Source organism: Corallococcus sp. AB030, assembly GCF_003668965.1.
GTDB lineage: Bacteria > Myxococcota > Myxococcia > Myxococcales > Myxococcaceae > Corallococcus > Corallococcus exiguus.
In genome coordinates, this window is record NZ_RAWQ01000052.1 from 1 (window position 1) to 48,509 (window position 48,509).

The following is a 48,509-nucleotide window of genomic DNA, read 5'->3' on the forward strand; positions in this document are numbered from 1 at the left end:
AGCAGTTGGAGGAGCGCATCCTGCTCATCGCCGAGGTGACGGCCCGCTCACGCCAGCAGCGCCGAGAGCGCGAACGGCGGAAACGTGAGGCTTCCCTCGGGAGTGGCGGCTAAACCGGAAGCGGATGGGTTCACCAGGCACTGGCCGCTCCCGTCAGGGCACCTCTCGAACTTCCAGTTCTGATTTTCCTTGTGGTCACACTCGAACTGCTTGAGGTCCGCGCCGGGCTTCTTGCTCGCGTGATTCACTCCCATACACAGACGGCTCTTGTCATTCTGCAAGGCAAAATATCCGCCCCCTTCGTCCCGTTGGGCCCACCCTTGATTCTCTCCGCCATCACACCTGAACTGCTTGACATTCGCACCAGCGACCTCGCTCGCGTGATTGACACCGACGCAGTAATTGGCGTTGGAAGTCTGGAGTGAACGCGCCTCCGCGAATGACGCAGGGAAGCACAAGGGAACGGCCCAGAGCAGGGTCAGAATCGAGCGTTTCATGACGACCTCCTTGAATGTCCTCGGCGCGCCTTGTCCCCTGGCAGAGGCTCTCAACGGCGGGAGATTTTAAAGGTTCCACCGATGTTGAGGACGGCGGTCCCCTCCCGGCCCCCCGCATTGACGCGGAAGGTGATCCTGTCGGACCAATGCAAGACGTCACCATCCTTGACTCCTTTGATGGTGCCGTGGAGCTGGTAGTAGACGGGCACGGTGTGGTGCCCGTTATGACCCAGCTTCTTCGTGGCTGTATGCCAGACCATCCCAGATTCCTTCATGTCTCCGACAGCGATGGCCACGAGCTTCTGCGAAACCTTGAACCCCCAGTTGACGTTATCGAAGCGGCAGTTGTAGCGGGCGCTGAAGATGCCGTTCCGGTCCGTGAAGATGTGGTTCGCCTCGTCGCATTTGACAACGTCATACTGCGGCCCATGACCGTTGGGCTTGGGCATGAAGGTTTGAACGTCTTCTTCCTCTCCGTCGCCCTGCAGGCTCTTCGTCAACGCCTCCGCCTCGGCGGCCGGCATCGGCTGGTCCCAGGCGATCTCAAGCGTGGCACCGGAGGTGCGGACCTCCGCACGAGTCTGCGCGCCGGAACCCGGCTGCTCGGCTGCGGTGATCGGCGTGCTGGAGATCAGCAGCGTGCCAACCAGTGCAGCCAGAACCCTGGCGATCCGCATGGGGCAGCTCCTCTGCTCGCTGGGTGAACGGAAACTTGAAGCGTCTCTCGTCTGGGAAACCCACACGCAATCATGGGGGATTCCAGCCCTGCCAGTTCCCTGGAAGCACTTCAGCGAGGAGTTCCGGTACGCCGCGACCAAGGGCGGCAGGACGCTCGGAGCACGAATGCTCGGGTGGTTTGACCGGGGTGGAGCTCTCCCAGACGCTGGGGGCCACACGCGTTGCGTCGGCGGGGCTTACGGCCCGGAGCGCTTCACGAGGGTCCTCCAGGCGATGAAGGGGGCGGAGTGAACCAGCGTGCGCGCGAAGGGCAGGCCGTGCGCATGCAGCCACTGGCGTGTCGCTTCACGCAGTCCGGCCTGTTCGAGCAACTCTCCCACGGTGTGCCGTGACAGGTCCTCCAGGACGGCGTGGAGCTCGGCCTTCAGCCCCTCGCGCACTTCGGGGCGCGCGAGGTTGTGCGCAAGCACCTGAGGCCCCAGGGAGTCGAGGTGCTCGTGGGGCACCCGGCCCAGCGCCTGCGCGGCCTCGGCCTCCGTCTTCTCCAGGGTGGACAGGAAGACCTTCTGGCGCCGCGCTCCCAGGGCGCGGGCGGTCTCCTCGCTGGCGAGCCGCTCGGCGATCCGCCGCTGTACCAGGGCCATGGAGCCGTCGATGACCTCGCGCACGCGGTCCTGCAAGCCGCCGCCCAGGCCCCCCAGGATTCCCTTGCCCGCCGAGGCCGCCGCTCTCGCGCCCCAGCTCAGCGCATCCCTCAGCCCGGAGGCGCCAGCCCCGGGAGCTCCCGCAATGACCTTGCTCACCAGGGACGACAGGGTCTCCTGGAGCGTGGTGCGCACGGTCTCCCGTACCTGCTCGGACGCCACCATTTCATCGATGGCCTTGCGAGGCAGGTGCACCGGCTTGCCCAGGAGCGCCGTCAGGGACGCGGTGGCCTCAGCGGGGAGCCACGCGCCCATCTTGATGCGGCTCTTCGCCGCGCGCGCGAGCAGGCGCGTGCGCATGGGGACCCCCAACCGGGCGTGCCAGCCCGTCACCCGTTCGGGCGTCAGGGAGAGGTCGACCGCGGCGAGAACCCGGTCGGGGTCCACCCAATCCGAGACGCGGGACGCACAGAGCGCGTCGAAGGTCAGGTCCAGCAGTTCCAGGAGCGCGGCGTCGTCGAGTTCGGACATCGGGGCGGTCCTACTACGAGCCGGAGCCGGAAGGCCGGGGACGACGCCTCCCATGTAGCCCCGTGTCCAGAAGGAGTCCTCGTGTCACTTCGCTCCTCAGCATGGCATCGGGGAATGGATCACCGCCCTCCAGAATGAGGGCGCCGTGATGGGTTGCGTCCGCGTCATCTTCGACGCGACGTGCTGACGCTGGATGTCAGACCGCATCTGTAGAAGGTCATCCCGACGATGACCGACAAAATCACTTTTCCTGAGAAAGCAGCATTTCAGGATCCAATCAAAACACCTGGGCGTCTTCGTCAGTCCATGGGGTCCGCGCACGGAACCGCCCTGCTCTCCGCGGAGCGGCTTTCGTTCGCCTTCCCCCAGGGGACGCCCGTACTCCGAGATGTCTCCCTCCACTTGAAGGGGGGAACATCCGTGGGACTGCTCGGCGCCAATGGCGCGGGCAAGACGACGCTGCTCGGAGCGCTCACCGGCACCGTGCGGGGAACAACTGGCGGCTCGGTGCGGCTCGACGTGGGTGGGCTGCACGCCCGCCGCGCCATCGGGTTCGCGACGCAGGCCATCGCGCTCTATCCCGTGCTCACGGTGGAGGAGAACGTCGGGCACCTGGCCCGGCTGTTGTTGGGACACGGGGAGGCGAAGGCCGCCGTCGAGCGGACCCTGGAGGAGTTCTCGCTGGGTCCCATTGCCCGCATGCGCGTGCATCACCTGTCGGGTGGACAGCGGCGGCTCGTGCACCTGGCGGCGAGCTTCGTCCATGCGCCCCCCATCCGGTTGCTGGATGAGCCCACCGTCGCGCTCGACTTCGAGGCCCGCCAGTTGGTGGTGCGCCGCGTGCGCGCGTGGCGTGAGGAAGGCGCTGCGGTGCTGGTCACCGCGCACTACCCCGAGGACATCGAGGAGCTGTCCACGGAGCTGGTGCTGCTGCGGGATGGCAAGACTCGCGACCTGGGAGAACTGGGCACCGTGCTGTCCAACCAGGTGCGCACGCTGTCGCTGCGTGGCGCGCGTCCCGATGCTTCGTGGGAGCTCACGCTCGCCACCGGCACCCTGGAGGAGGTCCGCTCGAAGCTGGGCGAGGTCCCCTCCGATGTCCACCTGTCCGAGCTGCGCCTGTCCGGCAACCGGCTCCGCGACATCCTGCTGAGGGACCCTTCCCTGAGCGCCTTCGCCCGGGAGGCGGAAGGGCCATGAATCACGACATCGCTTCCAGTGCCCCATCCGCGCCCAGCGGCGTGGCTGGCTTTGTCAACGTGGTGCGTTGCTACGCGATGACGGAGTGGCGGGTGCTCGCGCGCGAGCGCACGGCCATGGTGTTCATCTTCATCCTGCCCGCGGTGCTCTCCGCCATCCTGGGCCCGGGTGTGTCGGGGCTCGATACAGCTCCGGGCGCCATGGGCCGGGCCACCATCGGCTTCGCGGTGATGTTCAGCTACATGGTGGTGACCTACTCCGGTCACGCGTTCTACCGGGACTTCTGGTACCACACCCACGGCAGGCAGGCGCTGGTCCGCCCCTCCCGGCTCGCGTTCGCCATGGGCAAGGTGCTGCCCGCTTGCGCGATGTCTTTCGTGCAGCTGTTGCTCTTCACCGGCTTCGCGGCGGTGTTCCTGGGACTGCCGCTCAACGGCAACGTCCTCCAGGTCGCCCTCACCGGCGCGGCGCTGGTGACCAGCGGTTCGGCCCTGGGCTTCCTCCTCTTCGCCATCACGCGCAGCACCGCCACGCTCTCCAACCTCTCCTACCTGGTGCTGGTGACGTTCAGCGCGGTGGGTGGCGCCATCGTCGCCACCGAAGCGCTGCCGGGTTGGTCTCGCACGCTCGGCTACGCCACGCCGCACTACTGGGCCCTGCGTGCGCTCAACGAAGCCACCTTCGGCGCGGGCCGCTGGAGCGTCGTGCTCCAGAGCACCGCCGTCATCCTCACCTTCACCGCTGTCTGCGCGACCGCCGCGAGCCTGGCGTTCGACTTCCGGGACCAAAAACATGACACGACCTGAACAAGACACCGCGGGCCGCCCTCGGGCTCCCGTCATCCAGCGACTGCTCGGGGATCCGCGCGTGGCGCAGGCCCGTCTGGGCAAGCGCATTGGCCGCCTCCCCTACTTCACGCGCGTGGAGTCGGCCACCGCCCCCATCACCCGCATGGAGGGCCGGGACATCCTCAACTTCGGCTCCAACAACTACCTGGGGCTCGCGAACGACCCTCGCGTCATCGCCGCCGCGCAGGAGGCTTCCGCCCGCTGGGGCGCGGGTGTGACGGGCTCACGCCTGCTCAACGGCAACCTGACGCTCCACGAGGAGTTGGAAGAAGCCCTGCGGCGCTTCTATGGCCGCACCGGCGCCATGGTGTTCTCCACCGGCTACGGCGCCAACCTGGGCCTGATGAGCTCGCTGCTGGGCCGCAATGACCGCGCCTGGGTGGACGAGGAGATGCACGCCTCCGTCCTGGACGGCGTGTGGCTGGCTCGCGCGAACATGAAGCGCTTCGGCCACAACGACCCGGAGCACCTGCTGGCCCAGGCGAAGGACGACACCGCCTCCGGCCTCTGTGTCGTGGAGGGCGTCTACTCCATGCGCGGAGACCGGGCCCCGCTGCGCCGGTTCCTGGAGGTGTGCCGCGAGACTCGGCTGGCGCTCGTCGTGGACGAGGCGCACGGCCTGGGCACGGTGGGCGCTCGGGGACTGGGCACCGTGGAGGAGGACGGCGTCGTCCAGGACGCGGACTTCATCACCATCACCTTCTCCAAGAGCCTGGGCTCCTGCGGCGGCGCCATCATCGGGGACAAGGACCCGATTGAAGCGCTGCGCGTCCTCACGCGGCCCTTCCTCTTCACCGCCGCCAACACGCCGGCCTCCGTGGCCGCGGCCCTGGCCGCCCTGCGCATCCTCCATGAGGACCCGGGGCTGGTGGCCCAATTGAAGGAACGGGTGCGCACGCTGCGCGAGGCGCTGGTGGAGCGCGGGCTGCGCCCCATTCCGTCCGACGGTCCCATCGTCAGCGTGGAGGTGGGCGCGGACTTCGACACGCTCCAGGCGTGGAGGCTGCTGTGGAACCGGGGCATCTACGCCAACCCGGTCATCCATCCGGCCGTCCCGGCGGGCCACGGCCTGCTGCGCCTGAGCGTGATGCGAACCCATGAGGAGCAGATGGTGCGCACCGTCGCGGACGCGTGCGCGGACGTTTTCTCGGACTTGCAGCTGTCCCATCAGGGACGGGGGAAGGTGGCATCATGAAGCGCACGCATCAGCTTTCCAGTGGTCAACCGCTCACCATGCAGACGCTTCGCGCGCACGGCGTGGACGTCGAACGCATCCTGTCGGAACTGGTCAGCGACCCCGCCTCGTGCGGCGTGCTGCTGACGGGTTCACTCGCGGCTGGCAATGGCACGCCGAGCTCGGACGTGGACCTGATGGTGCTGGTGCCGCACCGCACGTCGCTCATCTCCACGAAGGAGGGCGTGCGCTTCAAGAACAGCCGCTTCAGTGAAGCGCTCCAGTACTGCGACGGCATCGAGGTCAACATCGAGCTGGCGGAGCGCAGCCGCGTCGCGGAGATCATGACGTGGATGACGGCCATCGCGCCGGCGCTCTACAAGCCGTCCGAGCTGAAGTTCATCCCCATCATCGACGGCCCGGAGCTGCGCTTCCTGCACCGGCTGCGCGTGGGACTGCCGCTGATGAACCCGAGCCTGGTGGCGAGCTGGCGGGATGAGTTCCTGGTGGAGCTGCTGCCCACCTACCTCACCGTGCGGCACTTCATGGAGGTCCACGAGTACCTGGAGGACGCCATCAGCCACCGCGCCATCAGCGAGGAGTCCAGCCGGCACGTGGCGCGCATCGCGGTGGAGGAGGCGCTGGTCTCCATCCTCGCGGCCCTCGGGATAACAAGCGCGGCGCGCAAGTGGCTGCTCATCGAGTCGCGCAAGGCGATGGCCACCGCGGGCGAGGTGGACCGGGGCCTGCTCGAGGAAGGGCTCTTGCTGCACGCGGACTGCGCGACGGGCCCGCTGGGCGGATGCCTCACGCGCATCGAAGCGCTCCATCAGCGCATGGCCCAACGCATGTCGGCGGAGCCGGAGCTGGCGCGCGCGGTGGAGTTCCTCCAGGGCAGCATCGACTACGTCCTCGAGCACCAGGGATGAGCGCCTCCGGATACACGGCCCACCCGGTCCTCGCCCCCGCGAGGGCGCGGCTGGGGGACGCACTGGGACAGCTCTACGGGGCGGAGCGCGCGGAGGCGCTCGTCCGGGAGCTGGCCCAGGCGGCGGAGGGCGTCCGCGCTCGCCCGCGGCCCGGGCGCGCGGCGGTGGACGCGCGTCCCGCGGTCATCGCCGTGTATCCGGACCATGTGCTCGATGGAGGCATGGCTCCGCTCGCGGCGCTGCGGCGCTTCCTCGAAGAGGAGGTGGGCGGCGTGGGACCAGCCCTGCTGCACGTGCTCCCGCCCTATGTGTCGGACGGGGATGACGGCTTCGCGGTGGTGGACCACCAGGCCGTTCATCCGCGCCTGGGGGCGTGGGAGGACCTGGAGCGGCTGTCGGAGGTGAGCGGCGGGCTGATGCTCGACCTGGTGATGAACCACGTGTCCACGTCGCACCCGGCGTTCCGGGACGTGCTGCGCGGGGAGGGACGGCCCGGGGACTTCCACCTCTTCTCCGAGCCGCGGGACATCGAATGGGGCACGCGGGTGCGGACCTCCTCCATCCTCCAGCGCTTCGGCGCGGTCTGGGCGTGGTGCACGTACGGGCGCGCGCAGGTGGACCTGAACCACGGCTCGCCGGACGTCTTCCTGTCCATGGCGGAGACACTGCTGCGACTGGTGGAGGCGGGCGCGCGGGTCGTGCGTCTGGATGCCATTCCCCACGTGTGGAAGCGCGTTCCTGGAGGGCCGCACCAGCCGGAGGCGAAGCTGCTGGTGCGAGCGCTGCGCGCCGTGGCCGACCTGGTGGACCCGTCGGTGCGCCTGCTCGCGGAGACGGACCACCGCACAGGCGAGCGGTGCTACCTGGGCGAAGAGCTGGCGCAGCACGACAACCACCTCGCGGTGCCGCTGCTCGTCTTCGCGGCGGCGCTCGCGGGCGAAGGCGGTCCGCTGGTGGACTGGGTGAACGCGTCCGCTTCGGATGCACACAGCCGTGACGGCTACGCCTTCCTCCAGACGCATGACGGCGTGCATCTGCGTCCCATGGATCCGCCGCTGGATGCTCCCACTCTGCGGCGGGTGATGGAGCGGATGGAGCGTGCTGGGGTCCGGGTGTCCCACGCGGACGTGGGGGGCGAACCCCGGCCGTACGAACTCAACAGCTCCCTGCACCGCATCTTCTCCACGGAGGCAGGGCTCGACGTCGAGCGATACCTGGCCGCGCACGCGCTGCTCTTCGCGCTCCCCGCCACGCCCTGCCTCTACTTTCCCACGCTGTTCGGGCTGCCGGACGCGGTGGGTGTCGAGCCCTCCAATCCTCGCGCCGCGAACCGGCACCGGTACTCGGATGGAGCCCTGTGTGCGTTGGTCCGTCAGCCGGTGCACGCGCGCATCCTGAAGTCCCTGCTGAGCCTCATCCGTCTGCGCGACCGGACGCCCGCGCTGCGGGAGGACAGCGGCTGCGAGGCGCGGCAGCCAGCGCCCCAGGTCATTCACCTGGCGCGAGGCCATGGCCGTCAGCCCCTGCACGTGTTGGTGAACTTCGGCGTGGAGCCCGTGTCCGTCCCCGTGCCGTTGCGGAAGTGGACGGACCTGCTCGGCGGGCGTCAGGGCCAGGGGGACGTCCTGCTCGCGCCTTCAGAAGCGCTGTGGCTCGTGGAAGCCGGAAGTGGAGACCTCACATGAGAAACGTTGCCAGTGTGTCCGGCCTCGTGGAGGCCTTCGGCTCGCGTCCGGGGAGCGAGGAGTTCGTCTTCACGTTCTTCGACCCGTACGCCATCGGGCTCGGGCTCGCGGAAGAGGCGCTCGCGTTCCTGGAGCGCGAGGGTTTCCGCGTCGTGGACCGGCGCTTCGTCCAATACACGCAGAGCAGCATCGAGGCGGTGTACAGCCCCAACCGTCCCATCGCGCTCGACAAGACGTGGGCCGTTCCTGGCGAGGTGTACCTGCTGGAGTCCTCCTGCGCGCTCATCCTCCGCACCCCGAGCCGGTCCGCCTGCGCGGCGTTCAAGTCGCTCAAGGGGTCGGCGGATCCGAACAAGCGCTCACCGCATCACCTGCGCAGCCGGCTCCAGGCCCCGACGCGCGCGCTGAGCCTCATGCACTCCTCGGACGACACACGCGCCATGATTGAAGAGGCCGCCACGGCCTTTGATCCCCGTGAGCTGCGAATGCTCCTGGAGTCGGAAGGTCGCCCCACCCTGCGCGCGAACTCCGCCATCCAGCGGTTGCCAGGGGCCGTCGTGGGGCGTACGTGGCGACCTTCGCCCCTGGAGTTCCTGGTCCACCTCCGCCTGCGCCTCGCGGAAGAGGTGGAGCTCGTCGCCCCCTTCCCCGAGGAGCTGGTCTCGCCGTGGCGCGAGGCAGCGAACGAGCTGGAGGGGCTCCGCTCCGAGCCCCCGGCGTCCCGCGAGGTGTACCTGCGCGTCGTGGCCCGTGAGGCGGCGCTGGTGAACGACGCGGTCCAAACGGGGCTTTCGCACCCACGCCGGCCCGGGATGTTCGACTACCGCGTGGAGCCGGCGCTCGTCGCCACGGTGCTGGAGCTGCTCCACCACCCGGCGCTGTACCGCGAGACGGACCTCACGCGGATCATCGGTCCGCTGGGGGCGCTGGTCCGCAACGCCTACGAGCGCGTGCTCCTGCGCAGCGCGCTCCAGGAGTTCGAATGAACCCGTCACCCCGCCAGCGGCACGCGTTCGAGCACCCGGCTCTTGAGGATGAGGTCGTCGTGCGTGCGCAGGATGGAGAGCTCGGTCACGTCGAGCTCCACGATGGTCGTCTCGCGGAAGCGCCGCAGCACGCCGAAGAGCTCGTCCGCCTCGTGCACGTCCAGCTCGGAGTTGAAGCGCAGGTGGTCCATCAACTGGAGACAGCCGATGTAGAAGCCCGGGTGGAGCGAATGGCCCAGGCGCGTCTGGACCTCGGTGAGGTGGTCCACGGGATTCGGGCCGTCCGTCAGCTCCGGGTAGACGGGGAAGTAGATGCGGCCGTTCTTCTTGCCCCAGAGCCAGCCGCCCTTCACCTGGATGCGGAAGCGGGGGAAGCCCTCCAGCCGCTGCTTCACGAAGGGCACGATGTCCGCGATGGGCATCCGTTCATGCAGCCCGTTGCAGATGGTGAAGTGGTGTCTGTATTTGCGCCGCTCGACGATGTCCCAGGCGATCTTCCGCGCCGCGGCGGTCATCGCCACGGCGTTCATGAAGCGGTTGAACTGGGGGCTCTGCGCGAAGGCGCCGAAGTCCACGAAGCCCACCAGCGAGACGCGGGGCGCGCGGTAGGTGCCCAGCCAGTCGTAGCCGGCCTTGAGGTCGAACGGCACGACCTCCGGGTGGTCCGGCCGCACCAGCGGCAGCTGCATCAAGCGGTACTCGTAGGAGAGGACATGGTCCTCGGACGGGCGGGGCTGAAGCTCATTGCCCGCGCGGCGGTACGCCAGCCGCTCATCCGTGGCGAAGGTTCTCATGCATCGAATCCACCACACGTGGGCAGAGGCCACAATGCGATGCCGCGCACGCGCCATGCACCACGTCCGCTCGTGCGAGGTCGCCCGTGACAGCCCTGGAATGCGAAGTCGAGACGTTTCGCCCTACCCCTCCGATTGGAACTCCTCCTGACTGCCGCATCCGCGGCGTAGGCCCCGTGCACGCCTCCATGCGGACCTGGGCCGAGCGCGTCTTGAGCACGCTCGCCCAGACGTACGACGGCGTGCCTCTGACGCTCGCGTTCAAGGGCACAGTGCTCCCGCGTCCGCGCGCGCTTCGCGTGCTGCTCGATGAGGCCCCTGCTGTCATCGCGACCTGGCGGGGAGAGTGCCGATTCATCGTCGGAAGGACCCAGGCGGTGCGTGAGGCGCTGGAGGGATGGGACCTGGACGAGGTGGCGGACCGGCTTGCCCAGGCCGGAGACGTGGCGCGCTTCGAGATGGAAGACGACGAGGTCTCCAGCGAGCCCCAGGCCCCCGTAGGCCGGCTCGTGCTGGGGGACAAGGCGCGCACGCTCGACATCCTGTCGGAGCTGCACGGGCCGTGGCGAGTCTCCCAGCCGCACATCGTGTGGAGCGGGGACTGGGCCCAGGACCAGGACGCCGTGCTCCAACGTGTGCGGGAGCGCTTCGGGAACGAGCGCATCGTGGTGCGCTCCTCCTGCTCCGCGGAGGATGCGTGGACCGCGTCGAACGCGGGACGCTTCCTCTCGGTGCTCGACGTGGACGCGGGCGATGCCGTGGCCGTGGGCGGCGCCATTTCGGACGTGTTCGATTCGTATGGCCCGGGGGCACGGGAAGAGAAGGTCTTCCTCCAGTCCTACGTCCACCCCGTGAGTGAAAGCGGCGTGCTGATGGCGCGGCACCCGGAGACGCTGGCCTCGTACTGGGTGGTGGCGTCGGACGTCTCCAGCGGGCGCACGGATCAGATTACGTCCGGCGCCCTGGAGAAGCCCTCCTCCGCGTACGTGGAGCACGGCGTACCGCGGGGCCTGTTGCCGAACTCGCTCCGTCGCGTCGTCACCGTGGGGCGTGAGCTGGTGAAGCTCGTTGGCGTGGAGGCGCTGGACATCGAGTTCGCGCTGGCGGGCGGTGATTTCCACCTCCTCCAGGTGCGCCCCATCGCCAAGGGTTCGTCGCTGCCAGAGGGAGGCGAGGTCCGCCGGGCGATGCTGCTGGCGGATGCCTGCACGGCGCACCAGGCGCTGCTGCGGCCCAAGGCCCCCGTCGTCGGAGACGGGCCCGTCTACAGCACGATGACGGACTGGAACCCGGCGGAGATGATTGGCCGGCGTCCGCTTCCGCTCGCACGGACGCTCTACGGCAGGCTGATCACGGACCAGACCTGGGCGGAGCAGCGCGCGGCCTATGGGTACCGCGACCTGCGCGGCACTCCCCTGCTGCGCGACTTCGCGGGGCACGCCTATGTGGACGTGCGCGCGTCGCTCAACTCCTTCATCCCGGCCGTCACCCCGGCGCGCGTGGCGGAGGTCCTGGTCTCCCAGCAACTGGCCCGGCTGGCCAGCGCCCCCGAGCTGCATGACAAGGTGGAGTTCGAGATCGCGGACACGTGCGCGAGCCTCGGCCTGCGCGAGCGGCTCCGGAGGCTCTATGCGTCCTCGTTGGATGCAGGCGAGCTGGATGCCCTGGCCACCGCGCTGCGGGACATCACGCTCCACGGGCTTCGCGACCTGCCCGCGCAGGTGGAGCAGGTGCAGCGGCTGCGGGCCGAGCCGTTCGCGCCGGGCTTCGATGGCGGGCTCGGTCCCGTCCTCGCGCGCCTGCGCAAGCTGGGCACCCTGCCCTTCGCGCATCTGGCACGGACGGCGTTCGTGGTGACCGCGCTGCTCAAGAGCTTCGTTCGCGAGGGCGTGATGAATTCGAGCGAGCAGCGCGAGGTGCTCCAGCGCATCCGGACGGTGGCGGGCCAGCTGCAAGCGGACGCGTTCCGCGTGCGGCGGGGCGAGCTGGGCCTGGAGGCGCTCGTCGCGGAGTTCGGGCACCTGCGCCCTGGGACCTATGACGTCCGGGTGCCGCGCTATGGCGCGGACCCGGAGCGCTACTTCGGCCCGCTCATCTCTGGAGCGGAGGAACCATTCAGGCACGAAGCCCCCCTGTCCCGGAGCCTCCACGAGCGCCTGGGCGCGGGCCTCCGGAGCGCCGGCCTGTCGATGACCAGCGAGGTGTTTCTCGCGCACCTGGGCGCGGGCATCGCGGGGCGCGAGTACGGCAAGCACGTGTTCACGAAGACGCTGAGTGGCGTGCTCGAACACCTCGCGGAGTGGGGCGAGCCGCTGGGGCTGAGCCGGGATGACCTGGCGCACCTGTCGTTGGAGCAGGTGGAGACCGCCCTGGCGCTGCCGCCGCTCGAAGCCCGGTCGTGGTGCCGCGATGCCGTGGAGGAGGCCCGCGAGCATGCCGCCGCCGTCACCCTCATCGAACTGCCGGACATCCTGACGCGCGCGTCGCACCTGCTCTTCCACGTGAGCAGTGGAGAGCAGCCCCTGTTCGTCACCAAGGCGTGCGTGCGCGCGCCGGTGCTGGTCGCGGACGGGCTGCCAGACCCGGAGCGCGTGCGCGGCAACATCGTGCTGCTGGAGCGCGCCGACCCCGGCTACGACGGGCTGCTCGCGCTGGGCGTCGCCGGCATCGTCACGGCGTACGGAGGCGCGAACTCGCACATGGCGGTGCGTTGCACCGAGCTGCAGCTGCCCGCCGCCATTGGCGTGGGCCGGGAGCAGTTCCGGCGGCTGTCAGGTGGGCGGGTGATGACGCTGGACTGCGGGGGGCGCAGGCTCGTCCATGAGTGAGCGCCGCGTGGCACTCATCACCCAGCGCAGCGACCGTGTCTCGGGGCGTCCGGAGGTGCGGGATGGGCTCGAGGACTCCTGGGCTTCGGGCCTGTGGGGGGCCGGCTGGGTGCCGTTCCCCGTGGTCAACGTGGCCGCCGCTGCCGTGGCCCAGTTCGAAGCCCTCCGTCCGGGGCTCGTCATCCTGAGTGGAGGCAACGACGCTCCTGGAACGGGACCGGATTCCGTTCCCGCGCGCGACGAGACGGAGTCCGTCCTGTTGTCGCTCGCCGCCCGGACGCGGACGCCGGTGCTGGGCGTGTGCCGGGGCGCGCAGATGCTCGCGCGCTTCGCGGGGATGCGGCTCGTGCCTGTCGAAGGCCACGTGCGCGTGCGCCACGCGCTGACGGGTCCACTCGCCAATGCGTGGCGGGGCCCGGCGGAGGTGGCGAGCTTCCACCACTGGAGCGTGGCGGAGGACTCCATGCCTGACGGATGGGACGTCCTCGCGCGCTCGGAGGACGGCGCGGTGGAGGCCTTCGCGAACTGGGAGCGGCGCTCGCTGGGCGTCCTCTGGCACCCCGAGCGGGCGCCCCACCACCTTCACTCGGTCCTCGAATCCATGGAGGCATACGAACCATGAAAGCCATCATCCTGGCCGCGGGCCTGGGCACCCGCATGGGGCCGCTCGCGGCGAACCGGCCGAAGTGCCTGGTGGAGCTGGCGGGAGCCCCGCTGCTCGACCATCAACTGGCCGTCTACGCGCACTTCGGCGTGGACGTCACGGTGATGGCCGGCGCGTATCCCGAACTGACCAAGGCAGGCCGCAACGTGCGCGTCGTGGTGAACCCGGCCTACACCACCGGCAACATGGTCTCCACGCTGCGCTTCAGCCTGCCGGTGGTGTCCCGCACGGAGCCAGTCCTCGTCTCCTATGGGGACATCGTCTTCTCGCACGAGGTGTTGGGGCGGATGCTCGCCGCGTCCCGGGATGTCGAAGTCGCCATCGACACGCAGTGGCGCCGCCTCTGGGAGCTGCGGATGGAGGACCCCACGACGGACTGCGAGTCGTTGCGCCTGGAAGGCGAGCGCATCGTGGACATCGGCTCGCGGGTGCGTTCGGTGGAGGAGGTGCAGGGGCAATACATCGGGCTGCTGCGGTTCGGGCCCGGAGTCCTGCACGCGCTCCTGGAGCGCTTCGACCAGCGCGTGGCGAAGGACCCGCGCTACTGGAACATCTCCATGACGGCCTTCCTCCAGGACGTCATCTCCGACGGCGTGGCGGTCCACGCCGTGCCCATCGCATCCGGCTGGCTGGAGGCGGACAACGCGGAGGACCTGCGCCGCTACACGGAGGCCCACGCCTCGGGAGCGCTGGCGGGCTTCTGGTCGCCCACGGCCGTCAGATGAGGCGGACCCGAGGGTCCCCGGCGTCCTGGAGCAGGTCCACGGCCGGCAAACCCAGCCGGCAACGGCAACTCTTGCCAGCCCGAAGCGCCGGATCGCGGCAAGACTTGCCGTCCTCGCAGGTTGCTCCAGGGGAAGCGGCCTGGAACGTGGATTGGCCCTGCCCTTGCTCTGTCGACGTCATGTCCGCCCTTCCGTCCCGGTCCGCCTGGGACCCCCCTTCCAGGGTGAGCCTCGCGAGGCCGGGGCCAGGACGGCGAACCTGAAACACAGCTGGGAGCCAGTGCCATGATGATGGGAAGAAGCTGCATCCTTGGAGCAGTCCTGCTGACGGCCGCGTGTGGTGTCTCCAACCCTGAACAGGAGGTCGCGGAGGACGATGTCACGGCGAAGACGTGCCTCCCCAACTGCCCACCGCCGACGAAGATCGCCTTCGCGTCAAACCGGGGAAGCGACCCCGCCCACCCCATCAACACCTACGACATCTTCGTGATGGGCACCGATGGCACCGTTTTGAACCGCCTCACGAACGACCTCGTGATGGACCGGCGCCCCAAACTCAACAAGGCGCGCACCCAGGTGGTCTGGCAGCGCGCCTACGGCCAGACGTATCCGTACTTTGGCGACTTCGAGATCGTCACCGCCAACATCGACGGCAGCAACATGCAGCGGCTCACGAACTGGGAAGGTGATGACGAACAGCCCGCCTTCAGCCCCGACGGGACGCGCATCGTCTTCGTCCACTGCACCTCCCGGTGCAGCCTCTACTTGATGGACGCCAACGGCCAGCACCTGGCCCTCCTGGCCACGGACCTGCAAGGCGCCGGCAGCTACATCACGCCGAGCTTCAGCCCCGATGGCCTGCAGGTCGTATTCGGCTACGAGGCGCTGAGCACGTCGGACATTCCCTTCCGGGGCATCTACCGCATCAACGTGGATGGGACGGGCCTGGTGAGGCTGAACGAAGGCCCGTCCAACTGGACCTCGTTCTTCCCGGTCTACAACGCGGCGGGGACGAAGATTGCCTTCACCGCGAGCATCTCGGTGCAGAGCCTGTACGAGCGGGACCTCTACTCCATGAACGCGGACGGGACGGGTCTGGTCGCGCTGCAGAACGGGCCGGAGGACGACCAATGCCCGGCCTACAGTCCTACTGCGGATACCCTGGTGTTCGAACGCTTCACGAACAGCGCGAGCAGTGGCGAAATCTTCATGCGGTCCGTCAACGGCACCCTTACCAACCTGACGAACACCGTGAGCGCGAACGACGTCGAACCGTCCTGGCAGTGATGGAAGCCCGGTGAAACGGCGCGCCCACCCGCCAAGTGGGCGCGCCAGGGGGAACTCCTCGGCGTAGGAGAAGCCGTTGCCCCACTTGAAGGCCGTGGTGCGGAGGGCGCGTTCATCAGGAGTGCACGCCACGATTGGACTGGGCGGGGCTGCTACGCAGGACGTTCGCGCTGGACGAGTGGGCCTGCGTGAGGTGTGGAGGCAGGCGGCGAGTGCTGGCGTACGTGAACGAGGCAGGAGGGGTGCGAGCGATTGCAGTGGGTTCACCGCCAGCCGGGGTGAAGACGGCCGCATCCATGCCGCGGTCAGATGAGGCGCACCCGAGGGTCCCCGGCATCCTGGAGCAGCGAGAAGCCAGCGCGGTAGCGCTCCTGGATGTCGGGCACGGAGGTCAGCGCGCGGACTGCCGCGTCCCAGTCCGGCCAGGTGAGGTGCTCCGAGCGGACAGCGTCGCTGAAGGGCGTGTCGTCCGTGAGGTGGAAGTGCACCTGCCCCACGTCCTGCCGAGGCCCCGCGTTGACGAGCACCGACGCGGGGGTCCGCTGCCGTGCTCCGGCGATGAGCGCGAAGAGGCCCGTGCGAAGCCCGGCATGGCGCGGGTGCGCCAGGGCGAAGACGTCCGGCACTCCCCGCAGGGGAACGGCGATGTGATGGAAGGTGCCGTAGACGGGACGCGGGTGCCGGTAGATGGCGGCCTGCTCCGAGCGGTCCACGGAGGTGAGGGGCAGGAGCCGGTCCGCGTGCGCGAAGCCGAAGCGCACCAGGGAGCCGGAGGCAGGGGTGCGCGCCATCCGGAACGCCAGCTGTTTCAGGGTTGCCATGAACGTCCTTCGCTCGGTGCCAGTCGAAGGAAGCTTGCCCTCGCGGTCTGACAGCCTGCTCCGGTGGTTCTACCCCAGGCGGGATGCTCAAGGTCCCTGGAGCACCTCGTACAACGGGACGCCGCACGCAGGGCGCTGGACGTGTGGGCCCGCGCGAGGTGTGGCGGCAGGCGCCGGGTGCTGGCGTACGTGAACGAGGCAGGAGGGGTGCGAGCGATTCTAGAGCACCTGGGCCTGCCCACGGCAGGTGCGAGGCTCGCCCCGGCGCGCGGACCCCTCCAAGCCGCAGGGTGTTGAAGCTCAAGCCGCCAGGGCCCAGAGAGCCAGGCCCCTGCCGCGCACCTCATGAGCGGGCGGCCAGGGCCAGCGTGTACCCCAAGGGGCTCAAGCCGCTCCTCCACCCGCCTGGCTCACACTGCTTGAGCGACCCCGTCCGCGGCCCTCCGCGGCACCTCCGCTCCTGCCCTCACCCTCCACATGGCCTCTATCCCGCCTATACGCAAAGACAGGCAGCGCGGGATTGGCGAGGTCGTAGACAAGGACGCCCCTGCTGCTGCTGGCCACGCTGCGTGTCCCGGAAGCGGAGCGGCTCGTCGTACAACGTGCTCGTGCCTCCGTCACTCCGGAGCTGGAAGCTGACAGGGCCGGTGCTGATGAGGGTGCCCCCGTCCTCCAGGCGTCGCTCATCCCGGGTGTTGGCCAGACAGATGCCCTCCTCGGGAAGCCTGGCGAGCGCCGCCGGGGCGCAATTCGAGACATCGAAGCGGGGCAGCTCCTCGCAGGCGCTGCTGGACGCGTCCCGCGAATCGAAGCCGCACGGCGCGAAGGGGCCCCGGTCCACCCAGTCTCCGTGCTCCTCCAGTTCGGTGTACGTGCCGTCCCAGACAAAGGGGCCGGCATCCGGGGTCCCCGCGTCGAAGGAGGGAAGTGGGGGGAGCTGGAGCACCAGGATGGCCAACAGCGTCCGGAGGGGCATTGTCCGGGGAGACTTCGCAAGAGAAGGGCACCCACCCAACGCTCCCACCCCGCACGCTCCCTCACCTCCCGGGAAACAGACGCCGGGTCTCAGGTCGCTGGGGGTCGATATACACTTGCACGTCAAAACACATCAGGTGCTCGAGCCCTGGAGCCCAGGCGCGCCTTCCGTCTGACTTTGTGGATTATTCCAGCCAGACGATTTCTATCGCACTGGAAGGCAACAAGCCTTCGCTTGGGGCCGGCTTTTATTCCGTGCTAGACAATGACCCGCAGTGAAAAATGCTTCGCCGGGGGAATTCATGAAAAACAGTTTGCGTGTCATTGGAGTGACCCAGGTCCTTGGGTTGCTCTCCTCGCTCCTCGTGGCTTGCAATCCCGCGGCCGAGCCCTTCCCGGACATGGAAGTCGTGGCAGTGGACTCACGGCAGGATGAACTCTATGGCAATCCCGCCGGTTATTGGCCCACGAACGCCGCGGGCTTCACCGACGTCCCCGTTTGTTGGACCACGGCAGGCTGGAACTCGGAGAAGACGTGGGTGAGGCAGATCGTCGAGGCGCAGTGGGACACGAACAGCAGTTTGCGTTTCACGGGTTGGGGCGACTGCGACATCCTTACTCCTGCTCAGGCCATCCGCATCCAGGTGGATGAGAGCGGCCCGCGCTCCATCGTCGGCCGCTCGAACAGCAGCCCCAGCATGTGGCTCAACTTCAACTTCGCCAGTTGGAGCCACGTCTGCAACGACGGTGTTGATGACGCATCGTTGCCGGGAGATGACCGCGAATATTGCATCCGCGGCGTCGCCCTGCACGAGTTCGGCCACGCCCTGGGCTTCTGGCATGAGCAGGACTCTCCGGGCAATCAACCCAACACGCCGGGCTACTGCGACAACACCATCGTTCAGCAGGCCAATGGCGAGGTCATCACCGCGTACGACCCTCTCTCGACCATGAACTACTGCGCCGCGTGGGGCCGGCCGACCTTGAGCGCCCTGGACATTCAGGGCTTGCGCCAGGTTTATGGCGTGTCTCCCGTCGAGTTCCAGTTCCAGCATTACGCGTTCCCCTCCACGTGCACCCTGGTCAACGAGCCGGGCGATTCCCACGGCTGGAATGACAATTACCTCTGCACCGCGGGTCAGGAGGGGGTGAGCTGGTCCTATGCGGGACCCATCGCGGGCCAGCGCTGCACCCTGATCAACGAGCTCCTCGACCCCGATGGCTGGAATGACAACTACCTCTGCGTGCCCACCTACAGCCCCCTGCAGTTCGTCTGGTCCTCGTTGCTCCCGATCCCCTTGATGCGCTGCACGCAGTGGAATGAGCCGGGCGACCCCGACTCCTGGAACAACAACTACCTGTGTTACACGCAGCGGTTCGCGTTCTCCCCCGCGGGGAAGATCGCGGGTACCACCTGCGTCTCGGTCAACGAGCCGGCCGACCCGAATGGCTGGAATGACAACTTCCTGTGCTCCGAGGTGGACGAAGGCGTGCGTTTCAGCAACGCGGGGCCTATCGCTGGCATGCGGTGCACGCTCGTTGACGAGCCCAGCGACCCCAACACCTGGAACAACAATTACGTCTGCGTGCCCAACCTCAGCCTGCTCAACTTCCAGTGGTCCAGCGCAGGCCCCATCTCTGGGAAGACCTGCATCGCGTGGAACGAGCCCGCGGATTCCGCTCACGGCTGGAACAACAACTATCTCTGCTACTGAGCGCCGCTCCGAGTCAGCCACCTGAGCCTCAGGAGCTACGAGTATCAGGTGTATGGCTTTCGCATGGGCGGTGTGAACAACGTGCCCGGTAGTCACCATCCCACATGCCTGGAAGTCGCACTCCACCGCCGGGCCCCGCGTCAGGGGGGCTCCGGCGGCTCCGCATCAGTAGCAAATAGAGCCCGATTCCTGAAAATCGGCATATTCGCGTAAATAATGAATAGCCAAAAAAGCCAGTGGATAGCAAGTACGGGGTGATTGGTGCGCTGCCAATCCTTTGCGAACAAAGGGAATTCCATGTCCAAGCTTCATCAAACGCTGCTGACCGCTTCCGTCGCGCTCCTGGGGTTGAACGGGTGTGGTGGCACGGAGCTTCCGGAGCCGGAGTTGGCCACCGCCCAGCAGGGCATGCAGGTGGCGGCGGCCATCCCGCTGCCGATCCCCGCTTGCGCGGGCGCGCTGGACACGGATGGCGACGGCGTCTGTGACCTGGTGGAGACGCTGCTGGGCACCAACCCCAACAACCCCGACACGGATGGGGACCGGCTCAACGACTACGCGGAGTCGTTCGGCTTCGGCGGCGGCCTGGACCTGACGGCCCTCGGCGCGAACGCGCGCAAGAAGGACATCTTCATCGAGGTGGACTACTACCCGGGACAGCAGCCGACCCAGGCGATGCTGAACCGTGTCATCACGGCCTTCTCCAAGGCGCCGGTGTCCAACCCGGATGGCTCCACGGGCATCACGTTGCACCTGGTGGTGGACCAGCAGATCACCGCGGCGGACGCGGACCTGGACCTGAGCCCCGTCTGGACGGACTTCGACGTCATCAAGGGCAAGTACTTCGCCGCGAACCGCGCGCCCTACTTCCACTACATGCTGTTCGCGAACCGGTACGGCGGTGGCAACTCCAGCGGCATCTCGCGCGGCATCCCCGCGCATGACTTCGTGGTGACGCTGGGCTTCGCCGCCGGCATCACGGAGCTGCAACTGGCCGGCACCCTGATGCACGAGCTGGGGCACAACATCGGCCTGCGCCACGGCGGCAACGACGATTCGAACTACAAGCCCAACTACCTGAGCATCATGAACTACGAGTACCAGTTCTATGGCTTCGGCATTGGCGGCCTGAACAACGTGCTCGACTACTCGCGCGTGCAGGTGGCCTCCTTCAACGAGCAGAGCGTCAACGAGGTCTCCGGGTTCGCGCCCGTCGCCCCCACCACCGAAGCGGACCTCGCGAAGATCAGCGGGCTTCGCTTCAACGACGCCCAGGTCACGGGCAACGCGAGCACCAACACCGACTTCAACAACAATGGGAGCATCCAGGCCGCGGCCTATGTCCGGGACTTCAACCGCAACGGCTTCGCCGACGTGTTCCCCGCGTCGCAGAACGACTGGACGGCGCTCGCGTATGACGGCGGCGGGCAGATTGGCTTCGCCACGTCGGGCCTCACCCAGGACCTGGGCCGCGAGGAGCTGTTCCTCGTCGCCCCGGAGAAGATGGAGCCCTGCCTCACCGTGGACGCGCGCGACGCCCGGTAGTCCCTGTCGCTCCGGCTGAACCTTCGCATTCCGCCGCCGGGTCCTCCTTCACGGGGGGCCCGGCGGGCGTGTCTCCGGCCCCCTGACGCCGCGCGTTCGTTCGTCCCCCCATGTCCCCTGGGGCCTGAGCTCAAGCCCGGCGTCCGCGCGTGCCGGGCCCACGTCGCTTTTGCGTGCGCGGGCCCCGACTCCTCAGCCGGGTGTCCCCAGGCAGGTAGGTTCCAGCTGCTGGCCCTGCGCCGACCAGGTGATTCTGGCCCAGGTGGGGCCGACGAACTCCTCGTCGAAGCCTCCTTCGCCGAGCGACCTTCATGACGCGCGACGTGCTCGCGTCGAAGTGGCCGCTGCGCGAACCGACTCGAGAAGGCTGAACTCCTTTGCGCGCCAGCACCGCCCGCCAGAGAGGTTCGTCCTCGCGCGCCCCCAAGGACACGCCTCCCTGACGCGAAGTCCGTGTGACGCGCTCGTTCGGAATACTGGAAGGCAGCTTCACGTTGCCCACCCTTTCTCCGAGCATGCCCACAGTTCCATCCGAGGCCTCGTCCCCCAGTGCCGAGGCCCGTCCCGTGGATTCCAGCGAGCGGCTGGCGCTGCTCGACACACTGCGTGGTTTCGCCCTGTGCGGCGTGTTCATCTCCAACGTGATGGTGTGGTTCAGCGGGAGGGTATTCCTGCCGCGAGAGCAGACCCTCGCGGCGCTGAACAACGCGTCGCTCGCCGACACCGTCGCCTGGCAGGCGTTCTCGTTCCTGGTGGCCGGGAAGTTCATCACCCTCTTCTCGTTCCTCTTCGGCCTTGGCTTCGCGGTGCAGATGGGCCGCGCCGAGGCGCGAGGGACCTCCATCACGCCGCTCTATGTCCGGCGGCTGGGGGTGATGCTGGTGATGGGGCTCTCCCACCTGTTCCTCATCTGGTACGGCGACATCCTCAGCACCTACGCGGTGCTGGGATTCGGCCTGCTCCTGTTCCGGGGGCGCTCGGAGCGAACGCTGCTCATCTGCGCCCTGCTGTTCGCCCTGGGGTGGTCCGTCGTCGGCGTGGCCATCCTCAAGCTCCCGCAGTTGATGGCGGACACGCCGGAGGCCGGCGCGGCCATCGCCAAGGCGGCCACCGAGAAGTCCGCGGCCATCAAGGCGCAGACGCTCGCGGCCTACGCCAGCGGGAGCTGGCTGGACGTGACGAAGGCAACCTTCCACTTCTTCTTCCGCGACTACTTCCCGCTGCTGCTGGCCATCACGCTCTCGACGTTTGGCCGGTTCCTGCTCGGCCTGCTGGCGGGGAAGCGCCGCATCTTCCACGACGTGCCCCAGCACCTGGGGCTGTTCCGCAAAATCCTCGGGTGGGGTCTCGTCGCGGGGGTGATTGGCAGCGGCAGCGGCCTGGTGCTGCAACAGCTCATGCTGAAGCAGGTCTTCACGCCGGAGACACTGCCGGCGTGGGTGTCCTTCGCCATGGCGCCGCTGCGGAACCTGGGCGAGCTGGGCTTCGCGGCCGTCTACGTGTCCAGCATCACCCTGCTCTTCCAGCGGGCCACCTGGCAGCGAGCGCTGGGTCTGCTCGCGCCGGTGGGCCGCATGGCGCTGACGAACTACCTGTCACAGTCGATCATCAGCGTGCTGTTCTTCTACGGCTACGGACTGGGCTTCATCACGAAGCTGGGCCCCGCGGCGTGCGTGGCTTACTGCCTGGCCATCTTCTGCGTCCAGGGGGTGTGGAGCCACCTGTGGCTGGCGAGGTTCCGCTTCGGCCCCGCCGAGTGGGTGTGGCGGTCGCTGACGTATGGAAAGGCCCAGCCGATGCGCCGGGATGACGGCTCGGACCAACGCACCACGGCGCCGGCATAGCTCAGCCGCCGCCGTTCCCGCCGAACTCCATATACGAGCCATTCCAATACGAGAGGGAGTAATACGCGGCGTTGGTCTGGAAAGGCCAGCCGTCGGTGACGTAGGTGCAGTTGGGGCCCGCGGTGTGAATGCACATCCCCTGCATGTACGCGGTGCCGAAGGTCCCGGAGAACTGTCCCGTGCCCATGTCGGTGAGCGGCGGGACCCGGCTCTGCGCCGAATAGACCTCGCCGTAGAAGTGCGCCATGTCGCCAGAAGTGAACTGGCCATTCCAGAGCGTGCCGGGGAAGTAGCCGACCCAGGCATCGTTGAACCAGATCCACCAGTTGCCGTTGTCATAGCGGATGTACTGCTGGACCGAGTACCCGTAATAGCTGGAGAGCGGCATCCCGGGCCCGTAGACGCCGTGGACCTGGACGAACCCGGCGGCGTCGTTGAACTGGCCGTAGCTCCACTGGGAGATCATCAGTCGCGGGAAGGCGTCCCAGAACTTCCGCAGGCCCATCTCCACCAGGTGATAGTTGGCGCCACGGACGATGGACATCTGGGACGTCACCATGTCGCTCTGGTCGTACACCGCCGGGTTGGAGAACAGGATGGACGCTCCAACGCCGCTCTGGCTCAACGCGTCCGTGGGCTTCATCACTCCGGCGTACCAGTACGACCCCGCCAGCGACTGCATGGCGGCCGGGCCAGCTAACGGCGGACCGGCCCTGCGCGTCCGAAGCTCCGCCTGCGCGTAGATCGGCACCTGGCCCGGGGGACAGACGGCGCGAACACGGGGGGCGAACGCGGCCTTCTCCACGCTGGGGGGAGGCGGAGGCACGGCGGCGCGTGCGGCCTCCGTCATCGCCTCGCAGCGGTACTCCCCAGGCGCGAGCGCGAGCTCCACCTCCGACGTATCGGCGACGGCCTCCGGGCGAACCTCGCTCGCAGGCTCGCCACATCCGATGAGAAACATTGACAGCAACAAGCCAGCTCTCGACATGGACGGTTCCTTTCGTACATCGACACCGGCCATCTTCTCTTCTGACTCTGACATGCGGCCTGCCGTCATCCAGGTGTGGCTCCGGACCGGGTGGACCCGGGCCGCGGTTTCTCCTGACCCGGCCTTGACGACGGCGCCGGCCAGACGTGGATGTCTTTCGCTCATGAAGACAGCCAGAGTGAAAACATCCAGGAAGAATCGGGGGCGGATGAAATGACAAGACTGGCGTACAGGGGTCGATGATGACCGCCAGGGGCGAATTCAAGGCACGCCTGGATGCGCCTGCTCTGTTCGGGCAACATGGCCAGCCTTCTCCCCGCGGTCGCATCCCTGGTGCCTGATGACACGCCTTGGCCTTCCGCAGCGCCTCCTGGTGTTCGCGATCCTGATGGGAGGCGGCTTCTCGGTCGCGGAGGAGGCCCCGGTGGGCGTCGCGGAGGACCGGCGGGACGAGCCTCCGCGCAACTACGGCAACCTGCGCGCCGGAGCGTCCACCTCCGGCCGGCGTCCCAGCATCTGTCTGGAGTTGTCTCCGCTGGCGCGGCTCGGCGTGGAGGCCTGCGGCACGGGTTCGGGGTTCCTCCACCGCGACCCGGAACCGGAGATCGCCCACTTCCGCGCCAACCTGACGCTCACCTCCTTCAAGACGCGCATCGGCTGGCTCCAGCCCCGGTTGAGCGCCGGCTTCGCCGAGCTGCAGATTGGCGAGGACAGCTCGGGCTTCGACTTCGGGGGCTCCGGCCCCACCGGCGTGGAGACCGCCGGCCCCGAGGTGGGCGCGTCCCTCCGGGCCCTGCTGCCCATCTCCTCCGGCTTTGAGTTCGTGGGGGAGCTGGGGTTCAGCGCCGCGTACTTCAACGCCGCGCCGCAGTTGATCAGACCGCAGGCCCGCTTCCAGCCGAGCGCCTCGTTCACGCTCGGCGTTGGATTCTGAGCCGCACCATGACCCTGGCGAGCCCTGGAACGAAGCGCGCGGCGGTGGGCTGGAGCCTCTGCGTCTGCGTGGTGCTGGCGGCCATCCTCGTTCCCTTCCTCCTCTTCGGCGAGCAACTGGAGGCCGCCACCCAATCCTTCCTGGAGGCGCGTCCACCCGACTGGCAGGTGGCGCTCGTGCTGGGAGGGTTGCTGGCGGGGGACATCGTCCTGCCGGTGCCCTCCAGCCTCGTCGGCACGGCGTCCGGGGCGCTGCTGGGCTTCTGGGGCGGCCTGACGGCCTGCTGGGTGGGAATGATGGTGGGCTGTGGTTGGGGCTACCTGCTGGGCGCCAGGGGCGGCGAGGCGGCGTTGCGACGCACCCTGGGTCCGGTGGAACTCCAACGCCTGTCACGTCTGGCCGAACGCCGGGGTGCCTGGTTGCTGATTGCATTGCGCGGCGTGCCCATGCTGGCGGAGTCCTCCGTCCTCTTCGCGGGCGCCAGCCGCATGCCTCTGGGGAGTTTCCTCGGAGCCTGCGCGCTCTCCAATCTGGGCGTCTGCGCCACCTACGCGGCGGTGGGTGCGTACTCGGCGCGACTCGGGTCATTCCTGACATTGTTCTTGGGCATGGTTTTACTGCCTGGACTCGCGCTCTGGCTGGTGCGGCGCTTTCTACCCGGGCGTCCCGCAACCCAGACATCACCAATGGACTGACAGCGGACTTTGCCGCCCCAGCACGAATTTCAGCTAAGACCGTTTTTAGTCTGTTTAGCCCTCGACGGCTTCTCCCCCGCAGCGATTAAACTCTTGCGCCCAAGCCCGGCGTCTCGTCGGGCTCAACCGCATGGGGGAGATTGCCTTTGTCCGACAAACCGCGCGTCCTGCTCGCCGTGGCACTGGGTGCCACCGGCCTCCTGGCCTGCCCAACGACGTCGCTCATGGATTCGGGCCCCCCCGTCCCCAAGGCGACGGCGCTCGAAGCCAATGACTGCCCGGCGGACGTGGCCTGGCTCAACAGCTCCACCCTCCCCAGCGAAGTGCCGGGGAACAAGACCATCTGCAACTTCGAGCAGTTCATGTGGCAGAGCATGCTCGCGCTCGTCCAGCCCGCCAGCGGCAAGCCCGACATGGTGCAGTTCGAGACGTGGATGCCGTCCTACGGCATCTTCATCAAGGACGGGGTGCCGACGGCCTGGGGCCAGGAGCCGCCTGTCTCCTGCACCAACGCCGTGAAGCCCACGGCGGGTGGCAAGCCGCCCCGCCTCTACACCGACATCATCAAGCAGGCCGGCGCGGATCAGCCGCTGATCGACCTGAAGGGCGAGTTCGTCTACTACGGCATGTCCGTCAACCAGAGCACCTACACGATGCTGACGTCCTGTCAGCTCTACCAGGCGAACTGCGCGGGTCAGCTCAAGCCCGGGAACAACGGCATCGACATCATCAAGAAGTATCCGAACCTCGCGTACCCGGACACGGCCGTCGAGCTGAAGACGAGCTGGATGGTGCTCGACGAGGCGACGGCCAGCTCGGGCCTCTTCTATGTGGTTCCCGGCCTCATCCAGGTCAAGGACAGCCCCTGCCGGCAGGTGAACCTGGGACTGACCGGCATGCACATCGTGTCCAAGACGCCCAGCTTCCCGGCGATGATCTGGGCCACGTTCGAGCACCGCAACAACGCGCCCGACTGTAGCAACCTCTCCGCGGCGCCTCCGCTCGGAGGAACGTGGAACTTCTACAACCCGGCCTGCACCGACTGCGTGACCAACACCTATCAGCCGGGCAAGCCCGCCCAGGTCTGCCGCATGCACCCGCAGGGGGACTCGGCCATCGGCACCTTCCCCGGCGGCGTCGACTGTAGCGTCAATCCCAATCAGTTCGCCTGTCAGGACAAGACCCGCACGATGCTCGCCCAGAGCACCCAGGCGCTCAACGCCATCAACAGCAGCGTCCAGGCGTTGATCCAGGCCAACCCCGGCCGCATCAACAAGGTCTGGGCCAACTACGAGCTCGTCGGCAACGTGTGGACCGTCAACGGCACGGTCCCTCCCTATCTGCAAGCGCAGCAGGGTTCGCTGTCCGCGGCGAACACCTCCATGGAGACCTTCGTCCAGAACGGCGTCGCGGCGATGACCAATCCCTACAGCTGCTTGAGCTGCCACGACATGTCGGGCCCCACCGGAAGCCAGAACCTGCCGCCCGCGGGCTTGAGCCACCTGTTCGACGAAGTCCAGATGCCCGGCGGGTGCACGAACGGCTCGCTTCCCGCCGCATGCGCCCCCTACATCGGCAGCGGCAACTAGAACCCCGAGGAGACCTCCATGAGCTACCTTGATACGCCTCGCATCAACTTCTCCGGTTCGTTCCAGGCTTCGCCGGCCACCATCAACAACACGCCCAACAACTACAACCCGGCGAACTACAACGAGGACTCGCTCAAGCCCAACAACATCGAGCTCTACTGGGAGCCCAAGGGCGACAGCATCTTCGACCTGCTCGACTGCAAGGTGACCACCGTCGAGTTGCCCGGCGGCGGCAGCGACTCCCTCATGGGAGCCGGGGTGAGCGCCCTGTACATGGGGTCTCCGCCCAAGCTGGTGGACCTGGACCCCATGCAGCAGAACGGCAGTGAGATCTGGGGCTTCAACGTCATCATCGGTGACATCAGCGGCGCCAATGTCCAGGGCGTGTTCACGCCGGTTGCATTCAACGGCATCTGGATGAATTCGCAGGACCCAAACACCCCCAGGAGCTCCGCGAGCGGCTCCGCCGCCTATCAATCAACGCTCACGAACCTGAAGTGGAACGTCGGCAATTCGGCGGTCCTCCAGGCACTGCAGAAGGCGTCCCCCCACCGCCTGTCCATCCGCCTGGTGGTCAGCGCCCACAACAACGCCCCGTACCTCTTCGCCTTCAACTCCGCCACCTTCCAGGCAATGCAGGCACAGGGGGTCCCCGCCGCCATCGTGGACAAGCTCGCGATCCTCCAGGACTACGTGATGAACGTGGACGGAGATGGCAAGCCGCTGGATCCGGGTCGGGGCTACATCCCCACGCAGATGTACGTCAGCTCCCTGCTGGAGCAGTTGCTGGGCCAGGCCACGGCTCAACAGTACGGGCCCACCATCCTGGCGGTGGCCCAGCAGCCCTACCATCCGTGGATCAACTACACCACCAAGGAGCCCCTGCCCGAACAGCCGCTCTTCAACTTCAATTACGGCAAGCTCGTTGGCTCCGTGGGCCCCTGTCTGGATGACGAGCCCACCTTCGCCGTGCCCGCGCGCACCCTGGCGCAAATCCCGCACCCGCGTCCGGCCGTGAACGCGTGGTGGGCCCTGGCGCAGCTCAACCTGGACTCCACGCCCTCGTTGACGCTCGACCTGGGCAATTCATTGCCCGTCCAGTGGCCGGGCCGTTCGCTCTGGACGGAGAAGCTGGGAACACTGTCGCTCGCGTACTACACGGGCTCCGGTGACTCGAAGACGTATACGACCATCGTCCCGTCGATTGACTACAGCAATCCCGATTTCATCGACAAGCAGTCCGGGATGCTGGTCGTCACGAACTTTGGCGGTGTCGATCCCAAGAGCCTCGCGAACCTGCCGCTCGCGCTCCGGAGCACGACCGGCACCGGCACCGATGCCGTGACGCTGACCCTGCTGGAGGAGAACTCCGAGGGTTTGAGCCTGCGCGCGGATCAGTTCATCTACCGCATGAACCCGGGCATGCAGACCACGCCTGGCTTCCAGCTCGGGGAGACCAACACCCTCAACCTCTACGTGCGCAAGTTCGGCCGCATCGAGGGGACGGAGCAATGGAAGATCGCCCTGCACACCCTCACCCCGGCCGAAGCGGCCGACTACACCCTGAAGACCCTGGGCACGCAGGGCACCAATGGCATCAGCGAGAAGAACATCTCGACCCCCGAGAACATCCTGTCGCTCTCCCCGAATGTCGTGAGCGTCACCGGAGGCAAGGCCACCGTCACCCTCACCGCGGCGGATCCAAAGAATCCCCGGATCTACGTGGACGGGCAGGTCTACTTCACCCGGTACACCTTCAGTCCCACGGTCGCTGACTACAAGCAGGACCCCAACGACCTGGTCAGCGTTCAGATCTACCAGCAGACCCCCATCACGGGCACGCCGACGTGGGTCAATGGGATTGGAGACATCCTGCGGCAGTACGGCATGCTCTATCCCGTCATGGGCCGCTTCCAGCTGTGGACCTATGACGGCATCATCAACAACCGCGAGAAGATCGCGCGGGTGCTCGGCCTGGACATCAGCCAGCCGCTGCACATGCCGGTGAGCCGCGACCTGTCCGCCATCAAGCTCAAGCTCATCCTGGATTGGTTCAACGCGGGCATGCCCTACGGCCCCATGGGCCCCGAGGGCGGTTCGGGAACGGCCTGGGACAACCTGCCGGCGGTCAGCGGATGGGGGCCCATGACGAGCCTCCTGGTGCGCTCGGGCGACATCATCGACGCCATCCAGCCAAGCTATGGCTCCAACGCCGCGCCCTACCAGGGCGGCCCTGGAGGGAACGCGCACACGCTCGACCTCACGGACGACGGCATCGTGTCGATGACGGGCTACACGGGCACGTACTTCGGCATGACGCAGATTGCCCAGGTCACGTTCAAGACGGCGCGGGGCAAGACCTACGGCCCCTACGGGACGATGGCGAACGTGTACGGCGCGAAGCCCTACTCGCTCGTCGTGCCCACCGGAAGCGCGATCCGGTCCTTCTTCGGAACGACGGTCGTGCACTCGGGCGGAACGAAGTACATCGCCTCGCTCGGCGGCAACGTGCAGTTGCTCTGAACAAGGGACTGCTACCGCCGTGACTCGCGGCGGGCCTGATGCGTGGGCCCGCCGTGGGTGTCGTGATTCCGGTAGCCCCCAAGAATGCCTCCCGAGCGCCTGGCTTGGGCGCCTGCATTGTCTTCACTTGAGGTCATGCACAGGGTTGACCTACGCGCTCAGCGCTGAGGAGGCCCTCATGCGCTCGTCCGCACGCGATGCCATTGCCAGGAGGCAGCCATGAGCACCACCGCAACCCGGAGTCAGGATGCGACCACCGACGCGCGCGCAGGGAAGGTCGACATGAAGTTCGAAGCCGCCGTCATCCCCGTCTCGGATGTCGACCGCGCGAAGGCGTTCTACGGGAAGCTTGGGTGGAGGCTCGACGCCGACTTCCGCTTCGATAACGGCTTCCGGGTCGTCCAGTTCACGCCGCCTGGCTCGGGGGGCTCCATCCAATTCGGTACGAACGTCACGTCAGCCGCGCCCGGCACGGCCCAGGGCCTCTACCTGATTGTCTCCGACATCCAGGCGGCACGAGACGACCTCGTCAGCCACGGTGTCGAGGTCAGCGAGGTATTCCATGCAGGGAAGCCAGGGGCTCAGTTCGGCATGGACGGCCGGTTGCGCGGGCCCGAGCCCGGACAGGGCAGTTACCGCACCTTCGCCTCGTTCAGCGACCCTGACGGTAACGGCTGGCTGCTGCAGGAGGTCACGACGCGGCTGCCCGGCCGGGTCGACCCCTCCAAGACAGCGTTCGGCTCCGCGAGCGATCTGGCGAGCGCACTGCGGCGCGCGGAGGCCGCCCACGGCCAGCACGAGAAGCGCACCGGGCAGAGGGACGCGAACTGGCCCGACTGGTACGCCGCGTACATGGCCGCGGAGCGGGCCGGGACGGAGCTGCCGACGTGAAAAGCGAGCCATCTCCGTCGTCAACGGCAGCCAACCGCTTTGAAGATCAGCTCGGTGACGGCTTCGGGGTGGCTGACCATCGCAACGTGTGAGCTGCGAATCTCGACGGTACGGGCGCGAGCGCGCCGGGCCATGAAGCGTTCGGCTTCGGGCGGAATGGCGTTGTCGTCGCGGGCGACCATGTACCACGACGGGATGGCCTTCCACGCCGGCGGGCCGGATGGCTCATCGAAGACGGAGGCGGCGGCGGGGCGCTGACTGGCGGCCGCCACCGCCGCGTCCTTGTCACGGATATCTGCCGCGAAGAGTTCCTGGAAGAAGGCGGGGTCGACGTAGGCGTCGGCGTCCGTGGTTCCGCCCCCCGGGAACGGACGCAAGATGAGGTGCTCGCTGAGCTCGGAATGGCCGCCACCAAGAGTGTTGGCCTCCGAGATGGTCTCCCCCTCGTCGAGTGCATACGCGGCGATGTACACGAGCGCTTTCACGTTCGCATTCCCGGTGGCTGCGTTCGTGATGATGGCGCCACCGTAGGAGTGGCCGACCAGGACGATGGGACCGGTGAGGGTTCCCAGGAAGTACCGCAGGTACTCCGCATCACCCGAGATGCTGCGCAAGGGATTCGCGAACGCGTAGGCCGTGTAGCCTTGTTTCTGCAGCCGCTTGATCACGTCGGCCCAGCCGGATGCGTCGGCGAATGCGCCGTGGACAAGGACGATGGTGGGCTTGCGACGACAGCCGGTGTTCCACGCGTCTTCGGATGCAACGGCCTGGGAAGGAGTGACGCTGACAGCCATCAGTGCCCAGAGGGCATAGAGCAGACCCAGCCGGCATGCGTTCTGTTGGGTGAAGCGCTGAGCGTTCATCGGCCTCTCCGAATGGGCCCGCGCGTGGCGCGGGACGGCGCGGAAGGTGGGGGGCCGACACGACCGCGACAACCCAGACCGGAGTCCAGGCCTGATGACTCAGCTTGGATGGGGATTCGACTGGGGCCCCCGGGCGGCGGCCCCCCGCGCCACGCGCAGCCACACCAGCGAGACCATCAGCCACGCCGCCGTGAGCGCGCTCCATGTCTGGGGCGCGCTGGCCCAAACCAGCCACAGCGTCACGGCCACCCCCATCGCGAGCACCCGGGCAAGCTCCAGTGGCTCGCTCCACGCTTTCGACTCCAGCATCCCGCTCCAGGCGGTCGCCATCGCCCAGAGCAGCAGGCTCAACGCGACCTTCTGCCAGCCGGAGAGAGGCGAGGCATGGTGGCTTACCAGGAGCATGAACGGCATCGACGCGAACAACTGGAAGACGAGGTACCCCCGGACGCCAGGTAGCTCCCGCGAGTGGTACTTCACCTCCGCGCCCTCCTGCTGCCAGTAGCCCAACGTGCGAGGAGGCAGGTCCGCGGGCCGCCAGCCCGTGGGCATCACCCAGAGGCGCAGCCGGTCCCAGTGGCTCTTCGTGGCGACGGCGTCCGCGAAGAGCCGGGCCCACGCTTGGAAGTTGATGACCGTCGGGTCCCAGGTGTTCGCCGGAGTCGTCAGGCCATAGGAGCACGGCTCGGTCTCCTCTTCGTAGGTGCCGAACATCCGGTCCCAGATGATGAGGAAGCCCGCGTAGTTCTTGTCGATGTACGCGTCGTTGCGCGCGTGGTGCACGCGGTGGTGCGACGGCGTGTTCAGCCACGACTCCACCCACCGAGGGAGCTTGGGGATGACCCGCGTGTGGGGGATGAACTGGAGCACCAGGTGGAAGGCCACCATCGCCAGCACCGCCTCCGGAGGAAAGCCCACCAGCACCAGCGGCCAATAGAAGAGGAACGAGAAGAGGCGCTGCGTGACGCTCGCGCGCAGGGCCACCGCGTAGTTGAGCTCCTCGGTGGAATGGTGCGGCGAATGGGCCGCCCAGCCGATGTTGGTGCGGTGCCCGAAGCGGTGGAACCAGTAGAAGAGGAAGTCGACTCCCAGGAAGAGCGCCACGAGTGACAGCGGTGACGATGCGTCCAGCCGCCACGGCGCGAACTGGCCCAGCTGCGTGAAGAGGGGCAGCACCATCAGGGCCACCGCGACGTTGACGCACTGGTTCATCACCGCCGTGCCCATGCTCGCGATGGAGTCCTGGAAGCTGTAGTAGCCGTTGCGGCGCACCACGCACCAGGCGAACTCGGTCAGGGCCAGGACGATGACGAAGGGCGTCGCCACGGCGTAGACGTTGATGGACATGTCTCCGGTATATGGTCCCCCGAGCGGCCTGCGCCTTAACCCAGGTCAAGCCAGGGTCCTGAGAGACGTGAGATTCCCCAAGCTCTTCGAGCGCCTCGCCACGCTGGCCCCGCTTCCTCCCGAGGAATGGGCGAAGGCCGAGGCCGTGGCGAAGGAACAGTCGCTCCCGAAGCGGGAGTTCTTCATGCGTCCGGGGGATGCGGCGGACCGGTTCGCCGTGGTGCTCCAGGGCGTATTCCGGGGCGTGCGCGTGTCGCCACGCGGGGGCGAGTCCATCAAGGCCTTCCGCGCCGAGGGCGAGCTGATTGGCGCCTACGCGGAGATGTTGCAGCGGAAGCCTTCGATGACCGCGATTGAAGCGCTGGAGCCGAGCCGCGTGCTGGTGTTCCAGACGCGGGACTTCCAGACGCTGGAGCAGGGCCACGTGTGCTGGGAGCGGCTGGCGCGTCGGGTGGCGGAGCAGCACTTCCTCCTCAAGGAGCGCCGGGAGCAGGAGTTCCTGGAGCTGTCCGCGGAGGAGCGGCTCGTGAACTTCTGGGAGGAGCATCCGCACCTGAAGGGACGGATTCCCCAGCGCGACGTGGCGGCCTACCTCGGCATCACCGAGGTGGGCCTGAGTCGCATCGTGTCGCGGCGGCGCAAGCGCACCGATTGAGCAGCAAGCCCGGACGCAACGACACACAGTGCGGGGTCAGGTCGACTGACAGGACGCCTCGTGGAAAGTTGATACAACCTGAGCCAAAGTTTTCATCCATCCTTCCGTGACAGATGGAGGTTGTCTGGCGAGCACGCCCGCTTCTACGCTCGCCCGATGACCCGACTGCTTGCAGCGTTGATCCTTCTTCCTTCGATGGCCTTCGGGCAGGTGCGCATCGATGTGAAGTTGCCTGACATCGTCTTCACGACCCCGCCGCCACTCGTCGTCGTGCAGCCTGGCGTGCAGGTGGTGGAGGACTACGACGAGGATCTCTACGTCGTGGACAATGTGTACTGGGTGCGCCGCGATGGGCGGTGGTTCAGGGCGCGCGACTACCACGGAGGCTGGGAGTACGTGGAGGAGCGGCGAGTCCCCGTCACCGTCGTCAAGGTGCCTCCCGGCCGTTACAAGCGGTGGAAGCACAAGAAGAAGCATGTTGCCGTGCCCGCGTCGTACCATGAGCGCGACCACCACCGGGACCGGGACCACCATGATGATCACCACGATGATCATCACGACGACCACCACAAGGGCGGCAAGGGCAAGGGCAAGGGCAAGAAGAAGTAGCCCGCCCTCCAGCTCTAAAGCTTGGGGAATTTGACGACGGCGGTGGTGACCTTGACGAGGTCGTAGGACTCCTGCCGGTTGAGCAGGTTCGTCTGCTGCGCGACCAGTTGCGCGCGGAACTCCACCTGCCGCGCATCGTGGTCGAAGAGCGCGTAGACGACGTAGTACCGCGCCTTGCGGACCATCGTCTCCTCGTCGACCGAGAGCTGGACGTCGTCCGGGTTCAGGCTGCTGTCGACGACACACTTGAAGCCGGCCAGCTTGTGCAGGTTCTGCGAGGCGCTGTCGGTGCGCGCCTCGTGCCGGATGAAGATGCTGCCATCCTGGAACTTGTACCAGAGGCTGCAACCGCTCAGGTTCGCGGTGAAGAAGTACGCGAGGGTGTCGGTCGTGAGATCGATCTCGCCCTCCGTGACGTCACCGGTCTTCCACGGCAGGTAGAAGGCATCAGGGGACTCGCTCTCCTTGAGCGTGGCGAGTTCGCGGTCTTCCAACTCATCGAACGCCACCGCGTAGGAGCCCATGCCGGAGCCAGGAGCTGGACCGAGGATGAGCGGCTTCTGCTTCTGTCTGCCGGATGCGTTTCCCATGAGGCTCCTTGAGCGTCACGCATTCATATCAGCAGACCCGGCACCTGACCTTGTCCACAACACAGGAGGGCTCACATTCCGCCTATGCTCGGGACGGTGAACATCTCAAGACTGAAGCCATGCGCATTCCTGGCTGTCTCCTTCTGGCTGGCCTGTACGGGGCAGCTCGGACAGGACGTCCCCGCGGAAGGCCCTCCGGATTCGGGCGTGCGTCCCCAGGACGACGCCGGGACGAATCCAGATGCAGGGACCGGTGACGCGGGCGTCCCGGATGCCGGCAGTCCCGATGCCGGCGGCTCCGATGCTGGCAGCCCGGACGCAGGTATCTCCCCCATCACGAGCGCCCGGGTCTTCTTCTCCGGACACAGCCTGCTCGACAATCCCATGCCCGACCACTTCGACGACATCGCCACGAGTCGAGGCAAGGACTTCAACTGGAACCAGCAGAACGTGATTGGCTCCCCTCTCCGGGTGCGGACCTGGGGCAATAACGGATGGGAGGGTTATCGCTCGGGCAAGAACCGCTCGGGTGACAGCATGAACGTGGTCCAGGAGTTGCTGTCTCCCCAGACGCTGGGCCCGGGAGAGAAGTACGACACCCTCCTCATCACCGAGCGGCATGACCTGCTGGGCACCATCGAGTGGGAGAACACCATCGGCTACCTGCGGCACTTCCATGACCGCTTGATCGCCGGGAACCCACAAGCCGTTACATATTTCTATCACACGTGGCTGGACATCGACAAATCCAACCCGTCTCAGTGGATTACCTATGAGAAGAACGCCCGGGCTGCCTGGGAGTGTGTGTCTTCCAAGGTGAACCTCTCGTTGCAGAACGATGGACGGGCGGACCGCGTGGTGGCGCTCCCTGGAAGCACGGCCCTGGTCCATCTGGTGGAGCGAGTCATCGCGAACGAGGTACCTGGCATCAGCGGTTCGACCTCACAGAAGCTCAACGTGCTCTTCAGCGACAACGTCCACCTGACGTCCCTGGGCTCGTACTACATGGCCGCGGTCCACCATGCCGCTGTGTTCCGGGAGTCACCCGAGGGGGCCCGGGTGCCGCCTGGAGAGAACGCGACGACCGTGCATGCCCTCCAGCGCATCGCGTGGGAGTTCGTGAGCGCCTATTACGCACAGCCTGGCGCGGGCGAGCGGACGATGGAGGACTGCCGCACGCGAATCCCCCGGGACGTCTGCCCTGGCTTCTGGGGGATCCTCGGGAGCTCCCAGAACGTCGAGGGCTGCCAGCGCTTCTTCGGCAACGCGGCTCCGGGCCAGGGTGGAAACCCCTTCGTTTGGCCCGATCCGAACTGGCAGCCGTTGCCTGCTCCGTAGTCACGGTGCGGGGCTCGTCGTGGAGGCGAGCCCCCGTCCCATTCCCCCGTTGAGCCCGCCGCCCAGCATGAGGGCTCTCATTCCTCTTGTACTCATCCACGGATCAGCGGTAGAGCGGTGCCCTCCTTACGGGGAGTTAGTTCAGTTGGTTAGAACGCCGGCCTGTCACGCCGGAGGCCACGGGTTCAAGTCCCGTACTCCTCGCCACTAAAAGCTCAGCAATCCTACGGGGTTGCTGGGCTTTTGTTTTTCCTCCGTCCCCTCATGTGCCCCTCCGGCGTGGCTAGCCGACGGCGGCGGCGCTGGAGCTGGAGTTGCGCGGACAGCTCGCTCCCCACGGAGCCGCGCCCACTGCGTAGCGCGGACGAGACGACGACAAAGCCGGGACCGGGCGCCTTGCGCCTTCCACGGCAATAACAGTCGCCGACTCGACGCAGCCGACCTTCCCCTCTGGGCAGTGGTGCGTAGCCGGTGGGTGCCGGGCTGAATGTCAGACGTGTGTCCTTTGCTCTCCTCGGAGGTGTCACTCCCAGGGGGCGTGGATGCGAATGACGCGAAGTGGGGCTGTCTGGCTGTGGCTGCTGTTGCCGGTCGCCGCATGGGCCGAGGACGTCCCAGAGGTGCCGCCCGTGGAGGAGGAACGGCGCCCACGAGACGAGGCATGGCGCAACCTGCTGCGCGTGGAGGCGACGACGCTGGCCTTTCTGCCGCACGCGGGCGTCGGCGCGGACGAGGGCTTCCTCCAGGTGGAGCCGACCCTCATTCTCGACGGAGGCGCGGAGTTCGGCCTCAACCTGGGCACGCCCGTGCGGTTGCGCCTCTGGGGCGGTGGAGGGGCCGCGGGCTTCATGCGGAAGGAGGACTGGGACAGTCTCTCTGATTGGGGCCAACTCGTGCGCGGCCTCAAGCTGGGCTCGAACGACGCGCCCGTGGGCGTCTGGTTCGGCGCGCTGGAGTCCTACAACCTGCTGTCCGCGCACCTCGTACGGCGCTACTCCAACCGAAGCAATCCCGACTACCACCCAGCGGGCGGCTTCCTCACGGGCACGCTGGGGCCCCTCTATACGCAGGCGTTCACCTCGGACGTGCTAGGCGCGCGCCTCATGGGGGCGGAAGTCGCGCTGGACCTGGAGCACGTCCTCTTCGGCCAGCCCCGCGCGCAGGGCCGCTACACGCTGGCCTTCTCTGCTGTGCATGACTGGGGGAAGGCCGGAGGTCGCGCGCCTCCGGTGACGCTGGCGCACCTGGACGCAACCGCCGTGGTGGTGGTGCGGCCGGGCTTCGAGGCCCACCTGCTTGCCGGTTGGGGAGGACGGCCCGGTGCGGGCGGCGCATGGGGTGCGGTGGTGGGCGCGGGCGCGGATGCGGTGACGCCCACGCTGGACATGCGGCTGCGGCTGGAGGTGCGCAGGCAGCATGGCGGCTTCCGACAGGGATACTTCGGCCCGGACTACGAGCTGGCGCGCTTCAAAGCGGCGGGGGCGGAGGGAGTGCCGCTGGCGGAGGCCTCCTTCCCGGACGGGTACTCGACCTATGGCGAGGCGGAGGTGGGCTGGGACGCGGTCCGCTACGGCGGCCTCTCCAAGCACCTGAAGCTGTCGCTGGGGGTGGAGGCCTTCAACTGGGGCCGCATCGACGTGGACGGGCGCGTGGCGGTGCAGCTCTTCGCGCGCAGCCTCGAAGTGGCTTTGAAGGGGCTCGGAGTGGGCATGGGGCGGCCCGGGGCGCGCTACCTGGGGGCCGCCGAAGCCCGCTGGCGATTGCTGGGCGAGAAGCTCTACGCGATGGGGACGGGCGGCACGCTGCTCTTCCCCACGCCGGAGGGGACGCTGCGGCCAGGGGCGTTCGCCTCGGTGGGCCTGGGGGTGGACAATGCGCGCTGACGTCCTCTTGCTGGCCCTGGTGCTGCTGGCCACGGGATGCGCCTCTGTGCCGCAAGCGCATGGGCGAGGCCGAAGCTTGAGCTATGCACCGCGAGAGGACTCCTCGCCCGCGTGGGTGGAGGCACCGAACGATGAGTCCCCGCGCGCCCAGAACTTCCTCCCGCGCGCTCTTGCTGGGCCCGAGCAACGGCTCCTGCGCCGCCAGCAGCCGCGTGACGACGTGACCGCCGTGGGAGAGAGCGCTGTCGGGGGCGGGGGCCGGAGCGCTGCATTGACGCGGCAGGCAGTCCTCGACGCGACGAAAGACGTGAAGGGCTCCCTGACCCGCGTCGAGGCCGCGTTCACCAAGCTGGCGGCCCGTCCTCCGGACCTCTGGGGCTGGAGCCTGACCGGTGTCTTCACGCGCTACCTCGACCAGGGCTCCAAGCAGGTGACGTGGCTTCATGGCGCGATTGGGAGCGCCACCGCGTTGACGGAAGTGGCCTCGAAAGTTGGCGACACGGACATGGAGCTGGGCTTGCTTCGCATGACGGGGCCGAAACTCCAGGCGGCCCAATTCGGAACGCTCCTGCTGGCCACCTGGGTGGACTTCCTGCACCTCGCGGACGCCGTACTTCGCAACTGCCCCATGTGCAGTGCCGAGAAGCTTTTCGCGGACCTGTATCGCGTGCAGGGGCTGATGGAGCCCTCGCTCACGGACCTCGCCTCACTGGACCCGGAGCGGGTGGAGGCAGCGACCACCGCGATGCCGGAACTGATGGGGAAGCTGACGCGTGAATTCGACACGCTCCAACGGGAGACCCGCGAGACCATGAAGCTTGGCGGGCAGGTCATCGCGGCGATGCAGGCGGTGGAGATGGTCACGATGATCTCCACGATGAAGATGGCCCTGCCACGCGTGCCGCCCTCGGCCCCTGCGGTGCTCGGCGTGGGACTGGCAATGAGTTCAGGCGGCGTCATGGTGGGCTCGCGGCTGGTGGTCTCCGCCGAGTGGGTGGAGATGATGCGAAGGCTCGTGCAGGCGGGCGTCATCTCCGTGCCTGCCGTCGGCGCGGCCGTCCTCATTCAGGGCGGACAGGTCAAGATGGCCCAGGCGCATCAGGACTTGCCCGAGGGCGTGCGCGAAGCGCTGGGGGACAGCCCCGAAGTGCGAGGCATGCAGGTGACGGGCAGGGCGGGGGCGGGCATGTCGGACGCTCCGAAACACCATGTGCTGCCGCAAGAGCACCGCGAATGGTTCGAGCGGCGCGGATTCAAGGGCGACATGGACATCGACAACTTCTGCGTCCGGCTGGAGCAGGCCGATCATGAGGCGATTCACGGCGGGGGAAACTGGAAGCTGGGACGCACATGGCCCGGCGAGTGGAACAGGATGATTATGAAGGCCCTGCGCGATGCCGAGATTGCCACTGGTCGAACTCTGACGCGGAACGAGATCCTGACTCTCGTAGCGAAGAGCATGCGGGACTATAGGATCCCGATGAACTTCACTCGTGGGAGAGGACGATGAGCGATGGAGGTGCATGGCAGGGCAACATCAAGGCGCGCCTGTACGAACGGATCCGTGAGCGAGGCTACGACTCACTGACCGCCTTTGCCGATGCGCGCCCTGCCGTTCCGCTGTACGTCCTGGCCGACGAGCTGGGCAACGACGTTGCTGCGGTGCAAGTGTTGAGCGGCTTGCTGTACGAGGCAGAGCAGCACAAGCGGGTCACGCGCTTCGTTCGCGACGTGCTTGTGCGCGAAGTCGCTGAGGGACTCCCCAACGGTTGGCCGCCCATCTTGGACGACGCAGGCCGCTTCGAGGTTGCAATGACGCTTGGGCGCTGGTCTGCGTACACCCCAGAAACCTATGAAGAGCGCGTGCGGCGGGTGCGCGATGTGCTCCTCGCCAGTCCACCACCTCCCGGCTGGCGCCCGCTCAGTCCTGACGACGAACTGCTTCGGACGCTCCTTCCCGACGAGGACGTCTGACCCGGCGGGCCGTTGAAGGGGCCGCCATGGTGAAGAGAGAATCTCGTGACAGCAAAGGCCAAGACCCCTCCCGAAACCTATTACGCAGGGGCGTACGGGGGGCGCGCAAGGAGTCGCCGGAGGAGTGCGCCCGACGCACGGCTGCGTTCCCTACCTTGCTGGCGCCAAGCGATCCCCTCCTCTTCCAGTGGTACTTGCCCACGCGAACATCCAGGGGGGGAGTGAGCCCCCTCTGATGCCGCCCGATGTGCCGACGCGGACGGAGCAGTTCCGGCTTGGTGTCAACCGCGAGCGCGGAGGACCCGCTATTGAGCAACTGGGCTTTACCTTCTGGTTCGACAACGGAGGCCCGGATGCGGATTGCGCTGCCCTGCGCATCACGTGTGGCGCCTCCTCGGAAGCGGTCCCCAATTCGTGCGTGATGACACTCCCGAAGCGCGGACCGAACGCTGACAGGCTCCAAACTGCCCATGTGTTGGCGGGAGTGGAGCAAAGCATGGCGTTGGCCTGGGACCCTGACGGGTGTGTCTCTACATCATGGGACCATCGCGAACTTCTCTCAGACGAAGGCAGAACCGGAACGTTCGTGGGATGGGTCACGTACCTGTCGCGGCGTCGCGGCAAGGTGCCGCCACTTCCCGCCCCGGCGCGAATCGAGCCGGTCGAGGACAAGGGCACGCTCATCGTTCTGACTCCGGAGCGCTTCACGGTGGCCAACCCGGAGCATGTGGCGCTGGCGCATCGCGTTCGTGAGCTGCTGGCAAGGGCCGATCTCATGCAGCCAGTCACCCCCTGACCCGCCACGGCTCCGTGGGCTGGAAGGGCCGTCATGTGCCCCCAGTGTGCCCCTCCAGCGTGGTTCAGCCGGGCACACCCCGGAACGGGTTGGGACGGGGCGGGATGATGAACCCGAGGGAAATCAAGGCGATAGGGGGTAACAGCGCGTCCTGCCTGGGCTTCCCATTGCCTTGGCCCACGGGTTCAAGTCCCGTACTCCTCGCCACTGAGAAGGGCCCGGAATCGAAAGGTTCCGGGCCCTTCGCTTTTCTGGCCGGGTAGAGCACCAGGGGACGTCCCGGACCGGCAATCGAACGGAGGGGCAGGCGTACACCTCGCGTCCCACCTCCTTCCTTCGGTGAACCCATGCGCCCTTCCCTGTCCCGCCTCGTGCTCGCGGCCATCCTGTCCAGCCCGGGAGGTGCGGCCCTCGCGGCGGAGGGGACGAAGAAGCCCGCCACGCAATGGTTGGCCAGCCCTGCTCATGCGGCCCGCGCGGCGCGAGTGGAGGCAGGCCTGGCCCCGGTCGTCATCGAAGGCGAGAAACCCCAGAGCCTGACGCTCCCGCAGTGGATGGCGCTGTACCGGATCCCCGGGCTGAGCATCGCCGTCTTCGACAAGCACTCCATCGTCTGGGCCAGGACCTATGGCGTGAAGGAGGCGGGTGGCTCGGAGCCCGTCACCCTGGAGACGCTGTTCCAGGCGGGGTCCATCAGCAAGCCGGTGACCGCCCTGGCGGCGCTGCACTTCGTCGAGGCCGGCAAATGGTCGCTCGACGAGAACATCAACGACAGGCTGCGCTCGTGGAAGGTCCCCGAGAACGACTTCACGAAAGAGCAGAAGGTCACCCTTCGCCGGCTGCTCAGCCACAGCGCGGGGACGACCGTGCATGGCTTCCCCGGTTACGCCGTCGATGCTCCCATGCCCACGCTGGTGCAGGTGCTGGAGGGCGCGGCGCCCGCGAACACCGCCCCGGTGCGCGTCGACCTCGTCCCCGGTACGAAGACGCGCTACAGCGGCGGTGGCACGTCCATCGTCCAGCTGATGATGGTGGATCAACTCCAGAAGCCGTTCCCCCAGGTCATGCGGGAGACGGTGCTGAAGCCGCTCGGCATGAGCAGCAGTTCCTACGAGCAGCCCCTGCCTCCGGCCCTCTCCGCCCGGACGGCGACCGGGACGTACTCCAGCGGGAAGAGCGTCGCGGGCCGCTGGCACGTGTACCCGGAGATGGCCGCGGCCGGACTGTGGACCACGCCGTCCGACCTCGCGCGGGTCGCCCTCGAGGTGTCCAACGCGAAAGCGGGGAAGTCCAAGCGCGTGCTGTCGCAAGCGATGACGAAGCAGATGCTGACGCTGCAGTCGGAGTGGTTCGGGTTGGGCTTCCAGGTGGAACCCGGCACCGACCGCTTCTGGCACGGAGGCGCGGACGAAGGCTTCCAGGCCGCGTTCATGTCCTTCGGTGACACGGGCAGCGGCGTGGTCGTCATGGCCAACTCCGACAACGGCTTCCTGCTCTTCGACCGCCTCATCGCCAGCGTCGCGGCCGAGTATGCCTGGACCGCGTTCAAGCCCGAGCCCGTGTCGCCGTCCGCCCAGGCGGATGTGCTCACGCGGTTCAAGGGCGTCGACACGGCGCTCGCCTGGTACACCGCGAAGCATCGCGAGGGCATGAAGGGCCTGGAGTCGGGGCAGCTGAACCAGCTCGGCTACCGGTTGCTGGGCGAAGGCAAGGGCGCGGAAGCGGTGCGGGTGTTCGAAGCGAACGTGAAGCTCTTCCCGACGGATGCGAATGCCTTCGACAGCCTGGGCGAGGCACAGCTCCAGCTGGGACTGAAGGAAGAGGCCATCGCGAGCTACAGGAAGTCACTCGCACTGGACGCGGGCAATGCCAATGCGGTGAAGGTCCTCGAGAAGCTTGGCGTGCCCACCGGGAAGTAAGCGCAGGGCCAGCGCCGGCTGCTTGAGGGCTGAGGCAGCGATTGCAGCATCTGCAGCTCTTTGACATCCCGCGCAACTGCGGCGAACCTGGAAAGATGAGATTTCCACATGCCTTCGCCCTGACTGTGTCCTGTCTCATTCTTGCCAGCCCTGCCCACGCGGCGCCCACCCAGAACAAGTTCGTCACCATCCTGTATGAGACGTGGGCGGACTATTGGCTGTCCATCTTCGGGCCGGCGAATACGTGGTGCCGGCTACCAGCCCCCTACGACGCGAGCTGCCCGGTGGCGGATCAGTCGGTGGCGGAGTGCCCGTACACGTCCTTCCACTGGTGGGGTGCGCCCGCGCTGTTCAATGGGGACATCAACCAGTACCGCTTCCGCAAGGCGGACGGCACCGCGAACAACGCGCTCATCGACAATCACGCGAGCCTCCTCGCCGCCGCCGGAATCGACTTCATCACCATCGACTACTCGAACAGCAACCTCGTGGACTCGCGTTTCAACAACGCCACCCTCACACTGCTGACACGCTTTCGAGACCGGATGGCCGCGGGCCAGGCCACACCGAAGGTGGCCTTCTTCAACTCGGGGAGTTCGCACTCGACCCTCTACAACACGTTCTACACGGCGTTCCCCGCCAGCCTCTTCTTCCACGTCGGCGGCAAGCCGCTCCTGATGTCCAATGACTGCACCGGAGCGCCCCAGTTCACGTGCAAGCCCATCGCGGGACTGCAAAACAGCACCGCCACCTGGTCGTTCAAGGAGCGCACGCCGCAGCCGTACTACTCGAGCAACGGGTGGCCCGAGGAGATCTCCGTGGTGCCGGCGACCCAGGCGGACTACATCAACAGCTGCCTCGGCAATGCGCTGGGACGCCGTGGTGGGGCCACCCTGAACGAGCAGTGGTCGAGCGTGACGGGCAGCAACCCCACCTACGTCTTCGTGACCGGCTGGAACGAGTGGGGCTCGCAGAACGTGAATCCCGGCAACCTGTCCAGCCCGTATCCGCGCCTGCGCCCGCTCCTGACCGACGAGTGGAATCCGGAGTTCTCGTCGGACTTCGAGCCGATGTCTGGCGGGCACGGCACGTTCTATTACGACCAGCTCAAGGCGAAGGTGGCGCAGTACAAGCGCAATGCCCCGAACTTCGTGCTCCGGAGCATCAGCTCGGGCAACTGGCTGTTCAAGTACTACGTGGGCGGCAACGACCTCGGGGGCTCGAACTTCACCACGACGTTCCCGTGGGCGGCCGGAAGCCAGTATCAACCCATCACCGGCGACTTCGACAACGATGGGTACAGCGACATCGCCGTGCGAGATGTGCTCAACGGCGTGTGGCACTTCGCGCGGCGAATCTCTCCGTATGTGTACTCGCACACGGTGAGCTTCACCTGGGCTGCGGGCGCTCAATTCCAGCCCCTCGTCGCCGACTTCGATAACGACGGGCGCACCGACATCGGCCTGCGCGACACCACGACCGGCGCCTGGCACTTCGCCCGCCAGGTCGGGCCCTACACGTACGCGCACACCAACAGCTTCACGTGGGCGGCCGGGGGGAACTACCAGCCTTTCATCGGCGACTTCGACCAGAACGGCCGTACCGACATCGGGCTGCGCGATGCCGCCAATGGCGTGTGGTACCTCGCGCACTGGGTCGCCCCCTACGCCTATTCGAACGCACTCACGTTCTCCTGGGCATCGGGTTCGAACTACCAGCCCATCACCGGCGATTGGGACGGAGACAGCAGGCAGGACATCGGCCTGCGTGACTCCACGACGGGAACCATCTTCCTGCTCAACAACAGCGGAACGTTCTCCTTCGGGAATCAGGAAACCTACAGAGGCCCCTCCGGCGGCGACTATCAGCTTCTCATCGCGCCGAATTCGCCGAACGGGCCGTGAGCCCCGGCACTGTCAAAGCGTAGGAGCGAGTTTCCCCAGGGGCCCGGCACTTCTCAAGCGAGGCCGGGCTGACATAGCCGAGTGAGGAGCGACGCCGCCGCGAGGTCCGCGATCGACAGGGACGAGCCCACCAGGTAGCGCGACGGGTCTCCCTGGATCTCCCGCTCCAGCCTGTCCAGTCCCTCCAGCATCTTCGCCTTGGACTCCTCCAGGGTGGCGGTGAAGCTTTCGAGCCCCGGGGCCGAGAGGGCATGTCAGACCGGTGATGTGCAATCTCCTCGGCGGGGGCGAGCGGCTCTGGGGAAGGCGGACCCCTCTGACCCGCAGCGCCACGACATGAAACCTTGGAGGCTTGGGACTTGGAAACCCCTGGACGCAGATTCGGAAGCGCCGTGGTCATCGGCAGCAGCATGGCGGGGCTCCTGAGCGCGCGGGTGCTCGCGGACCACTTCGACAAGGTGACGCTGGTGGAGCGGGATGTCCGGGTGGAGGGGCCCGCCGCGCGCAAAGGTGTTCCGCAAGGGCCGCACATCCACGTGCTGTTGGACACGGGCCGGCGCATCCTCGACAAGTACTTCCCTGACCTGTTCGAGCAACTCCAGGTCCAGGGCGCCGAGTTCATCGACTCGAGTGGAGACCTCGCCTGGCACCACTTCGGGGTGTGGAAGCTGCGCCGCACCAGCGGCATCCCCGGGCTGTTGTGCACCCGGCCCCTGCTCGAGTGGAACGTCCTGCGCCGGGTGAAGGCGCGGCCCAACGTAGCGGTGCGCGAGGGCTGCTCCATCGAAGGGCTCATCTCCGACGAGAAGGGCACGGGGCGCATCACGGGCGTCCGGGTCAAGACACCCCAGGGCGAGGAGTCGTGGGAGGCGGACCTCGTCGTGGATGCCAGTGGCCGGGGCTCGCGGATGCCTCAGTGGTTGGAAGCCATCGGCTACGCGCGCCCGGAGGAAGAGCAGGTCATCGTGGACCTTTCCTACACGACGTGCCTGCACGAGCCGCCGCCCCACTTCCAGAAGGAATGGAAGGCGCTCTTCCTCTATCCAAGTCCTCCCAAGGCCTGGCGCGCGGGTTTCATCTCACACGTGGAGGGAGGCCGGTGGCTCGTCACCCTCAATGGCTACTTCGGGGAGCACGCGCCCACCGAGTACGCGGGGTTCCTCGAGTACGCGCGCTCACTGACGCGTCCGGACCTGTACAACTACCTGAAAGAGGCCACGCCGATAGGGCCCATCTCCCAGCACAAGGTGAAGGACTGCCGGTGGCGGCACTACGAGAAGCTGCCCCGCTTTCCCGAGGGGCTGGTCATCCTGGGAGACGCCGCGTGTGCCTTCAACCCCCTCTACGGGCAAGGCATGTCGGTGGCGGGGCTTGGCGCGGAACTGCTGGACATCTGCCTTCGCGAGCAGTCCGAACGAGGCGAGCTATCGGGCCTGGCGCAGCGCTTCCGCGAGCGGCTGCCTGAAGTCATCCGGCTCCCGTGGCTGTTGGGCACGGGCATGGACCTGCTGTATCCGCAGGCCGTCGGGAAGCGGCCCTTCGGGCTGGGCTTGCTGCACTGGTACATCCTGCGGCTGATGGAGCGCACGTCGACCGACGCACACGTCCATCGCCAGTTCTACCGGATACTGCACCTGCACACGGGGCTGGAGGCGGTTCTCCAGCCCTCCGTGGCATTGCCCGTGTTGGGCCATGGCGTCATGTCGCTCCTCCGCCCTCTTGAGCGGCTGGCGAATACCGAGACACGGCCTCCCCCTCTCCCGCGCCCAAGCCCTGTCCCGGTCCAGAAGTCCACGGAGTAGCCGCCGCTGCTGCTGCCGGTGGTGCCGCGCTCCCTCAAGCAGGGGCGGAGCCGGGGCAGGAGGAGGAGAGCCCCGCCTTTGCCGCGACGGTGGAGAAGCCTTTGGAAGGAGCGCACACCTCGTTTGGACTGGGCGGGGCACGCATTGGATGGACAGGAGCGCTATTTCCTTCAGCAGTCCCCATCGCACCTGGTGCGGAAAGAACAACGTCTACTTACGGTAGGGCACGTGCGGCAGCACCCGCTCCACCAGGTGCACCGCCGTCACCTGCGCCCGCTTCGCGTTGCAGGAGGGGCACACCCCTCGCCCCTTGCACGAGAAGGCGCTGAGAAGGGCCCGGAATCGAAAGGTTCCGGGCCCTTCGCTTGTCTACAGCCCTACCTGGAACAAGAGGATGAGCCGCGAGAAGGAGTCCGTGCCCTCCCGCAGCGCTGGATAGTGGTCCCAGCTGAGCGCGGCCCCCAGCGGACCGAAGTGCAGGTCCGCGAGGAGCCGCAGGCCCGGCCTGGCTTCGGGGAGCACCTGCACCGGCACACCCAAGCCGAGCCCGAAGCTCGGGATGATGAGGACCTGGGGCGTCGCATACTGCGTGAGCGGCGTGAGGACGAGTTGGTCTCGAAAGTCCGTCTCCACCGAGAGCGAATGCAAGAAGGACTCGGGCGCGGCGAGCTGGTAGCCAAGCCGTGCCATGAAGTGGGAACCGTCCCCGAGCCGTGCGCCCAGGCCCAGCTGCACTCCGCCCGGAATCCACCACGGCTTGGGATTCGTCAGCGTGACGTTGAGCCACTCGGGCGCGCTCTCCGCCGTGAGGCTCCGCTCCGCCACCACCTGCGCGCCCTCGTGCCGAAGCCGCCAGCCCGTGGACACCGGGAGCGTGCGCGCGGATGCGTTTGGGCTGCTGCCCACCTCCCACGCGGAAGGGACACGCACCGTGACGTGGAGCGTGGGGTTGCCCGCCCAGGTCCGGATGGGCCCCAGCAGATAGTCGATGTCCCAGTGCGTGACCCGCGCCGGACTGGGGGACAGCAGTGCGTGGCGCGACTGGACCGCGGGCCACACGTACCCCGAGGGCAGGAAGCGCCGCTCGAGCTGCATCAGGCCGCGCACCACCAGCTCCCCTTCCCTCCCGGGCGAAAGCGTGAGGGTGAAACCGAAGCGCTCCACCGGGGAATGCGTGGGCCGTCCGAACGCATCCTCCGGCGTGGGGCCCATCGAGGCCGCCTGCCCCTCTGTCACCGGGAGAGGCTCCTCGTCGAAGCGCACGCGGACCTCGCGCGTACGGAGCCCCAGGAACGCGGCATCGATGACCTCCGCCTCGGGGGTCCCGTTGCGCAGCTGGTAGCGCGCCTCGAAGCGGCAGACCGCCTCCTGCTCCGCCTCCGCGCAATCGAAGTCCAGCTTCTCGCTGAGCACCTCCGTGCGCGTGCTCGCGGTCCCCGGTGACAGGGTGAAGGTCGCGGGCGTACGCGTGGAGGCGGCCACGTTGGCGGCGGCGGGCGATGCAGCGAGGAGACACACGAGGGATGCAAGGCGGGCCGCCATGTCCGCCAGTGTCGCTCAAATCCGTGGGAGCACCGAGGCGGTCCTGCTGGAACGGAGCCGCTCGCTCAGAGCTCCACGTCGTAGGCGGCGGCCATCCGGTTGGCGAAGTTCTGGATGTCGGGCGGCGTGTCCGCGTCCAGCGTCACGCGGATGCGCCGCCCCGCGACGACGTAGGTGACCGACCGGGTCTGCGCGTCATGCATGAAGGGCCGAGGAAACGACGGACCGCTCTCCGCCGGGAGCCGGCTGGCCGCGATGAGCAGCGTCGTGAGCCGATGGACGTCCGAGCCTCGCGAGTCGTGCTCGCGGGGACGACGCACCTCGAAGCGGCCATCCGCGAAGACCTCCAGATTGAAGTGCCGCGTGTTGGGCATCCCCGGGGACTTCGACAGCTCGAGCACGACGTCGTCCGCCGGATGGGCGTCCGCGGACAACGACCGTCCCGCCTCCACCTGTGACTGGATCAACGGAGAGAAGCGGATGAAGTCCGCGAGCGAGCCTTCAACCACTTCGGCCCATTCGCCACGCGACCAGCCGTCCACGCCTTCGAGACGGGAGAAGAGCTCATCGACGTACCACTGTCGCTCATCCTTCCAGGCGACAATGACGTGCGCGCGAGGAGACGCGGCGTCGAGAAGCGTGATGAACGAGCGCCGCTCGGACTCGTCATGACTGTTGTAGCCGTCGAGACTCCGCGGGAAGAACGCCTTCCGCAGGAAGTCGAAGCCATTGGACTGCGCATCGAAGTATGCGCCCAGCGTCGTCGTGGGCTTCTCTTCGTGGAAGTACGGAAGAAAGGACAGCTTCACGGAGAGGGGATCCACTCCCGCCGGAGGCACGAGTTCGCACCGCTCGACGACGGGCCGACCTCTTCCTGGCGCACCAGAGTCACGAACGGCCTCACGATAGAGTTCGAAACGAGGGCTCGAAGTCTGCTTCACGGGCGCACCTTTTCTTGGGCTCGTGGCCTCCGGGCACATGGCGGCACGACACCCCAGCGAATCCTCCGACTGTGCCATGAAGGAACCGGACGCGGTGATGCCGCGTCAAGAATTGCAGCGTGATCTTCCAGCGCGTGCTGAAGGCGGCGAACTTCAGGTCCAGCAACTGGGACTTCGCGCGCACGTTCACGCAGCTCAAGCACGATAAGCTCGTCCGCTTCCAGCACCGGCACGACCACCATGGCCTTCCCATGCTCCCACTCCATGACGGGGCTCCGGAGGCAAGAGGTGGACCGCTAGTTGTAGTCCTCCGTCGGGCGCGCCAGGGGGTTCCTGGGGGGCGGAGACTTCGAGGG

The 48,509-nt window shown here is 67.3% G+C and carries 42 protein-coding genes, 1 tRNA gene and 1 pseudogene; 30 read left to right on the forward strand and 14 right to left on the reverse strand.

All coding sequences use genetic code 11. From position 1 onward, the window contains the following. Positions 1-47 precede the first annotated feature (47 nt). The 3 genes from D7Y15_RS15045 to D7Y15_RS15055 all read right to left on the reverse strand — a co-directional run bounded on the left by D7Y15_RS15045 (position 48) and on the right by D7Y15_RS15055 (position 2,350). On the reverse strand, positions 48-497 hold the full coding sequence (locus tag D7Y15_RS15045; protein WP_121753007.1) for an RICIN domain-containing protein: 450 nt from the start codon (positions 495-497) through the stop codon (positions 48-50). Positions 498-547: 50 nt separating this feature from the next. Further along, the gene (locus D7Y15_RS15050) at positions 548-1,174 is read right to left on the reverse strand and encodes a hypothetical protein (RefSeq protein ID WP_121753008.1); all 627 of its coding nucleotides are present in this window, start codon (positions 1,172-1,174) and stop codon (positions 548-550) included. Positions 1,175-1,411: 237 nt separating this feature from the next. Further along, positions 1,412-2,350, reverse strand: coding sequence for a hypothetical protein (locus D7Y15_RS15055; protein WP_121753009.1), 939 nt, complete (start codon positions 2,348-2,350; stop codon positions 1,412-1,414). Positions 2,351-2,656: 306 nt separating this feature from the next. On the opposite strand from D7Y15_RS15055, the gene D7Y15_RS15060 reads away from it, so the two are divergent. From D7Y15_RS15060 to D7Y15_RS15085, 6 genes are read left to right on the forward strand one after another with little or no spacing between them, the layout of a single operon-like run. Beyond that, the gene (locus tag D7Y15_RS15060) at positions 2,657-3,550 is read left to right on the forward strand and encodes an ATP-binding cassette domain-containing protein (protein WP_255430366.1); all 894 of its coding nucleotides are present in this window, start codon (positions 2,657-2,659) and stop codon (positions 3,548-3,550) included. Further along, a complete protein-coding gene (locus tag D7Y15_RS15065) occupies positions 3,547-4,356 on the forward strand; it encodes an ABC transporter permease (protein ID WP_121753011.1) in 810 nt (269 codons plus the stop codon). Before D7Y15_RS15060 ends, D7Y15_RS15065 begins: the two co-directional genes overlap by 4 nt. After that, the gene (locus D7Y15_RS15070) at positions 4,343-5,593 is read left to right on the forward strand and encodes an aminotransferase class I/II-fold pyridoxal phosphate-dependent enzyme (RefSeq protein ID WP_121753012.1); all 1,251 of its coding nucleotides are present in this window, start codon (positions 4,343-4,345) and stop codon (positions 5,591-5,593) included. Before D7Y15_RS15065 ends, D7Y15_RS15070 begins: the two co-directional genes overlap by 14 nt. After that, positions 5,590-6,501, forward strand: a complete 912-nt coding sequence (locus D7Y15_RS15075; protein ID WP_120575001.1) for a nucleotidyltransferase domain-containing protein — start codon at positions 5,590-5,592, stop codon at positions 6,499-6,501. The genes D7Y15_RS15070 and D7Y15_RS15075 overlap by 4 nt, the downstream gene beginning before the upstream one ends. Continuing rightward, positions 6,498-8,186 (forward strand): alpha-amylase family glycosyl hydrolase, encoded by a 1,689-nt coding sequence (locus D7Y15_RS15080; protein WP_121753013.1) that lies wholly within the window; start codon positions 6,498-6,500, stop codon positions 8,184-8,186. The genes D7Y15_RS15075 and D7Y15_RS15080 overlap by 4 nt, the downstream gene beginning before the upstream one ends. Beyond that, positions 8,183-9,172: a nucleoside-diphosphate kinase gene (locus D7Y15_RS15085; protein ID WP_121753014.1), complete on the forward strand. Its 990-nt coding sequence runs from the start codon at positions 8,183-8,185 to the stop codon at positions 9,170-9,172. The genes D7Y15_RS15080 and D7Y15_RS15085 overlap by 4 nt, the downstream gene beginning before the upstream one ends. 5 nt (positions 9,173-9,177) lie before the next feature. Here D7Y15_RS15085 and D7Y15_RS15090 read toward each other — a convergent pair whose 3' ends face one another. Next, a complete protein-coding gene (locus tag D7Y15_RS15090) occupies positions 9,178-9,966 on the reverse strand; it encodes a hypothetical protein (RefSeq protein ID WP_120575004.1) in 789 nt (262 codons plus the stop codon). Positions 9,967-10,154: 188 nt separating this feature from the next. On the opposite strand from D7Y15_RS15090, the gene D7Y15_RS15095 reads away from it, so the two are divergent. The 4 genes from D7Y15_RS15095 to D7Y15_RS15110 all read left to right on the forward strand — a co-directional run bounded on the left by D7Y15_RS15095 (position 10,155) and on the right by D7Y15_RS15110 (position 15,470). Continuing rightward, positions 10,155-12,794 (forward strand): PEP-utilizing enzyme, encoded by a 2,640-nt coding sequence (locus D7Y15_RS15095; protein ID WP_148712771.1) that lies wholly within the window; start codon positions 10,155-10,157, stop codon positions 12,792-12,794. After that, on the forward strand, positions 12,787-13,416 hold the full coding sequence (locus tag D7Y15_RS15100; RefSeq protein WP_120575006.1) for a gamma-glutamyl-gamma-aminobutyrate hydrolase family protein: 630 nt from the start codon (positions 12,787-12,789) through the stop codon (positions 13,414-13,416). The genes D7Y15_RS15095 and D7Y15_RS15100 overlap by 8 nt, the downstream gene beginning before the upstream one ends. Next, complete coding sequence (locus D7Y15_RS15105; protein WP_158629055.1) at positions 13,413-14,183, forward strand: NTP transferase domain-containing protein; 771 nt, start codon at positions 13,413-13,415, stop codon at positions 14,181-14,183. Before D7Y15_RS15100 ends, D7Y15_RS15105 begins: the two co-directional genes overlap by 4 nt. Positions 14,184-14,468: 285 nt before the next feature. Further along, positions 14,469-15,470 carry a PD40 domain-containing protein gene (locus D7Y15_RS15110; RefSeq protein WP_121753017.1) on the forward strand — a complete coding sequence of 334 codons (1,002 nt, stop codon included), beginning with the start codon at positions 14,469-14,471 and terminating at the stop codon, positions 15,468-15,470. A 305-nt stretch (positions 15,471-15,775) separates the two neighbouring features. Here D7Y15_RS15110 and D7Y15_RS44685 read toward each other — a convergent pair whose 3' ends face one another. Further along, entirely contained in the window at positions 15,776-16,291 is a 516-nt protein-coding gene (locus tag D7Y15_RS44685) for a hypothetical protein (RefSeq protein ID WP_120575009.1), read from the reverse strand. Between the two features lie 493 nt (positions 16,292-16,784). Then, positions 16,785-17,267: a hypothetical protein gene (locus D7Y15_RS15125; RefSeq protein ID WP_121753018.1), complete on the reverse strand. Its 483-nt coding sequence runs from the start codon at positions 17,265-17,267 to the stop codon at positions 16,785-16,787. A gap of 301 nt (positions 17,268-17,568) precedes the next feature. Here D7Y15_RS15125 and D7Y15_RS15130 point away from each other — a divergent pair, with 301 nt between their 5' ends. The 3 genes from D7Y15_RS15130 to D7Y15_RS15140 all read left to right on the forward strand — a co-directional run bounded on the left by D7Y15_RS15130 (position 17,569) and on the right by D7Y15_RS15140 (position 22,370). Further along, positions 17,569-18,981: a hypothetical protein gene (locus D7Y15_RS15130; RefSeq protein WP_147451972.1), complete on the forward strand. Its 1,413-nt coding sequence runs from the start codon at positions 17,569-17,571 to the stop codon at positions 18,979-18,981. 297 nt (positions 18,982-19,278) lie between these two features. Next, on the forward strand, positions 19,279-20,526 hold the full coding sequence (locus tag D7Y15_RS15135) for a hypothetical protein (RefSeq protein WP_120575012.1): 1,248 nt from the start codon (positions 19,279-19,281) through the stop codon (positions 20,524-20,526). A 515-nt stretch (positions 20,527-21,041) separates the two neighbouring features. After that, a complete protein-coding gene (locus D7Y15_RS15140; protein WP_121753019.1) occupies positions 21,042-22,370 on the forward strand; it encodes a DUF418 domain-containing protein in 1,329 nt (442 codons plus the stop codon). A gap of 1 nt (position 22,371) precedes the next feature. Here D7Y15_RS15140 and D7Y15_RS15145 read toward each other — a convergent pair whose 3' ends face one another. Continuing rightward, a complete protein-coding gene (locus D7Y15_RS15145) occupies positions 22,372-23,331 on the reverse strand; it encodes a neprosin family prolyl endopeptidase (protein ID WP_158629056.1) in 960 nt (319 codons plus the stop codon). A gap of 367 nt (positions 23,332-23,698) precedes the next feature. Here D7Y15_RS15145 and D7Y15_RS15150 point away from each other — a divergent pair, with 367 nt between their 5' ends. The 5 genes from D7Y15_RS15150 to D7Y15_RS15170 all read left to right on the forward strand — a co-directional run bounded on the left by D7Y15_RS15150 (position 23,699) and on the right by D7Y15_RS15170 (position 29,990). Next, positions 23,699-24,292: a hypothetical protein gene (locus D7Y15_RS15150; RefSeq protein ID WP_233596679.1), complete on the forward strand. Its 594-nt coding sequence runs from the start codon at positions 23,699-23,701 to the stop codon at positions 24,290-24,292. An 8-nt stretch (positions 24,293-24,300) separates the two neighbouring features. Next, positions 24,301-24,987 carry a TVP38/TMEM64 family protein gene (locus D7Y15_RS15155; RefSeq protein WP_120575015.1) on the forward strand — a complete coding sequence of 229 codons (687 nt, stop codon included), beginning with the start codon at positions 24,301-24,303 and terminating at the stop codon, positions 24,985-24,987. Between the two features lie 224 nt (positions 24,988-25,211). After that, on the forward strand, positions 25,212-26,576 hold the full coding sequence (locus D7Y15_RS15160) for a hypothetical protein (RefSeq protein ID WP_147451973.1): 1,365 nt from the start codon (positions 25,212-25,214) through the stop codon (positions 26,574-26,576). An 18-nt stretch (positions 26,577-26,594) separates the two neighbouring features. After that, positions 26,595-29,099 (forward strand): hypothetical protein, encoded by a 2,505-nt coding sequence (locus tag D7Y15_RS15165; RefSeq protein WP_121753021.1) that lies wholly within the window; start codon positions 26,595-26,597, stop codon positions 29,097-29,099. A gap of 219 nt (positions 29,100-29,318) precedes the next feature. Then, complete coding sequence (locus D7Y15_RS15170) at positions 29,319-29,990, forward strand: VOC family protein (RefSeq protein ID WP_121753022.1); 672 nt, start codon at positions 29,319-29,321, stop codon at positions 29,988-29,990. 20 nt (positions 29,991-30,010) lie between these two features. Here the strand turns inward: D7Y15_RS15170 and D7Y15_RS15175 are convergent, their stop codons facing one another. Both D7Y15_RS15175 and D7Y15_RS15180 read right to left on the reverse strand, forming a co-directional pair. After that, positions 30,011-30,853, reverse strand: a complete 843-nt coding sequence (locus D7Y15_RS15175) for an alpha/beta fold hydrolase (RefSeq protein ID WP_121753023.1) — start codon at positions 30,851-30,853, stop codon at positions 30,011-30,013. Positions 30,854-30,952: 99 nt separating this feature from the next. Next, positions 30,953-32,200: a sterol desaturase family protein gene (locus D7Y15_RS15180; RefSeq protein WP_120575020.1), complete on the reverse strand. Its 1,248-nt coding sequence runs from the start codon at positions 32,198-32,200 to the stop codon at positions 30,953-30,955. A gap of 67 nt (positions 32,201-32,267) precedes the next feature. On the opposite strand from D7Y15_RS15180, the gene D7Y15_RS15185 reads away from it, so the two are divergent. Both D7Y15_RS15185 and D7Y15_RS15190 read left to right on the forward strand, forming a co-directional pair. Beyond that, positions 32,268-32,855: a Crp/Fnr family transcriptional regulator gene (locus D7Y15_RS15185; protein ID WP_121753024.1), complete on the forward strand. Its 588-nt coding sequence runs from the start codon at positions 32,268-32,270 to the stop codon at positions 32,853-32,855. A gap of 195 nt (positions 32,856-33,050) precedes the next feature. Then, positions 33,051-33,464, forward strand: coding sequence for a hypothetical protein (locus D7Y15_RS15190; protein ID WP_233596680.1), 414 nt, complete (start codon positions 33,051-33,053; stop codon positions 33,462-33,464). A gap of 14 nt (positions 33,465-33,478) precedes the next feature. On the opposite strand, the gene D7Y15_RS15195 is transcribed toward D7Y15_RS15190, so the two are convergent. Beyond that, positions 33,479-34,054, reverse strand: coding sequence for a hypothetical protein (locus tag D7Y15_RS15195; protein ID WP_120575022.1), 576 nt, complete (start codon positions 34,052-34,054; stop codon positions 33,479-33,481). Between the two features lie 207 nt (positions 34,055-34,261). On the opposite strand from D7Y15_RS15195, the gene D7Y15_RS15200 reads away from it, so the two are divergent. The 9 genes from D7Y15_RS15200 (at position 34,262) to D7Y15_RS15240 (ending at position 43,868) form a co-directional block, all read left to right on the forward strand. Beyond that, entirely contained in the window at positions 34,262-35,392 is a 1,131-nt protein-coding gene (locus D7Y15_RS15200; RefSeq protein ID WP_253905932.1) for a hypothetical protein, read from the forward strand. A 130-nt stretch (positions 35,393-35,522) separates the two neighbouring features. Then, positions 35,523-35,599 (forward strand) — tRNA-Asp (locus D7Y15_RS15205). A 335-nt stretch (positions 35,600-35,934) separates the two neighbouring features. Next, positions 35,935-37,275, forward strand: coding sequence for a hypothetical protein (locus D7Y15_RS15210; protein ID WP_120575024.1), 1,341 nt, complete (start codon positions 35,935-35,937; stop codon positions 37,273-37,275). 271 nt (positions 37,276-37,546) lie between these two features. After that, complete coding sequence (locus tag D7Y15_RS15215) at positions 37,547-38,785, forward strand: DUF2380 domain-containing protein (RefSeq protein WP_368667348.1); 1,239 nt, start codon at positions 37,547-37,549, stop codon at positions 38,783-38,785. After that, positions 38,782-39,249 (forward strand): NUDIX hydrolase, encoded by a 468-nt coding sequence (locus tag D7Y15_RS15220; protein ID WP_120575026.1) that lies wholly within the window; start codon positions 38,782-38,784, stop codon positions 39,247-39,249. The genes D7Y15_RS15215 and D7Y15_RS15220 overlap by 4 nt, the downstream gene beginning before the upstream one ends. A gap of 26 nt (positions 39,250-39,275) precedes the next feature. Next, entirely contained in the window at positions 39,276-39,485 is a 210-nt protein-coding gene (locus D7Y15_RS46750) for an Imm52 family immunity protein (protein ID WP_346728633.1), read from the forward strand. Beyond that, complete coding sequence (locus D7Y15_RS15225) at positions 39,485-40,045, forward strand: immunity 52 family protein (protein ID WP_120575027.1); 561 nt, start codon at positions 39,485-39,487, stop codon at positions 40,043-40,045. Before D7Y15_RS46750 ends, D7Y15_RS15225 begins: the two co-directional genes overlap by 1 nt. Before the next feature lie 347 nt (positions 40,046-40,392). Beyond that, the gene (locus tag D7Y15_RS15235; RefSeq protein ID WP_120575029.1) at positions 40,393-41,964 is read left to right on the forward strand and encodes a serine hydrolase; all 1,572 of its coding nucleotides are present in this window, start codon (positions 40,393-40,395) and stop codon (positions 41,962-41,964) included. A gap of 95 nt (positions 41,965-42,059) precedes the next feature. Continuing rightward, positions 42,060-43,868, forward strand: coding sequence for a VCBS repeat-containing protein (locus D7Y15_RS15240; RefSeq protein WP_148712772.1), 1,809 nt, complete (start codon positions 42,060-42,062; stop codon positions 43,866-43,868). Between the two features lie 53 nt (positions 43,869-43,921). Here D7Y15_RS15240 and D7Y15_RS15245 read toward each other — a convergent pair whose 3' ends face one another. After that, positions 43,922-44,080: a glutathione S-transferase domain-containing protein gene (locus D7Y15_RS15245; protein WP_255424548.1), complete on the reverse strand. Its 159-nt coding sequence runs from the start codon at positions 44,078-44,080 to the stop codon at positions 43,922-43,924. Between the two features lie 147 nt (positions 44,081-44,227). Here D7Y15_RS15245 and D7Y15_RS15250 point away from each other — a divergent pair, with 147 nt between their 5' ends. Further along, the gene (locus D7Y15_RS15250; protein ID WP_121753027.1) at positions 44,228-45,670 is read left to right on the forward strand and encodes an NAD(P)/FAD-dependent oxidoreductase; all 1,443 of its coding nucleotides are present in this window, start codon (positions 44,228-44,230) and stop codon (positions 45,668-45,670) included. 210 nt (positions 45,671-45,880) lie between these two features. Here D7Y15_RS15250 and D7Y15_RS44690 read toward each other — a convergent pair. The 3 genes and pseudogenes from D7Y15_RS44690 to D7Y15_RS15260 all read right to left on the reverse strand — a co-directional run. Further along, positions 45,881-45,985, reverse strand: a pseudogene (locus D7Y15_RS44690) (hypothetical protein); the annotation flags it as partial. Between the two features lie 54 nt (positions 45,986-46,039). Then, complete coding sequence (locus D7Y15_RS15255; protein WP_233604962.1) at positions 46,040-47,212, reverse strand: hypothetical protein; 1,173 nt, start codon at positions 47,210-47,212, stop codon at positions 46,040-46,042. Positions 47,213-47,277: 65 nt separating this feature from the next. Then, positions 47,278-48,021: a hypothetical protein gene (locus tag D7Y15_RS15260; RefSeq protein ID WP_126936200.1), complete on the reverse strand. Its 744-nt coding sequence runs from the start codon at positions 48,019-48,021 to the stop codon at positions 47,278-47,280. Between the last annotated feature and the right edge of the window lie 488 nt (positions 48,022-48,509).

What these genes read in the sequence shown, in the direction of transcription:
- D7Y15_RS15045 (WP_121753007.1), bottom strand. Translation starts at nt 497, where the DNA reads ATGAAACGCTCGATTCTGACCCTGCTCTGGGCCGTTCCCTTGTGCTTC.
- D7Y15_RS15050 (WP_121753008.1), bottom strand. Translation starts at nt 1,174, where the DNA reads ATGCGGATCGCCAGGGTTCTGGCTGCACTGGTTGGCACGCTGCTGATC.
- D7Y15_RS15055 (WP_121753009.1), bottom strand. Translation starts at nt 2,350, where the DNA reads ATGTCCGAACTCGACGACGCCGCGCTCCTGGAACTGCTGGACCTGACC.
- D7Y15_RS15060 (WP_255430366.1), top strand. Translation starts at nt 2,657, where the DNA reads ATGGGGTCCGCGCACGGAACCGCCCTGCTCTCCGCGGAGCGGCTTTCG.
- D7Y15_RS15065 (WP_121753011.1), top strand. Translation starts at nt 3,547, where the DNA reads ATGAATCACGACATCGCTTCCAGTGCCCCATCCGCGCCCAGCGGCGTG.
- D7Y15_RS15070 (WP_121753012.1), top strand. Translation starts at nt 4,343, where the DNA reads ATGACACGACCTGAACAAGACACCGCGGGCCGCCCTCGGGCTCCCGTC.
- D7Y15_RS15075 (WP_120575001.1), top strand. Translation starts at nt 5,590, where the DNA reads ATGAAGCGCACGCATCAGCTTTCCAGTGGTCAACCGCTCACCATGCAG.
- D7Y15_RS15080 (WP_121753013.1), top strand. Translation starts at nt 6,498, where the DNA reads ATGAGCGCCTCCGGATACACGGCCCACCCGGTCCTCGCCCCCGCGAGG.
- D7Y15_RS15085 (WP_121753014.1), top strand. Translation starts at nt 8,183, where the DNA reads ATGAGAAACGTTGCCAGTGTGTCCGGCCTCGTGGAGGCCTTCGGCTCG.
- D7Y15_RS15090 (WP_120575004.1), bottom strand. Translation starts at nt 9,966, where the DNA reads ATGAGAACCTTCGCCACGGATGAGCGGCTGGCGTACCGCCGCGCGGGC.
- D7Y15_RS15095 (WP_148712771.1), top strand. Translation starts at nt 10,155, where the DNA reads ATGCGGACCTGGGCCGAGCGCGTCTTGAGCACGCTCGCCCAGACGTAC.
- D7Y15_RS15100 (WP_120575006.1), top strand. Translation starts at nt 12,787, where the DNA reads ATGAGTGAGCGCCGCGTGGCACTCATCACCCAGCGCAGCGACCGTGTC.
- D7Y15_RS15105 (WP_158629055.1), top strand. Translation starts at nt 13,413, where the DNA reads ATGAAAGCCATCATCCTGGCCGCGGGCCTGGGCACCCGCATGGGGCCG.
- D7Y15_RS15110 (WP_121753017.1), top strand. Translation starts at nt 14,469, where the DNA reads ATGATGATGGGAAGAAGCTGCATCCTTGGAGCAGTCCTGCTGACGGCC.
- D7Y15_RS44685 (WP_120575009.1), bottom strand. Translation starts at nt 16,291, where the DNA reads ATGGCAACCCTGAAACAGCTGGCGTTCCGGATGGCGCGCACCCCTGCC.
- D7Y15_RS15125 (WP_121753018.1), bottom strand. Translation starts at nt 17,267, where the DNA reads ATGCCCCTCCGGACGCTGTTGGCCATCCTGGTGCTCCAGCTCCCCCCA.
- D7Y15_RS15130 (WP_147451972.1), top strand. Translation starts at nt 17,569, where the DNA reads ATGAAAAACAGTTTGCGTGTCATTGGAGTGACCCAGGTCCTTGGGTTG.
- D7Y15_RS15135 (WP_120575012.1), top strand. Translation starts at nt 19,279, where the DNA reads ATGTCCAAGCTTCATCAAACGCTGCTGACCGCTTCCGTCGCGCTCCTG.
- D7Y15_RS15140 (WP_121753019.1), top strand. Translation starts at nt 21,042, where the DNA reads ATGCCCACAGTTCCATCCGAGGCCTCGTCCCCCAGTGCCGAGGCCCGT.
- D7Y15_RS15145 (WP_158629056.1), bottom strand. Translation starts at nt 23,331, where the DNA reads ATGTTTCTCATCGGATGTGGCGAGCCTGCGAGCGAGGTTCGCCCGGAG.
- D7Y15_RS15150 (WP_233596679.1), top strand. Translation starts at nt 23,699, where the DNA reads ATGACACGCCTTGGCCTTCCGCAGCGCCTCCTGGTGTTCGCGATCCTG.
- D7Y15_RS15155 (WP_120575015.1), top strand. Translation starts at nt 24,301, where the DNA reads ATGACCCTGGCGAGCCCTGGAACGAAGCGCGCGGCGGTGGGCTGGAGC.
- D7Y15_RS15160 (WP_147451973.1), top strand. Translation starts at nt 25,212, where the DNA reads ATGGATTCGGGCCCCCCCGTCCCCAAGGCGACGGCGCTCGAAGCCAAT.
- D7Y15_RS15165 (WP_121753021.1), top strand. Translation starts at nt 26,595, where the DNA reads ATGAGCTACCTTGATACGCCTCGCATCAACTTCTCCGGTTCGTTCCAG.
- D7Y15_RS15170 (WP_121753022.1), top strand. Translation starts at nt 29,319, where the DNA reads ATGAGCACCACCGCAACCCGGAGTCAGGATGCGACCACCGACGCGCGC.
- D7Y15_RS15175 (WP_121753023.1), bottom strand. Translation starts at nt 30,853, where the DNA reads ATGAACGCTCAGCGCTTCACCCAACAGAACGCATGCCGGCTGGGTCTG.
- D7Y15_RS15180 (WP_120575020.1), bottom strand. Translation starts at nt 32,200, where the DNA reads ATGTCCATCAACGTCTACGCCGTGGCGACGCCCTTCGTCATCGTCCTG.
- D7Y15_RS15190 (WP_233596680.1), top strand. Translation starts at nt 33,051, where the DNA reads ATGGCCTTCGGGCAGGTGCGCATCGATGTGAAGTTGCCTGACATCGTC.
- D7Y15_RS15195 (WP_120575022.1), bottom strand. Translation starts at nt 34,054, where the DNA reads ATGGGAAACGCATCCGGCAGACAGAAGCAGAAGCCGCTCATCCTCGGT.
- D7Y15_RS15210 (WP_120575024.1), top strand. Translation starts at nt 35,935, where the DNA reads ATGCGAATGACGCGAAGTGGGGCTGTCTGGCTGTGGCTGCTGTTGCCG.
- D7Y15_RS15220 (WP_120575026.1), top strand. Translation starts at nt 38,782, where the DNA reads ATGAGCGATGGAGGTGCATGGCAGGGCAACATCAAGGCGCGCCTGTAC.
- D7Y15_RS46750 (WP_346728633.1), top strand. Translation starts at nt 39,276, where the DNA reads ATGGTGAAGAGAGAATCTCGTGACAGCAAAGGCCAAGACCCCTCCCGA.
- D7Y15_RS15225 (WP_120575027.1), top strand. Translation starts at nt 39,485, where the DNA reads ATGCCGCCCGATGTGCCGACGCGGACGGAGCAGTTCCGGCTTGGTGTC.
- D7Y15_RS15235 (WP_120575029.1), top strand. Translation starts at nt 40,393, where the DNA reads ATGCGCCCTTCCCTGTCCCGCCTCGTGCTCGCGGCCATCCTGTCCAGC.
- D7Y15_RS15240 (WP_148712772.1), top strand. Translation starts at nt 42,060, where the DNA reads ATGAGATTTCCACATGCCTTCGCCCTGACTGTGTCCTGTCTCATTCTT.
- D7Y15_RS15255 (WP_233604962.1), bottom strand. Translation starts at nt 47,212, where the DNA reads ATGGCGGCCCGCCTTGCATCCCTCGTGTGTCTCCTCGCTGCATCGCCC.